Annotated in this window: 41 protein-coding genes, 25 tRNA genes, 3 rRNA genes and 1 riboswitch (2 of these 70 running past the window's edge); of the genes, 7 read left to right on the forward strand and 62 right to left on the reverse strand. The window is 39.8% G+C overall.

What is annotated here, in order from left to right; translation table 11 throughout:
- Positions 1 to 1,692: the 5' portion of a LysM peptidoglycan-binding domain-containing protein gene (locus tag P3T75_RS12040; RefSeq protein ID WP_282461727.1), read on the reverse strand. The gene continues 123 nt to the left of window position 1, outside the view; 1,692 of the gene's 1,815 nt are visible here — the first part of the coding sequence; its start codon is at positions 1,690 to 1,692; the stop codon falls past the left edge of the window.
- A gap of 410 nt (positions 1,693 to 2,102) precedes the next feature.
- On the opposite strand from P3T75_RS12040, the gene P3T75_RS12045 reads away from it, so the two are divergent.
- Genes P3T75_RS12045 through P3T75_RS12055 form a run of 3 tightly spaced genes read left to right on the forward strand, consistent with a single transcriptional unit; the run spans position 2,103 to position 4,286 of the window.
- Entirely contained in the window at positions 2,103 to 2,753 is a 651-nt protein-coding gene (locus tag P3T75_RS12045) for a phosphatase PAP2 family protein (RefSeq protein WP_282461728.1), read from the forward strand.
- 14 nt (positions 2,754 to 2,767) lie between these two features.
- On the forward strand, positions 2,768 to 3,733 hold the full coding sequence (locus P3T75_RS12050; protein ID WP_206903959.1) for a TIGR01212 family radical SAM protein: 966 nt from the start codon (positions 2,768 to 2,770) through the stop codon (positions 3,731 to 3,733).
- Positions 3,726 to 4,286: a tRNA (mnm(5)s(2)U34)-methyltransferase gene (locus P3T75_RS12055; protein WP_206903960.1), complete on the forward strand. Its 561-nt coding sequence runs from the start codon at positions 3,726 to 3,728 to the stop codon at positions 4,284 to 4,286. Before P3T75_RS12050 ends, P3T75_RS12055 begins: the two co-directional genes overlap by 8 nt.
- 98 nt (positions 4,287 to 4,384) lie before the next feature.
- On the opposite strand, the gene P3T75_RS12060 is transcribed toward P3T75_RS12055, so the two are convergent.
- The 39 genes from P3T75_RS12060 to tilS form a co-directional block, all read right to left on the reverse strand.
- Positions 4,385 to 4,861: an NUDIX hydrolase gene (locus P3T75_RS12060; protein ID WP_282461729.1), complete on the reverse strand. Its 477-nt coding sequence runs from the start codon at positions 4,859 to 4,861 to the stop codon at positions 4,385 to 4,387.
- A gap of 37 nt (positions 4,862 to 4,898) precedes the next feature.
- A complete protein-coding gene (locus P3T75_RS12065) occupies positions 4,899 to 5,669 on the reverse strand; it encodes an alpha/beta hydrolase (RefSeq protein WP_282461730.1) in 771 nt (256 codons plus the stop codon).
- A gap of 150 nt (positions 5,670 to 5,819) precedes the next feature.
- Positions 5,820 to 7,283: an MDR family MFS transporter gene (locus tag P3T75_RS12070; protein ID WP_282461731.1), complete on the reverse strand. Its 1,464-nt coding sequence runs from the start codon at positions 7,281 to 7,283 to the stop codon at positions 5,820 to 5,822.
- Between the two features lie 159 nt (positions 7,284 to 7,442).
- A complete protein-coding gene (gene metK, locus P3T75_RS12075) occupies positions 7,443 to 8,633 on the reverse strand; it encodes a methionine adenosyltransferase (protein WP_206903964.1) in 1,191 nt (396 codons plus the stop codon).
- Positions 8,631 to 8,707, reverse strand: a riboswitch (SMK box riboswitch). Its footprint overlaps the gene before it by 3 nt.
- A 92-nt stretch (positions 8,708 to 8,799) precedes the next feature.
- Positions 8,800 to 8,871, reverse strand: a tRNA-Glu gene (locus P3T75_RS12080).
- A 9-nt stretch (positions 8,872 to 8,880) separates the two neighbouring features.
- Positions 8,881 to 8,954, reverse strand: a tRNA-Ile gene (locus P3T75_RS12085).
- 46 nt (positions 8,955 to 9,000) lie between these two features.
- Positions 9,001 to 9,073 (reverse strand) — tRNA-Phe (locus P3T75_RS12090).
- A gap of 4 nt (positions 9,074 to 9,077) precedes the next feature.
- A tRNA-Asp gene (locus P3T75_RS12095) sits at positions 9,078 to 9,150 on the reverse strand.
- 17 nt (positions 9,151 to 9,167) lie between these two features.
- Positions 9,168 to 9,241 (reverse strand) — tRNA-Met (locus tag P3T75_RS12100).
- A 48-nt stretch (positions 9,242 to 9,289) separates the two neighbouring features.
- Positions 9,290 to 9,379, reverse strand: a tRNA-Ser gene (locus tag P3T75_RS12105).
- A gap of 13 nt (positions 9,380 to 9,392) precedes the next feature.
- Positions 9,393 to 9,464, reverse strand: a tRNA-Glu gene (locus P3T75_RS12110).
- 8 nt (positions 9,465 to 9,472) lie between these two features.
- Positions 9,473 to 9,560 (reverse strand) — tRNA-Ser (locus P3T75_RS12115).
- A 28-nt stretch (positions 9,561 to 9,588) separates the two neighbouring features.
- A tRNA-Ile gene (locus P3T75_RS12120) sits at positions 9,589 to 9,662 on the reverse strand.
- Positions 9,663 to 9,678: 16 nt separating this feature from the next.
- Positions 9,679 to 9,749 (reverse strand) — tRNA-Gly (locus P3T75_RS12125).
- Position 9,750: 1 nt separating this feature from the next.
- A tRNA-Asp gene (locus tag P3T75_RS12130) sits at positions 9,751 to 9,826 on the reverse strand.
- A gap of 18 nt (positions 9,827 to 9,844) precedes the next feature.
- Positions 9,845 to 9,918, reverse strand: a tRNA-Met gene (locus P3T75_RS12135).
- A 48-nt stretch (positions 9,919 to 9,966) separates the two neighbouring features.
- Positions 9,967 to 10,056, reverse strand: a tRNA-Ser gene (locus P3T75_RS12140).
- 28 nt (positions 10,057 to 10,084) lie between these two features.
- Positions 10,085 to 10,158 (reverse strand) — tRNA-Ile (locus P3T75_RS12145).
- A 13-nt stretch (positions 10,159 to 10,171) separates the two neighbouring features.
- Positions 10,172 to 10,245, reverse strand: a tRNA-Met gene (locus tag P3T75_RS12150).
- 33 nt (positions 10,246 to 10,278) lie between these two features.
- Positions 10,279 to 10,351 (reverse strand) — tRNA-Ala (locus tag P3T75_RS12155).
- A gap of 14 nt (positions 10,352 to 10,365) precedes the next feature.
- Positions 10,366 to 10,439, reverse strand: a tRNA-Pro gene (locus tag P3T75_RS12160).
- A gap of 14 nt (positions 10,440 to 10,453) precedes the next feature.
- Positions 10,454 to 10,527: transfer RNA gene (locus P3T75_RS12165), tRNA-Arg, on the reverse strand.
- 10 nt (positions 10,528 to 10,537) lie between these two features.
- Positions 10,538 to 10,623 (reverse strand) — tRNA-Leu (locus P3T75_RS12170).
- 20 nt (positions 10,624 to 10,643) lie between these two features.
- Positions 10,644 to 10,715, reverse strand: a tRNA-Gly gene (locus P3T75_RS12175).
- A gap of 10 nt (positions 10,716 to 10,725) precedes the next feature.
- Positions 10,726 to 10,798 (reverse strand) — tRNA-Thr (locus P3T75_RS12180).
- 6 nt (positions 10,799 to 10,804) lie between these two features.
- Positions 10,805 to 10,886: transfer RNA gene (locus P3T75_RS12185), tRNA-Leu, on the reverse strand.
- 10 nt (positions 10,887 to 10,896) lie between these two features.
- Positions 10,897 to 10,969: transfer RNA gene (locus tag P3T75_RS12190), tRNA-Lys, on the reverse strand.
- Positions 10,970 to 10,972: 3 nt separating this feature from the next.
- Positions 10,973 to 11,045, reverse strand: a tRNA-Val gene (locus P3T75_RS12195).
- Positions 11,046 to 11,053: 8 nt separating this feature from the next.
- Positions 11,054 to 11,169: ribosomal RNA gene (gene rrf / locus P3T75_RS12200) — 5S ribosomal RNA — on the reverse strand.
- Positions 11,170 to 11,247: 78 nt separating this feature from the next.
- Positions 11,248 to 14,161: ribosomal RNA gene (locus P3T75_RS12205) — 23S ribosomal RNA — on the reverse strand.
- 178 nt (positions 14,162 to 14,339) lie between these two features.
- Positions 14,340 to 14,412 (reverse strand) — tRNA-Ala (locus tag P3T75_RS12210).
- An 84-nt stretch (positions 14,413 to 14,496) separates the two neighbouring features.
- Positions 14,497 to 16,056: ribosomal RNA gene (locus P3T75_RS12215) — 16S ribosomal RNA — on the reverse strand.
- The 16S, 23S and 5S rRNA genes sit together here with 25 tRNA genes alongside, the layout of an rRNA operon.
- Positions 16,057 to 16,684: 628 nt before the next feature.
- The gene (lysS, locus tag P3T75_RS12220) at positions 16,685 to 18,184 is read right to left on the reverse strand and encodes a lysine--tRNA ligase (protein WP_282461732.1); all 1,500 of its coding nucleotides are present in this window, start codon (positions 18,182 to 18,184) and stop codon (positions 16,685 to 16,687) included.
- 175 nt (positions 18,185 to 18,359) lie between these two features.
- Positions 18,360 to 19,370: a tRNA dihydrouridine synthase DusB gene (gene dusB / locus P3T75_RS12225; protein WP_206902531.1), complete on the reverse strand. Its 1,011-nt coding sequence runs from the start codon at positions 19,368 to 19,370 to the stop codon at positions 18,360 to 18,362.
- The gene (hslO, locus tag P3T75_RS12230; RefSeq protein WP_230709533.1) at positions 19,363 to 20,250 is read right to left on the reverse strand and encodes an Hsp33 family molecular chaperone HslO; all 888 of its coding nucleotides are present in this window, start codon (positions 20,248 to 20,250) and stop codon (positions 19,363 to 19,365) included. The genes dusB and hslO overlap by 8 nt, the downstream gene beginning before the upstream one ends.
- A gap of 430 nt (positions 20,251 to 20,680) precedes the next feature.
- Positions 20,681 to 21,178 carry an LURP-one-related/scramblase family protein gene (locus P3T75_RS12235; RefSeq protein WP_282461733.1) on the reverse strand — a complete coding sequence of 166 codons (498 nt, stop codon included), beginning with the start codon at positions 21,176 to 21,178 and terminating at the stop codon, positions 20,681 to 20,683.
- A 94-nt stretch (positions 21,179 to 21,272) separates the two neighbouring features.
- Positions 21,273 to 23,408, reverse strand: coding sequence for an ATP-dependent zinc metalloprotease FtsH (ftsH, locus tag P3T75_RS12240; RefSeq protein ID WP_282461734.1), 2,136 nt, complete (start codon positions 23,406 to 23,408; stop codon positions 21,273 to 21,275).
- 156 nt (positions 23,409 to 23,564) lie between these two features.
- Positions 23,565 to 24,110, reverse strand: a complete 546-nt coding sequence (gene hpt, locus P3T75_RS12245) for a hypoxanthine phosphoribosyltransferase (protein ID WP_206902535.1) — start codon at positions 24,108 to 24,110, stop codon at positions 23,565 to 23,567.
- Positions 24,111 to 24,146: 36 nt separating this feature from the next.
- Positions 24,147 to 25,523, reverse strand: coding sequence for a tRNA lysidine(34) synthetase TilS (gene tilS, locus P3T75_RS12250; RefSeq protein WP_282461735.1), 1,377 nt, complete (start codon positions 25,521 to 25,523; stop codon positions 24,147 to 24,149).
- A 292-nt stretch (positions 25,524 to 25,815) separates the two neighbouring features.
- On the opposite strand from tilS, the gene P3T75_RS12255 reads away from it, so the two are divergent.
- Entirely contained in the window at positions 25,816 to 26,337 is a 522-nt protein-coding gene (locus tag P3T75_RS12255; protein WP_282461736.1) for a helix-turn-helix domain-containing protein, read from the forward strand.
- 68 nt (positions 26,338 to 26,405) lie between these two features.
- Here P3T75_RS12255 and P3T75_RS12260 read toward each other — a convergent pair whose 3' ends face one another.
- From P3T75_RS12260 to pth, 6 genes are all read right to left on the reverse strand, one after another.
- A complete protein-coding gene (locus tag P3T75_RS12260; protein WP_206902538.1) occupies positions 26,406 to 26,855 on the reverse strand; it encodes a S1 domain-containing RNA-binding protein in 450 nt (149 codons plus the stop codon).
- A gap of 43 nt (positions 26,856 to 26,898) precedes the next feature.
- Positions 26,899 to 27,357: an FtsB family cell division protein gene (locus P3T75_RS12265; RefSeq protein ID WP_407649805.1), complete on the reverse strand. Its 459-nt coding sequence runs from the start codon at positions 27,355 to 27,357 to the stop codon at positions 26,899 to 26,901.
- Between the two features lie 78 nt (positions 27,358 to 27,435).
- Positions 27,436 to 27,699 (reverse strand): RNA-binding S4 domain-containing protein, encoded by a 264-nt coding sequence (locus P3T75_RS12270; protein WP_206902539.1) that lies wholly within the window; start codon positions 27,697 to 27,699, stop codon positions 27,436 to 27,438.
- 18 nt (positions 27,700 to 27,717) lie between these two features.
- Positions 27,718 to 29,325, reverse strand: coding sequence for a putative polysaccharide biosynthesis protein (locus P3T75_RS12275; RefSeq protein ID WP_282461737.1), 1,608 nt, complete (start codon positions 29,323 to 29,325; stop codon positions 27,718 to 27,720).
- A 108-nt stretch (positions 29,326 to 29,433) separates the two neighbouring features.
- The gene (gene mfd, locus P3T75_RS12280) at positions 29,434 to 32,967 is read right to left on the reverse strand and encodes a transcription-repair coupling factor (protein WP_282461738.1); all 3,534 of its coding nucleotides are present in this window, start codon (positions 32,965 to 32,967) and stop codon (positions 29,434 to 29,436) included.
- Positions 32,968 to 33,478: 511 nt separating this feature from the next.
- Complete coding sequence (gene pth, locus P3T75_RS12285) at positions 33,479 to 34,042, reverse strand: aminoacyl-tRNA hydrolase (protein ID WP_282461739.1); 564 nt, start codon at positions 34,040 to 34,042, stop codon at positions 33,479 to 33,481.
- 388 nt (positions 34,043 to 34,430) lie between these two features.
- On the opposite strand from pth, the gene P3T75_RS12290 reads away from it, so the two are divergent.
- Positions 34,431 to 35,426: an L-lactate dehydrogenase gene (locus P3T75_RS12290; protein ID WP_206902542.1), complete on the forward strand. Its 996-nt coding sequence runs from the start codon at positions 34,431 to 34,433 to the stop codon at positions 35,424 to 35,426.
- A gap of 238 nt (positions 35,427 to 35,664) precedes the next feature.
- Positions 35,665 to 37,065: a L,D-transpeptidase family protein gene (locus tag P3T75_RS12295; RefSeq protein ID WP_206902543.1), complete on the forward strand. Its 1,401-nt coding sequence runs from the start codon at positions 35,665 to 35,667 to the stop codon at positions 37,063 to 37,065.
- Between the two features lie 132 nt (positions 37,066 to 37,197).
- On the opposite strand, the gene P3T75_RS12300 is transcribed toward P3T75_RS12295, so the two are convergent.
- From P3T75_RS12300 to P3T75_RS12310, 3 genes are all read right to left on the reverse strand, one after another.
- Complete coding sequence (locus tag P3T75_RS12300) at positions 37,198 to 37,881, reverse strand: YoaK family protein (RefSeq protein WP_206902544.1); 684 nt, start codon at positions 37,879 to 37,881, stop codon at positions 37,198 to 37,200.
- A gap of 2 nt (positions 37,882 to 37,883) precedes the next feature.
- On the reverse strand, positions 37,884 to 38,609 hold the full coding sequence (locus tag P3T75_RS12305; RefSeq protein WP_206902545.1) for a YebC/PmpR family DNA-binding transcriptional regulator: 726 nt from the start codon (positions 38,607 to 38,609) through the stop codon (positions 37,884 to 37,886).
- 179 nt (positions 38,610 to 38,788) lie between these two features.
- Positions 38,789 to 39,292 carry a VanZ family protein gene (locus P3T75_RS12310; protein ID WP_230709545.1) on the reverse strand — a complete coding sequence of 168 codons (504 nt, stop codon included), beginning with the start codon at positions 39,290 to 39,292 and terminating at the stop codon, positions 38,789 to 38,791.
- A gap of 211 nt (positions 39,293 to 39,503) precedes the next feature.
- Here P3T75_RS12310 and P3T75_RS12315 point away from each other — a divergent pair, with 211 nt between their 5' ends.
- Positions 39,504 to 41,309 (forward strand): M3 family oligoendopeptidase, encoded by a 1,806-nt coding sequence (locus P3T75_RS12315; protein WP_282461740.1) that lies wholly within the window; start codon positions 39,504 to 39,506, stop codon positions 41,307 to 41,309.
- A 205-nt stretch (positions 41,310 to 41,514) separates the two neighbouring features.
- On the opposite strand, the gene P3T75_RS12320 is transcribed toward P3T75_RS12315, so the two are convergent.
- The 13 genes from P3T75_RS12320 to P3T75_RS12380 form a co-directional block, all read right to left on the reverse strand.
- Positions 41,515 to 42,027, reverse strand: coding sequence for a QueT transporter family protein (locus P3T75_RS12320; RefSeq protein WP_282461741.1), 513 nt, complete (start codon positions 42,025 to 42,027; stop codon positions 41,515 to 41,517).
- Positions 42,028 to 42,177: 150 nt separating this feature from the next.
- The gene (locus tag P3T75_RS12325; RefSeq protein ID WP_282461742.1) at positions 42,178 to 42,951 is read right to left on the reverse strand and encodes a 3-oxoacyl-ACP reductase; all 774 of its coding nucleotides are present in this window, start codon (positions 42,949 to 42,951) and stop codon (positions 42,178 to 42,180) included.
- On the reverse strand, positions 42,926 to 43,150 hold the full coding sequence (locus P3T75_RS12330; RefSeq protein ID WP_206902549.1) for a DUF2829 domain-containing protein: 225 nt from the start codon (positions 43,148 to 43,150) through the stop codon (positions 42,926 to 42,928). Before P3T75_RS12330 ends, P3T75_RS12325 begins: the two co-directional genes overlap by 26 nt.
- 152 nt (positions 43,151 to 43,302) lie before the next feature.
- On the reverse strand, positions 43,303 to 44,640 hold the full coding sequence (locus P3T75_RS12335; RefSeq protein WP_206902550.1) for a C40 family peptidase: 1,338 nt from the start codon (positions 44,638 to 44,640) through the stop codon (positions 43,303 to 43,305).
- A gap of 188 nt (positions 44,641 to 44,828) precedes the next feature.
- Positions 44,829 to 45,338 carry a rod shape-determining protein MreD gene (gene mreD, locus P3T75_RS12340; protein ID WP_206902551.1) on the reverse strand — a complete coding sequence of 170 codons (510 nt, stop codon included), beginning with the start codon at positions 45,336 to 45,338 and terminating at the stop codon, positions 44,829 to 44,831.
- The gene (gene mreC / locus P3T75_RS12345) at positions 45,338 to 46,198 is read right to left on the reverse strand and encodes a rod shape-determining protein MreC (protein WP_206902552.1); all 861 of its coding nucleotides are present in this window, start codon (positions 46,196 to 46,198) and stop codon (positions 45,338 to 45,340) included. Before mreC ends, mreD begins: the two co-directional genes overlap by 1 nt.
- 498 nt (positions 46,199 to 46,696) lie before the next feature.
- Positions 46,697 to 47,338 (reverse strand): thiamine diphosphokinase, encoded by a 642-nt coding sequence (locus tag P3T75_RS12350; protein WP_206902553.1) that lies wholly within the window; start codon positions 47,336 to 47,338, stop codon positions 46,697 to 46,699.
- A complete protein-coding gene (gene rpe / locus P3T75_RS12355; protein WP_206902554.1) occupies positions 47,335 to 47,988 on the reverse strand; it encodes a ribulose-phosphate 3-epimerase in 654 nt (217 codons plus the stop codon). Before rpe ends, P3T75_RS12350 begins: the two co-directional genes overlap by 4 nt.
- Positions 47,989 to 48,021: 33 nt before the next feature.
- The gene (rsgA, locus tag P3T75_RS12360) at positions 48,022 to 48,951 is read right to left on the reverse strand and encodes a ribosome small subunit-dependent GTPase A (protein WP_206902555.1); all 930 of its coding nucleotides are present in this window, start codon (positions 48,949 to 48,951) and stop codon (positions 48,022 to 48,024) included.
- Between the two features lie 189 nt (positions 48,952 to 49,140).
- Complete coding sequence (locus P3T75_RS12365; RefSeq protein ID WP_206902556.1) at positions 49,141 to 50,304, reverse strand: class C sortase; 1,164 nt, start codon at positions 50,302 to 50,304, stop codon at positions 49,141 to 49,143.
- Positions 50,301 to 51,539, reverse strand: coding sequence for a class C sortase (locus tag P3T75_RS12370; RefSeq protein ID WP_282461743.1), 1,239 nt, complete (start codon positions 51,537 to 51,539; stop codon positions 50,301 to 50,303). The genes P3T75_RS12365 and P3T75_RS12370 overlap by 4 nt, the downstream gene beginning before the upstream one ends.
- Positions 51,532 to 55,956 (reverse strand): SpaA isopeptide-forming pilin-related protein, encoded by a 4,425-nt coding sequence (locus P3T75_RS12375; RefSeq protein WP_282461744.1) that lies wholly within the window; start codon positions 55,954 to 55,956, stop codon positions 51,532 to 51,534. Before P3T75_RS12375 ends, P3T75_RS12370 begins: the two co-directional genes overlap by 8 nt.
- Before the next feature lie 330 nt (positions 55,957 to 56,286).
- Positions 56,287 to 57,671: the 3' end of a SpaA isopeptide-forming pilin-related protein gene (locus tag P3T75_RS12380; protein WP_282461745.1), read on the reverse strand. Its footprint extends 2,548 nt past the window's final position; the window shows 1,385 of its 3,933 coding nt (coding positions 2,549–3,933); its start codon lies off the right edge, out of view; its stop codon occupies positions 56,287 to 56,289.

A 57,671-nucleotide genomic window follows, 5' to 3' on the forward strand; every position in this document is an offset into this window, starting at 1 on the left:
TACTTGATAGGTTTTGCTGTTGTTTTGGCTGCTAGAATTTTGTGCTTGAACGCCTTGTACGCTGCCTTTTTTCACAATAACTTTTTGGCCTGGGTAAATAAAATCATTTTTGATATTATTCCATTGACGGAATTGATCCATTGAAATTTTATATTTGTTCGCTACAGCCCAAACCGAATCTCCACTTTGAATGGTGTAGTATTGATTTTGACCGCTATTGCCCGTATTACTTGTATTTGTATTGTTATTTGGCTTAGCTGCTGTCGTATTTTGGGCGGGTTTATTATTTGTTGTACTAGCAGAACCATTTTTCACCACTAGGCGTTGCCCCGGGTAAATAAAGTTATTCTTGATATTATTCCAGCTCACTAATGTATTCATACTAATACCATATTTATTTGAGATACCCCAAACTGAATCTCCGCTTTGAACAGTGTAATAAGTTTTCCCGCTACTATTATTTGTATTGGCTGGTTTATTGGTACTTGGCTTATTGGTATTTTGTGCCGGCTTACTTGGTGTGTTATTTGTCGTAGTAGAACCGCTAGTACCTTTTTTCACCACTAGACGTTGGCCGGGATAAATGAAATTGTTTTTGATATTATTCCAGCTCACTAAACTGCTCATACTAATATTGTACTTATTTGAGATGCCCCAAACTGAATCTCCGCTTTGAACAGTATAGTATTGTGTAGCACTAGAACTTGTTGTATTTCCACTTGGTTTATTATTGTTTTGTGTCGGTTTACTTGGTGTTTCATTTGTTGTAGTAGAACCGCTAGTACCTTTTTTCACCACTAGGCGTTGGCCAGGATAAATAAAATTGTTTTTGATATTATTCCAGCTAATCAAATTATTCATACTAATGCCATATTTGTTCGCGATGCCCCACACAGAGTCGCCACTTTGTACCGTATAATACTGGCTTACGCTTGAAGAAGAACCACTGGAACTGTTGTTATTAGTCGAACCAGAACCACCACTCCAAGCCCCTCCGCCAGCATTACCGCTAGCTGGTGTATCATAGCGAGTCAGTCCGTAACTTTCAATTACACTATTTAATGCTGAAGCATAGTTTGGTGCAGTAGCGTAACGTCCAGTTAACCAAGCCGTTGCATCTCTGTAAGAGCTGGTATTACTCTTCCAAGCACCACGATAATAATATTGACCGCCGATATAAACATTGCGTAATGTTGCAGCATTATCTGCAAAAGATTCTTTATAGGAAGGATAATCCCGGAAAGGTTCTTTCATGGTCACCCATTTCCCATTTAAATATTCTAAGGTGTTCATATAGACAGTTTTACCATTGTAACTGCCTTTAATACCAAATAAGTTATAGTAAGGTGCGCGGGATAAACTACTTGTTCCCCAACCACTTTCAACAATTGCTTGGGCAATCATGACAGAAGCATATAAGTCGTTTGCTGCCGCTACAGGTTGTGCATGAGCTGCCAATTCTGTAATCAATGCAGTGGAATTACTACGACTAGAAGTTTGGCTTAAGTCTCTTGAAATTTGTGCTTGGTTGTTGCTTGTTGCTTCTGCTGTCACCGGTTTTGCCAAAGGTGCCACTACAGAGCAAGCAGTTAAAGTTGTGCCCACGATTGCCGCGCTTTTTTTAGCATCGCGGTAAAACTTAATTTGTTTTTCTTCTTTACGTCGTTCTTTACGAGAAACAAGTTGGGTCAAGTTGCTCGCCTCCTTTTTTAAGCTTTTCTTAACTTTAAGTATACAGGCTAATGTTTTTTATTAAAAGTTTTAAACGATTATTTCGGCAATTTGTTAAATTGCTGTAACATTATCTTTATTTAGTTATTTTTATTACTAACATTATTTATTTTATCAAGCTTTATCTGCTTAATTATTGAGAAATTAAGTTATTAAAAAACAGCAAAATATTGCAAAACGATTACATAAGTTCTGCTTTGTAAAATATTTTTATATTATTTAATAAAAATGTGAAAAAGTGATATTTTCGACTTTTTTTAACCTTATCTTAATATCAGAAAAAATTTGTACCAATAAAAGAAAGGGACAACTTCTCATGCTATAATAATTCCATTGTCAAATAATTACTTACATTTACTAAAGGAGAATTTATGAAACATAAACTTTATTACCAATTTGCTGGTAGTTGTTCCTTATTACTGTTTGTCTTTTTAGGTTATGTGGTGAAATTTTACCGCCAATGGTTAACAGGCTTTGATAATTTTGTTACCAGCATCCTTCGTAGTGGATATCCCACTTGGAATAGTTTTTTTATTTGGATTACAAAATTTGCTAACCCTGCCACGATTGTCATTTTGGCACTGGCCTTTTTATTTTTATTTTATCGCGGAAAGTATTACGCAGAAGCGCTGTGGCTCTTTATAAATGTCGGCTTAGTGTCAGGGATTGTAAATCCGCTGATTAAGCTTGTCTTCCAACGTGAACGTCCTACATTAGAGCATTTAGTGTCTGAACATAGTTTTAGTTTTCCCAGTGGACATGCTTGTGCCAGCATGATTTTATATGGTACTTTGATTTTCATTTTGCCAGGTTTACTGAAAAACAAGCAAATTTTACTCGGACTACAAATTCTGCTTGGCATTTTAATTGTTCTTATTGGTACTAGCCGTATTTATCTCGGTGTTCATTTTCCAAGTGATATTATTGGTGGCTATAGCCTTGCTCTGGGCTGGCTCTGCCTAACATATCCTTACTTTAGCGAAAAACGCTTTGTCTGGCGTTTTAAAAACCAACAGAAATAATGAGGGAATAGCAAATGACTTTTTTATATAGTGAAGATACCAACAAACGTTATCATTCATGGAATTATGCTTTACGCCAAGAATTTGGTGGTAAAATTTTCAAAGTACCTGTCGATGGTGGTTTTGATTGTCCGAATCGCGATGGTACCGTTGCGCGAGGCGGCTGCACTTTTTGCAGTGTTTCTGGTTCTGGAGACATGATTGTTGCACCAGAAGATCCCCTACCCCTTCAGTTTCATAAAGAAATTGATATGATGCACCAAAAATGGCCCCATGTCGACCAATATATTGTTTATTTTCAAAATTTCACGAATACCCATGCCCCTTTAGCGGTCATTAAAGAGCGTTTTGAACAAGTGGTTAATTTACCCGGGGTAGTCGGACTTTCTGTGGGGACTCGCCCAGATTGCTTGCCTGAAGACGTGGTAGAATATTTAGCTGAGCTAAACGAACGTTTGTATCTATGGGTTGAATTAGGCTTACAGACGACTTATGAACAAACAAGTAAAATTATTAATCGCGCTCACGATTATCCAACTTATGTTGATGCCGTGGCTCGCTTGCGCAAACACAATATAAATGTCTGTACACATTTAATTAATGGCTTACCTGGGGAAACACCGGAAATGATGGTGGAAAATGTTCGGCGTACCTTACTGGACAGTGATATTCAAGGTATTAAATTACATTTATTGCATCTGATGCGCAACACCCGCATGTTACGAGATTACCATGAAGGCCGCTTGCAACTGATGAGCCGCAAAAGCTATGTCACGGTTATTTGTGATCAATTGGAATTAATTCCGCCTGAGGTGATCATCCACCGCTTAACCGGCGATGCCCCGTGGGATTCTTTGATTGGGCCGATGTGGAGTTTAAAAAAATGGGAAGTCTTAAATGCCATTGACGAAGAAATGCGTCGGCGCAATACGTATCAAGGAAGTAAAAATGTCTTGCTGGAGGCAAAAATTCATGCTTAAAACGGCCATGCATTATAGCCACGAACTTTTAAGTGAAGTTGTAACTATTGGTGATCATGTCGTCGACGCCACTATGGGCAATGGTCACGACACGCTTTTTTTAGCTAAATTAGTAGGCGTAGGTGGTAGAGTTGATGCTTTTGATATTCAAAAGGCTGCCCTTTTAGCTACAAAAGAAAAATTAGCTGCCCATCCTGAGGGCGTGGCTGTCAATTTACATTTAACCGGTCACGAGAATGTTGCCGATTACTTGCAAGGTGAAAAAATTAAAGCCGCTATTTTTAATCTGGGCTATTTGCCACAAAGTGATAAACAGATTATCACTTTACCGCAGACAACAAAGAAATCATTAGATGCGCTTTTGGCCCATTTACAACCAAAAGGACGTATTATCATCGTCTGTTATTACGGTCATCCTGGTGGTAGAGAAGAATTAGAAACAATTCAAGCCTATTGCAGTGATTTGCCACAAAAACAATACAACGTCTTAGCCTATCAATTTATCAATCAAAAAAATCAGCCACCATTATTATTTTGCATTGAAGCCAAGTAATAGTGAACACTAGCTCGAATAAAAACACGCGGATTTGGATGGTTCTCATAAAGAGCACAATCATCCAAATCCGCGTGTTTTTTAATTAAAAGGTAATTTTAGTCATGATAAATCAAATGCTGAAATGAAGTAGCTTGGTTTGCCAAATGATTTGTCACCACTTCATTTAAAACAGGTGGTCGTAAATCCAATTTTTTAGAGGCCAAATCTAGCCAAGAAAGTGTAATAGTCTTTTCTATACCACTGATAATTGGCAATGTTTGACTATCCGTAACAGTTTGCAAGTGATATAAAAAAAGCACTTGATGATAATCATCGCCTTCATAGACAAAAAAGTTTTCAATGACTGCCATGAGATCTTTTGTTTTTACGTCTAAACCACTTTCTTCTTTCAACTCACGAATAACAGCTGCTTGGGAAGATTCCCCCGTTTTTACTGCTCCACCTGGTAAGGTTTGTGTCCCATCGTCCTCTGTTGAAACTAAAATATGGCCTTTTTGAATTAAAATTCCGCTTGACCGTACATCAAAACGATCTGTGGCAATCTTGGTTCTGATATCTGTCTTGGTATACATGTTGTTCTCCTTTATAAAACAAACAGCTTTTTACTAGTTAAATCTCAACAGGCAACCATTGCAAAACTTTTTGAATCCATTCATCCCAAAAATCCCACGTATGCGCTCCTGGTCCTTCTTCATAGGTAATGAAAAAACCAGCTGCTTGCGCTTTTTGAACAAAGTATTGGTTACTTTGATACAAAAAGTCCTCTGTCCCGCAGCAAACAAATAGTTTAGGTGCGACTTCTGGTGCCACTGTAGTTAAAAGGTGAATCGGATCGTTTTCAGAGCCCTTCATTTTTTCAACGGGTCCAAAAACGCCTTCCCAATAGGCTTGGCTACCTGATTGTAATAACACTTCAGGATCGCTAGCCAAAGCTAAAGCACCAGAAAGGCTAGCAACAGCGGCAAATTTATCCGGACAACGCAAACCTAATTTAATCACACCATAGCCTCCCATTGAAAGACCAGCCGCAAATGTTTTTTCTTTCTTGGTTGTTAGTTGTGGAAATAATTCATGTAAAATATCTGGTAATTCTTCTGAAATAAAAGTCCAATACTGCATGCCATAACGGGTATCTGTATAAAATCCTAGTTCCGTCGTAGGCATCACCACTGCGATCTCACTTTCCCGTACATAGCGTTCGATACTGCTGCGGCGCATCCACGCTGTCTCATTCCCGCCCATACCGTGTAACAGATATAAAACCGGCACATCGTCTTTTTTGTCTCGCGTTAACCGTGCGCTACTTTGCGGTAAAATTAAATTCAATCCTACGTCTAAATTTAAAACACTTGAATAAATATTTGCTTGTATAAATGCCAACTTTTGCCACCTCGACTTTTCAATGTCTCGTTTTCCAAAATGATAACGTCTGGCTGTCCTTGGAGAGGCTTGGGATAAATTTCTAAAGCAATTTAATAAAATTACATCCTCTTATCTGGCAGACAAACGCCCCGCTAAAATTCTTCTTCATTACATTGTATCAGACTTTTTCAAAAATAGGGTCAAAACCAAAGCCGCAACAATTAAAATAGCCCCCGCCAAATAGACACCATGTAAACTAGCAAAAAGAATCCCCCGCAATGTTTCCCGTAAACCCGATGCCAAAAGTTTTGCTGTCTGAGGATTTACCAATTGATTCATGACATCATTTTTATTTGCCACTGTCACACTTTGCAACTTAGCTGCAGTAATCCCATTTAATAAGATACCAAAAACAGAGACCATAATCGTTTGGCCAATCGTCCGCGCTAACGTATTAAAAGAAGTGGCTACCCCCATCTGTTCCGGCAAAACGCTACTTTGCGCACTAACCGTACAGGTCACCGTCACCGCCCCCAAACCAATACCGAGAATGGTTGAGATAGCAAAAAACCAAAGCCAATTTGTGTGTTGGGGCACCACGACCAAACAAACCGCCCCAAAAAGCGTTATGATTATTCCTCGAAGCAACACCCGTTTAACCGCAATCGTTGCCATCCAACGTCCTGCCAAAAACGAACCCACTAACCACAATAACGACAATGGTGCCAAAACAAGTCCGCCAATTCCAGCCGAAAGTCCCAGCACACCTTGCATCCACATCGGAATATAAACATCTACCCCAATTAAAAAGCCACTAGCTAGCGCTGCTACTAAGTTCACCACCACAAATAAAGGCTGTGTGAATAAGTGTAACGAGATAACGGGATCTTCTGCGCGCTTTTCTGCATAAACAAACAAAATCCCTGCTGCAACTGCTACAATTGCTAAAACAATAACTTTAACAGATAAACCTTCATCACCTAAAAACTGGAAAGCTAACAATAGTGCTAATAACAGACCCATTAAAGATAGACTACCAAAAATATCCATCTTCTTTTGCTGATACCTTACTTTTTCTTCTACCAAATAAAGCCAAATTAAAATAATCAAAATAATTCCAATTGGTACATTAATAAAGAAAATCCAGTGCCAACCGATGGTATCTACGATAATGCCACCAGCTAATGGACCGACTACCGAGGCAATTCCCCAGGCAGTACTGTTTAACCCCAGCACCTTCGCACGTTTTTCTTTATCATACAAATCACCAATAATCGTCAATGCTACTGGCATCATCGCGCCAGCTCCCATTCCTTGAATGGCTCTGGAAATAATCAACGTCAGCATAGTATTAGATAGACCACAAAGCGCCGAACCAATAATAAATAGTACGGTTCCTAAAATGAAAATTGGTTTACGACCGATTTTATCAGCTAATTTCCCATAAATCGGTGTTAACATGGCATTGGTTAATAAATAGATTGAAAAGACCCAGTTCATAATTTCAATGCCGTGTAATGAGCCGACGATTGTTGGCATAGCCGTCGTTACGATTGTTCCTTCCACCGCTGTCATAAATGTTGCCACAAAAACAGCAACCGTAACTAGCGTAACATTTGTTTCTTTTTTCATTTTTAACCTCCTCAACTAAACTTAAACTCTCTTTTTACAACAACTAGCAAAAAATTGCATTTAAATTTTCGTATCTCTTTTTTAAAAGCTATTTTCCTCAAAGAAAAGCCGCTATCACCTAAGCAATAGCGGCCAAAAAAATCAAGTAAACAATCAGTATTATGCGTTCACACTAGCTAGCAATGCGTCTACTTTATCCGTGTGTTCCCATGGTAAATCAACATCAGTCCGACCAAAATGGCCATAAGCTGCTGTCTGACGATAAATCGGACGACGCAAGTCCAACATCTCAATAATGCCAGCTGGACGTAAATCAAAGTTTTCACGAATTGCTTCAATTAATTTTTCATCACTGACAGTACCAGTTCCAAAAGTATTAATTGAAATCGAAACAGGTTGTGCTACACCGATTGCGTAAGCCAATTGTACTTCAACTTTGCTAGCAAGTTTAGCCGCCACAATATTTTTTGCAATATAACGAGCAGCATAACTAGCCGAACGGTCAACTTTAGTAGCATCTTTACCAGAAAAAGCACCGCCACCATGACGGGCATATCCCCCGTAAGTATCTACAATAATTTTACGACCTGTTAACCCGGCATCTCCTTGTGGCCCACCAATTACAAAGCGTCCTGTAGGATTGATAAAGTATTTTGTATCTTCATCTAATAATTCACTTGGGATAACTGGTTCAATAACTTTTTTAATCACATCTTTACGGATTGTCGCGTTGTCAGCAGCATCATCGTGCTGTGTGCTAATTACGACTGTATCGATTCGTTTAGCTTTACCAGCTTCATCATATTCTACCGTCACTTGCGACTTTGCATCAGGACGTAAATATTTAAGTTCACCATTTTTACGTAGCTCTGCTAAACGACGAACTAATTTATGACTTAATGAAATTGGCAATGGCATTAATTCTGGTGTTTCATCACAAGCAAAACCAAACATTAAACCTTGGTCGCCTGCTCCAATCTCATCAATCATCGCATCTTTATTATCGCGACTTTCCAAAGCGGCATCTACGCCTTGTGCAATATCAGGTGATTGTTCATCAATTGCTACTAAAACAGCAACTGTATCCCCATCAAAGCCAAATTTAGCGCGCGTATAGCCGATATCTTTAATCGTATTTCGAACGATTTTTTGAATATCTACATAAGCCGATGTCGAAATTTCACCAAACACTAAAACTAAACCCGTTGTTACTGAAGTTTCACATGCTACACGAGCAGTTGGATCCTTCGCTAAAATTGCATCCAAGATTGCATCACTGATTTGATCAGCCACCTTATCTGGATGTCCTTCAGAAACAGATTCTGAAGTAAATAAATGTCTTTCTGTCATGATGATTCCCCCTAATAATATTCGGTTACAAGGCATCTTCGCAGTGCGAATCCTCTCGGGAACTTGCAACGTTTGTAGTATAGCAGATTTAATCAGATAAAGCTCGCTTATTTTATTATATTTCCTAATAAAACAAAAAAAAGAAGATACACGACGTATCTTCTCATGATCCGTACGGGATTCGAACCCGTGTTACCGCCGTGAAAGGGCGGTGTCTTAACCGCTTGACCAACGGACCAATCATTAATGGGCCTAAATGGACTCGAACCATCGACCTCACGCTTATCAGGCGTGCGCTCTAACCAGCTGAGCTATAGGCCCATATAAAACTAAACAACTTTTTCAATGAAATACATTAAAAAAGAGATGGCGCGGGACAGAATCGAACTGCCGACACATGGAGCTTCAATCCATTGCTCTACCAACTGAGCTACCGAGCCAAAACGGTCCCGACGGGACTCGAACCCGCGATCTCCTGCGTGACAGGCAGGCGTGATAACCACTACACTACGGGACCAGGGTTTAGTTTTATAATTGCGGGAGCAGGATTTGAACCTACGACCTTCGGGTTATGAGCCCGACGAGCTACCAGACTGCTCCATCCCGCGATAATATAAGTTTTACTAACTCTCTACATAAATATAGAATTGTAGCAAAGGAGGATAAGGGATTCGAACCCTTGCACGGTTTTACCCGCCTGACGGTTTTCAAGACCGTTCCCTTCAGCCGGACTTGGGTAATCCTCCAAAAAAAAAAAAATGACCCGTACGGGATTCGAACCCGTGTTACCGCCGTGAAAGGGCGGTGTCTTAACCACTTGACCAACGGGCCAGCTAGAACGGAGAAGGAGGGATTTGAACCCTCGCGCCGGTTTCCCGACCTACACCCTTAGCAGGGGCGCCTCTTCAGCCACTTGAGTACTTCCCCAAAAACCAAAAATGTTTTGATTTTGTAATGGGCCTAAATGGACTCGAACCATCGACCTCACGCTTATCAGGCGTGCGCTCTAACCAGCTGAGCTATAGGCCCATATTTAAAAACTAAAAGCGGGTGACGAGAATCGAACTCGCGACAACAGCTTGGAAGGCTGTGGTTTTACCACTAAACTACACCCGCATGGCGGTCCCGACGGGACTCGAACCCGCGATCTCCTGCGTGACAGGCAGGCGTGATAACCACTACACTACGGGACCAGGATTTAGTTTTTAAAATTGCGGGAGCAGGATTTGAACCTACGACCTTCGGGTTATGAGCCCGACGAGCTACCAGACTGCTCCATCCCGCGATAATATAAGTTTTACTAACTCTCTACATAAATATAGAATTGTAGCAAAGGAGGATAAGGGATTCGAACCCTTGCACGGTTTTACCCGCCTGACGGTTTTCAAGACCGTTCCCTTCAGCCGGACTTGGGTAATCCTCCAAAAAAATCAAATCTACAATGCCACGGATGGACCTTGTAGGACTCGAACCTACGACCGGACGGTTATGAGCCGTCTGCTCTAACCAACTGAGCTAAAGGTCCAGGCTCTAAAAAATCGCGGCGGAGGGGATCGAACCCCCGACCTCCCGGGTATGAACCGGACGCTCTAGCCAGCTGAGCTACACCGCGAATAATCACTTTATTATTACTATTAAAATGATATGGAGCCTAGCGGGATCGAACCGCTGACCTCCTGCGTGCAAAGCAGGCGCTCTCCCAGCTGAGCTAAGGCCCCTTGTTTCTTTTAAATCGGGAAGACAGGATTCGAACCTGCGACCCCTTGGTCCCAAACCAAGTGCTCTACCAAGCTGAGCTACTTCCCGTTAAATTATTACTACGCGCCCAAGAGGAGTCGAACCCCTAACCTTTTGATCCGTAGTCAAACACTCTATCCAGTTGAGCTATGGGCGCATCTTTCTAATGCCGAGGACCGGAATCGAACCGGTACGGTGATCACTCACCGCAGGATTTTAAGTCCTGTGCGTCTGCCAGTTCCGCCACCCCGGCTTTTTTACTTTTTAAAGTAAAGCGGAAAACGGGGTTCGAACCCGCGACCCCCACCTTGGCAAGGTGGTGCTCTACCACTGAGCTATTTCCGCATGGTTTTGATGCCGGCTAAAGGACTTGAACCCTCGACCCTCTGATTACAAATCAGATGCTCTACCAACTGAGCTAAGCCGGCCTTTTATGCGGGTGAAGGGACTTGAACCCCCACGCCGTAAGGCGCCAGATCCTAAATCTGGTGCGTCTGCCAATTCCGCCACACCCGCATATTTCTTATGAGCCGTACAGGGCTCGAACCTGTGACCCTCTGATTAAAAGTCAGATGCTCTACCAACTGAGCTAACGGCTCATATGGGGGTTAACGGGTTCGAACCGCTGACCCTCTGCTTGTAAGGCAGATGCTCTCCCAGCTGAGCTAAACCCCCATAAGTTCGCGTGGCGACGTCCTACTCTCACAAAGGGAAACCCTTCACTACAATCGGCGCTAAGAAGCTTAACTTCTGTGTTCGGCATGGTTACAGGTGTATCCTTCTCGCTATCGCCACCACACTATTTAATTAAGTGAATTTCATTCACTCAAAACTGGATCTTGAAGTTTTTCAAAACTCTTCCGAGTTTTCTTTTACTTTGGTTAAGTCCTCGATCGATTAGTATCAGTCCGCTCCATACATCACTGTACTTCCACTCCTGACCTATCTACCTGATCTTCTCTCAGGGATCTTACTTTCTTTAAGAAATGGGAAATCTCATCTTGAGGTGGGCTTCACACTTAGATGCTTTCAGCGTTTATCCCTTCCCTACATAGCTACCCAGCGATGCCTCTGGCGAGACAACTGGTACACCAGCGGTAAGTCCATCCCGGTCCTCTCGTACTAAGGACAGCTCCTCTCAAATTTCCAACGCCCGCGACGGATAGGGACCGAACTGTCTCACGACGTTCTGAACCCAGCTCGCGTGCCGCTTTAATGGGCGAACAGCCCAACCCTTGGGACCGACTACAGCCCCAGGATGCGACGAGCCGACATCGAGGTGCCAAACCTCCCCGTCGATGTGGACTCTTGGGGGAGATAAGCCTGTTATCCCCAGGGTAGCTTTTATCCGTTGAGCGATGGCCCTTCCATGCGGAACCACCGGATCACTAAGCCCGACTTTCGTCCCTGCTCGACTTGTAAGTCTCGCAGTCAAGCTCCCTTCTGCCTTTACACTCTGCGAATGATTTCCAACCATTCTGAGGGAACCTTTGGGCGCCTCCGTTACCTTTTAGGAGGCGACCGCCCCAGTCAAACTGCCCATCTGACACTGTCTCCCACCACGATTAGTGGTGCGGGTTAGAGTGGCCATAACACAAGGGTAGTATCCCACCATTGCCTCCTTCGAAACTAGCGTCCCGATCTCTACGGCTCCTACCTATCCTGTACATGTGGTACAGACACTCAATATCAAACTACAGTAAAGCTCCATGGGGTCTTTCCGTCCTGTCGCGGGTAACCTGCATCTTCACAGGTACTAAAATTTCACCGAGTCTCTCGTTGAGACAGTGCCCAAATCGTTACGCCTTTCGTGCGGGTCGGAACTTACCCGACAAGGAATTTCGCTACCTTAGGACCGTTATAGTTACGGCCGCCGTTTACTGGGGCTTCAATTCGTACCTTCGCTTACGCTAAGCACTCCTCTTAACCTTCCAGCACCGGGCAGGCGTCAGCCCCTATACTTCATCTTTCGATTTTGCAGAGACCTGTGTTTTTGATAAACAGTCGCTTGGGCCTATTCACTGCGGCTGACCTTGCGGTCAGCACCCCTTCTCCCGAAGTTACGGGGTCATTTTGCCGAGTTCCTTAACGAGAGTTCTCTCGCTCACCTTAGGATTCTCTCCTCGACTACCTGTGTCGGTTTGCGGTACGGGCCGTTGTCTTCTCACTAGAAGCTTTTCTCGGCAGTGTGACATCAGAAGCTTCGGTACTATTATTTCCCTCCTCATCACAGCTTGTCCTTATAGAAATAAGCATTTGACTCATCTCAAGACTTACTGCTTGAACAGACATATCCATCAGTCTGCACTTCTTAGCCTCCTGCGTCCCTCCATTGCTCAAACAAATACAACGGGTACAGGAATATCAACCTGTTGTCCATCGCCTACGCCTATCGGCCTCGGCTTAGGTCCCGACTAACCCTGGGCGGACGAGCCTTCCCCAGGAAACCTTAGTCATTCGGTGGACAGGATTCTCACCTGTCTTTCGCTACTCATACCGGCATTCTCACTTCTAAGCGCTCCAGCAGTCCTCACGATCTACCTTCAACGCCCTTAGAACGCTCTCCTACCAATACACCTTCGGTGTACTCCACAGCTTCGGTAGTATGTTTAGCCCCGGTACATTTTCGGCGCAGGGTCACTCGACTAGTGAGCTATTACGCACTCTTTAAATGGTGGCTGCTTCTGAGCCAACATCCTAGTTGTCTGTGCAACCCCACATCCTTTTCCACTTAACATACATTTTGGGACCTTAGCTGGTGGTCTGGGCTGTTTCCCTTTCGACTATGGATCTTATCACTCACAGTCTGACTGCCGAATATAAATGAATGGCATTCGGAGTTTATCTGAATTCGGTAACCCGAGATGGGCCCCTAGTCCAAACAGTGCTCTACCTCCATCATTCTTAACTTCGACGCTAGCCCTAAAGCTATTTCGGAGAGAACCAGCTATCTCCAAGTTCGTTTGGAATTTCTCCGCTACCCACACCTCATCCCCGCACTTTTCAACGTACGTGGGTTCGGTCCTCCAGTGCGTTTTACCGCACCTTCAACCTGGACATGGGTAGATCACATGGTTTCGGGTCTACGACTACATACTCATTCGCCCTATTCAGACTCGCTTTCGCTACGGCTCCGTCTCTTCAACTTAACCTCGCATGCAATCGTAACTCGCCGGTTCATTCTACAAAAGGCACGCTATCACCCATTAACGGGCTCTAACTTGTTGTAGGCACACGGTTTCAGGATCTATTTCACTCCCCTTCCGGGGTGCTTTTCACCTTTCCCTCACGGTACTGGTTCACTATCGGTCACTAGGGAGTATTTAGCCTTGGGAGATGGTCCTCCCGGATTCCGACGGAATTCCTCGTGTTCCGCCGTACTCAGGATCCTCCTAGGTGCCTTCCAAATTTCGCCTACGGGGTTTTTACCCTCTTTGACTGACTTTTCCAAGTCATTCGACTATCTGAAAGAACTACCATATTGGAGTCCTACAACCCCAAGATGCAAGCATCTTGGTTTGGGCTGTTCCCTTTTCGCTCGCCGCTACTTGGGGAATCGATTTTTCTTTCTCTTCCTGCAGGTACTTAGATGTTTCAGTTCTCTGCGTCTACCTCGTATACGCTATGTATTCACGTATACGTAACATCCTATAAAAGATGTTGGGTTCCCCCATTCGGAAATCTCTGGATCATAGCTTACTTACAGCTCCCCAAAGCATATCGGTGTTAGTCCCGTCCTTCATCGGCTCCTAGTGCCAAGGCATCCACCGTGCGCCCTTATTCACTTAACCTTATAAGACCTTACGGTCTGGTTTTGAGCAGTTCTTCTAGCGATAGAAGCTTACTCAAGAAAATAAGCAATTGAACTTATTAAAAAACTCATTCAACGCGGTGTTCTCGGTTTGTTTTGATTTTTTCTTCAAGTATCCAGTTTTCAATGAACAAAACCATGACAACCAATGTTGTCAATGGAGCCTAGCGGGATCGAACCGCTGACCTCCTGCGTGCAAAGCAGGCGCTCTCCCAGCTGAGCTAAGGCCCCATAGTGCTTTTAAATTGAGAGTAAACCTCTCAAAACTGAACAAAGACAAGTTACAAACTGTGTAGTTTCCGTAATATTCCTTAGAAAGGAGGTGATCCAGCCGCACCTTCCGATACGGCTACCTTGTTACGACTTCACCCCAATCATCTATCCCACCTTAGGCGGCTGGCTCCATAAAGGTTACCTCACCGACTTCGGGTGTTACAAACTCTCGTGGTGTGACGGGCGGTGTGTACAAGGCCCGGGAACGTATTCACCGCGGCGTGCTGATCCGCGATTACTAGCGATTCCGGCTTCATGTAGGCGAGTTGCAGCCTACAATCCGAACTGAGAGAAGCTTTAAGAGATTAGCTTAGCCTCGCGACTTCGCAACTCGTTGTACTTCCCATTGTAGCACGTGTGTAGCCCAGGTCATAAGGGGCATGATGATTTGACGTCATCCCCACCTTCCTCCGGTTTGTCACCGGCAGTCTCGCTAGAGTGCCCAACTAAATGATGGCAACTAACAATAAGGGTTGCGCTCGTTGCGGGACTTAACCCAACATCTCACGACACGAGCTGACGACAACCATGCACCACCTGTCACTTTGCCCCCGAAGGGGAAGCTCTATCTCTAGAGTGGTCAAAGGATGTCAAGACCTGGTAAGGTTCTTCGCGTTGCTTCGAATTAAACCACATGCTCCACCGCTTGTGCGGGCCCCCGTCAATTCCTTTGAGTTTCAACCTTGCGGTCGTACTCCCCAGGCGGAGTGCTTAATGCGTTTGCTGCAGCACTGAAGGGCGGAAACCCTCCAACACTTAGCACTCATCGTTTACGGCGTGGACTACCAGGGTATCTAATCCTGTTTGCTCCCCACGCTTTCGAGCCTCAGCGTCAGTTACAGACCAGAGAGCCGCCTTCGCCACTGGTGTTCCTCCATATATCTACGCATTTCACCGCTACACATGGAATTCCACTCTCCTCTTCTGCACTCAAGTCTCCCAGTTTCCAATGACCCTCCCCGGTTGAGCCGGGGGCTTTCACATCAGACTTAAGAAACCGCCTGCGCTCGCTTTACGCCCAATAAATCCGGACAACGCTTGCCACCTACGTATTACCGCGGCTGCTGGCACGTAGTTAGCCGTGGCTTTCTGGTTAGATACCGTCAAGGGATGAACATTTTACTCTCATCCTTGTTCTTCTCTAACAACAGAGTTTTACGATCCGAAAACCTTCTTCACTCACGCGGCGTTGCTCGGTCAGACTTTCGTCCATTGCCGAAGATTCCCTACTGCTGCCTCCCGTAGGAGTCTGGGCCGTGTCTCAGTCCCAGTGTGGCCGATCACCCTCTCAGGTCGGCTATGCATCGTGGCCTTGGTGAGCCGTTACCTCACCAACTAGCTAATGCACCGCGGGTCCATCCTCAAGTGACGCAAAAGCGCCTTTCAAATACTAAACATGTGTTTGGTATTGTTATGCGGTATTAGCACCTGTTTCCAAGTGTTATCCCCCGCTTGAGGGTAGGTTACCCACGTGTTACTCACCCGTTCGCCACTCCTCTTTTTCCGGTGGAGCAAGCTCCGGTGGAAAAAGAAGCGTTCGACTTGCATGTATTAGGCACGCCGCCAGCGTTCGTCCTGAGCCAGGATCAAACTCTCATAAAAAGTGTTTGAACAGTCATAGACTGTTAAGCTCAAATAAAAATTAACTTTGCTAGCTATTGCTTGCATGTTGTTTGCTTCTATAAAAGAAGCGCCCTACACATTGGTTCGTTTGCTTGCTTTGTTCAGTTTTCAAAGGTCTACTTGCGAAGTTAAATGTATTTATCTAACTTGCAATTGGTTGCTTTTTGAAATGTTTCAGCAACTCTTATATCTTATCAGCTGACTTAATTCCTGTCAACTGTTTTTTTCAAAAAGTTTTAAAAACTTTTTGAAATGATATTTCAGAAGTTCGCCGCTCATCAAGCAACTCCGTTAGTTTAGCAAGTAGTTAGCTTGCTGTCAACAAGTTTTTTTGTTTTTTTCAAAACTTTTTTCTTGTGACTTTTGAAAATAGCCAAGTCGCTAACGGACAAGTAATAATATACCAACTAAATCGTATCAGGTCAACGATTTTATCTATATTTTTTTGTTTTTTTGTATACCCGATTAATATAAAGTTGCTACATCATAATCATTCGTGAATAAAGCTTTTTCAGTTTTATTATTCACTTGTTTTTCGCTGGTAAATCATAAAAAAAGAGTTCTTGAAAACCAATTTGAAACTGGTTTTCAAGAACTCTTAGAAATTCTAGCGCATTGTTGGGAATAATAATACGTCACGAATTGATTGTGCGTCTGTTAAAAGCATAACTAAACGATCAATCCCGATACCTAAACCACCGGTTGGCGGCATACCATATTCCAAAGCTTCTAGGAAGTCTTCGTCAACGCCATGAGCTTCATCATCACCAGCTTCACGTTGTTTTTCTTGATCTTCAAAGCGAGCGCGTTGGTCGATTGGATCATTTAATTCAGTAAAAGCATTCGCAAACTCACGGCCAACGATGAACAATTCAAAACGATCTGTAAAGCGGCCGTCTTCTGGATTTTTCTTCGCTAATGGTGAAACTTCTACTGGATGGCCATAAATGAAAGTAGGTTGAATCAAGGTATCTTCTACAAACGTTTCAAAGAATTCATTAATGATATGTCCAACTTCCATAGCATCTGTAATTTCAACATTGTGTTCTTTAGCTAAAGCACGTGCATCTTCTAAAGACATTTTTTGCCAGAAATCAACACCGGTTTGTTCTTTAATAGCATCTAACATATGGACACGTTTGAACTCAGTGTCTAAGTCAACTGCTTTACCGTCATAAGTAAGTTTACCTGTACCTAAAACTTTTTGTGCAGCATTCCGAATGATGCCTTCTGTTAAATCCATTACGTCACGATAATCGGTGTAGGCCGTGTACACTTCAATCATAGTAAATTCAGGGTTATGGGTTGTATCAATCCCTTCATTACGGAAGACACGACCGATTTCATAAACTTTTTCCATTCCACCAACGATCAAACGTTTTAAGTGTAATTCCAATGCGATACGCAAATACAAGTCCATATCTAATGCATTGTGATGTGTGATAAAAGGACGTGCAGCAGCACCACCAGCTTGGTTATGCAAGACTGGAGTTTCCACTTCCAAATAACCCAAACCATCTAAGTAACGACGAATTTCACTGATGATTTGACTACGTTTTGTAAAACGTTCAAAACTTTCCCTGTTTGCTACCAAATCCAAATAGCGCTGACGGTAACGTTGCTCTACGTTGGTCAAGCCATGATATTTGTCTGGTAACGGGCGCAATGCTTTTGATAATAAAATAAACTCACGCGCTTTGATTGAAACTTCACCCGTGTTAGTTTTCATAATTTGACCTACGACACCATAAAAATCGCCAAGATCTGCATGTTTAAATAATTCGTAGGCTTCTTCTCCTACTTCATCTTTACGCACATAGATTTGGACTTGGCCTTCACGGTCTTGTAAATGGGCAAAGCCTGCTTTACCTTTACCGCGCTTTGTCATCATACGACCTGCTACGCTAGCAGATAGGTTCATTTCACTTAATTCTTCTTTAGTCCGTTGATCAAACATTTCATGTAATTCTGCGGAATTGTGAGTGCGTTCGAAACGTTTTCCGAAAGGATCGATTCCATTTTCTTGCAGTGCTTCCATCTTCTGGCGACGCACCAGCATTTGATCGTTCAATTCTTCTTGTGTCTGTTGCTGTTGTTCCTCAGTCACGCGTTTTCCTCCTTGTTTTTTAGTTGAAGTAGTGGTTTATCCATTACAAGTTAAATTTTGTAACCCAAAAAAATTGCCAACTACTATAACTCTCTAGTCTATTCTTCCTTATAATGCCAATGAAACCAAAAAAAAGCAAGCCGAAAATCAGCTTCGGCTTGAAAAAAAGCTTAGATTAATGTGCGCTGTGGGCCAATTGCGCACCTTGTATTTTGGCGACAAAATCATCTAAAATTGCGACAATTGTTGCTTGATCTTCTGCTTGATTAACAGCTACTTTTGTTTTAGCTGCTCGCGGAATCCCTTTTAAGTAATAGGATGCATGTTGGCGAAATTCTCTTGCCGCTACCATCTCACCTTTTAAGTCAACTAAACGTTGCAAATGAACTTTAGCAGTTTGAATTTTTTCAGCTGGAGTTGGTTCGTCAATGAGCTCACCTGTAGCTAAATAGCGTTCGGTACGGTGAATCATCCACGGATTACCCAATGCTGCTCTACCAATCATCACACCATCAACACCGACTTCATCTAGCATTCTTTTAGCATCTTGCGGTGTTTTCACGTCACCATTACCCATAAAAGGAATACTAATGTTCTTTTTAACTTCTTTTAAAATATCCCAGTTAGCTTTTCCTTCATACATCTGTACCCGTGTGCGACCGTGCATTGCGATTGCTGACGCCCCGCCAGCTTCGGCAGCTTTCGCATTTTCAACAGCAAAAACATGTTGATCGTCCCAGCCAATTCGCATTTTGACGGTAACTGGGATATCCACTGCGCTTGTTACTGCTGCTACCATTTCATGGACCTTGTTGGGATCTAGTAACCACTTCGCACCAGCTTCGGCTTTAATAACTTTGTTAACCGGACACCCCATGTTGATGTCAATGATATCTGCTTGGGTGTTTTCAGCAACAAACTTCGCAGCTTCAACTAAAGAATCTTTATTGCCACCAAAAATTTGAACGCTTAAAGGATGTTCGTTTTCATCAATGTAAAGCATTTCTAATGTCTTTTTGTTACGAAAATGAATTCCTTGGTCACTAATCATTTCACAGACTACTAAGCCTGCACCAAATTCTTTGACCGTTACTCGAAATGCGGCATTGGTAATCCCCGCCATCGGCGCCACGACAACCCGATTAGGAATTTCCACGTTGCCGATTTTCCATGTTTGATTAGTCATTTTTTACTGCCTCCTGCATTAAAGCTTCCAAGTCTTTTTCCGTGTATTCATATTTATTACCACAAAACGCACAAACTGCTTCAGCGCCATGGTCTTCATCAATCATCGCTTTAATTTCATCAGGTCCTAAAGCAATAATTGCTTCAGCAAACTTGTCCTTAGAACAATCACACTTAAATTGGACGGATTTTTCTTCTAGGATCATTAAATCAGTGTCAGGTAATAACGCATCTAAAATTTCTTCTGGTTTTTTCCCAGCATCTAATAAATCAGAAACCCGTGGCATATTGGCTAAGTTGGTTTCAATAGCTGTAATGATTTCATCTGTAGCTCCCGGCATCATTTGCAGCATAAAACCGCCAGCAGTTTTAATACTATCGTCCGTATCCACTAAGACACTCAAACCGACAGCAGAAGGAATTTGCTCTGAAACAGCTAAGTAATAGGTGAAGTCTTCTCCCAATTCACCAGAAACAAGCGGCGTTTGACCAGAAAATGGTTCTTTTAATCCCAAGTCTTTAATAACGGTGAACATCCCTTTTGTCCCGACTGCCCCCCGTACATCAATTTTGCCAGCTTCGTTAAGGGGTAAACTTAAGTGCGGATTTTTAATGTAGCCCTTTACATCGCCATAACCATTACTATCCACCACAATCGCCCCAGCAGGACCATCTCCTTCTACTTTAACCGTTAATTTATCGTCACCTTTTAAAGTAGCCCCTAATAATAAACTTCCTACTAAGGTACGACCTAATGCAGCCGAAGACGTGTTCCATGTATCGTGACGTTTTTGGGCTTCTGTCACTGTTTTCGTAGCATCTACTGCATATGCTCGGACTAAACCGCCATAAGCCAATGCTTTAATTAAATAATCACTCATGATTTTGCTCCTTTGTCGTTTAATAATTGCGTGGCAAGTTGAAAGATAAATTCCACTTGCTGACAGTCCAACCTGCAACTGACTTGGCATTCATTTCTGAATCATACAAGGAAGTTGCATTTTTTTCAACTTTATCAGATTGAATTAAGAAAAAGTATGAAAAAAATCCCTGTACTTTTTCACTCTTGTCATCACCTTGCAAAAAACACCTGAAGGAATCCTTCAAGCCTAAGCCATAAAACTAAAATTTCGATACATCGCTGCTTAGACGCAATAAAATTTTTGCTTCTTGGCGATTAAGCGAGTTTGCAAAACCAGACATCGTTATAACGCCTGCTGCAATGTTTTTACTGGTGAAAAAAACTTATATTTTCTTATCTGCCAAAAAAGAGACCTCTTGCCATAAGAAGCCTCTTTCACCGCCACTAGCTTAACTACTTGCAGAAGATGCCGCTGCATTGTCATCTCCTTTGACACAATCAATTGCTACGACTAAAGCAACGATTAGTTTTTCATAACGTTCATCAAAAACTGTCACTTCATACGTATCTCCCCATGAAACCCAGCGTTTATTGATAACTGCAATTTGCAGACCGTCTTTTACAACTTCAAAGTCCATATCCCACCAATTTCCCTGCACACTAATTCCGTCTGCTTCAATATGGTAACGCGCTTTAAATAAAGTCAATTCCTTTTTAATCACAATGGCCGCCTCATCATCAATCATAACTGTAAACTGAGGCAAAAGCGCTAAAACTTTTTTGGTAATTTCACCGATAACGTGATCATTGCGATCAAAAATCGTGAACTGCTTTGGAATTTTCAAAAAACTACCTTGAACATGATATAAAGGTTCTTGGTCGGCATCGGTCACGTTAAATTTCTCACCAATACTAAACACTTTTTGTTTGATATAAAGCTTTCTCACACAGACTCCTCATTTCTTTATTTAATATAAATTCGCTTCATTATATGAAAAAAGACGCAATAGTAAAAACTATCACGTCTTATGAAACATAAGATTATGCATCTTTGTCTGTTTCATCTTTTTCTTGTTTCAATTCATCTTGAACTTCTTTTGTTTCTTGTTCTGGATGGAACTCTGCTTCTTTTGCTTCAGCATCGAAGTAGTCTTTTGCTTCTTCAAAATCTTGTTTTTCTTCAGCTTGTTTTTGCGCATCTTTTTCTTCTAATGCGCGTTTAGCTTCTTCAAAGGTTTGTGCTTTTTCAGAAGGATACTCTTCTGTTTCTGTTCCTGCTGGCATTTTACCTTCTTCAAACAAGGATTTAATGGCTTTAGCATCCAATGTTTCATGCTCTAATAATTTTTCAGCAATCAACTTATGCTGCGCCCGGTGCGCTTCAATAATTTCATGCGCTTTTTGGTGCGCTTCATTTAGGATACGACGTACTTCTTGGTCAATTTCATAGGCTACTTGTTCAGAGTAAGCTTTTGTTTGACCATAATCACGACCGACAAAGACTTGGTGATTGCCTTCATATTGAACCGGACCTAATTTATCACTCATTCCGTATTCAGTTACCATACTGCGGGCAAGACCTGTCGCTTGTTCAAAGTCATTAGATGCTCCTGTGGATTTCACACCAAAAATTATTTCTTCAGCAGTCCGTCCACCTAAAAGCCCAACGATTTGTTCAAACATATCATCTTTGGTCATTAACATTTGATCTTCTTTTGGTAAAGCAATCATATAACCGCCAGCACGACCCCGTGGGATAATCGTTACTTTATGGACAATACGAGCACGAGATAGAACTAAACCAACAATCGTATGTCCGGCTTCGTGGTAAGCCACCATTTCTCTTTCCCGTTTGCTGATTACTTTGTCTTTTTTCGCAGGACCGGCAATAACGCGATCTTCTGCTTCATCGATATCAGAAGCATCGATTTTCTTCTTATTCCGACGAGCAGCTACTAAAGCAGCTTCGTTCAAGACGTTTTCTAAATCAGCACCGGCAAAACCAGGCGTTTGTTGGGCAATAACTTTCAAATCAACATCGTCAGCTAACGGCTTGTTCCGGGCATGAACACGTAAAATTGCTTCACGACCTTTAACGTCAGGACGACCAACTAAAATTTGACGGTCAAAACGACCTGGACGTAATAACGCTGGGTCTAATACGTCAGAACGGTTTGTTGCAGCGATAACGATAACGCCTTCGTTGCCATCAAAACCATCCATTTCAACGAGTAATTGGTTCAAGGTTTGTTCACGTTCATCGTGACCGCCTCCCATACCCGCGCCACGTTGGCGACCAACAGCATCGATTTCATCAATAAAGATAATCGCAGGTGCATTTTTCTTCGCAGTTTCAAACAAGTCTCTTACCCGAGATGCTCCGACACCGACGAACATTTCAACGAAGTCAGAACCTGAAATAGAATAAAACGGTACGCCAGCTTCGCCTGCTACGGCTTTAGCAAGTAATGTTTTACCAGTTCCGGGAGGTCCTTCTAATAACACACCAGCAGGAATTCTTGCGCCTAATTCAACAAAGCGGCGTGGATCTTTTAAGAATTCAACTACTTCGACTAGTTCTTGTTTTTCTTCTTCGGCACCGGCAACGTCAGAGAAACGAACCCGATTGGCTTTTTTGTCAGCTTCTTTGGCTTTTGATTTGCCAAAGTTCATAACACGGCCGCCACCACCACCGCCGCCACCTTGTTGTCCCATCATCATGTAAAAGAAGAAAATGATGATCACAAGTGGTAAGAAGGTCATTAGAAGAGAAATCCAAAGACCACTATTGGACTCTTCTTTAATTACTGTTTTCACGTCTTCTTGATCCGCTAGTGCAGTAACTTCTTTCAATGTATTATCGTTTGGTAAAATCGTTGTGGCAAAGTGCGTTGACTCGCTGCTTGTTTCGCCCCAAACGGTTAACCCATTATTGTTTTCTACTTTTTGTTTGTCCTTGTATTCCCCGGTAATTTTATAAACACCATTCACCGGCTGTACATTAAATGACTTCACTTTACCGTCAGATAGTTGTTGGCGGAAAGTAGAGTACTCGATATCTGGCGATTGTTGGCTGTTATTTCCAAATAAGAAATAAACCACCGTAATCATGGCCAAAAGCACGAGTACATAGTATAAGGTATTTTTTAACATACCATTATTACCTTTTTTGTTCATGCTTGCCCTCCTTAATTAATCGAAAGTCTTTTTTTTGAAAAATCGTTATTTTAAAACAACTCTTTTCCGTTTAAAAAAGGTCCTTCAAATATTGTTTGTGTGATTTTTATCAATCCTGACCATTTTATTGTATCACAAGTCATTTCATTTAGCGGATTAATTTGATTCGTAAACGCTAGGTTTTAAAACGCCTACATAGGGTAGGTTGCGGTATTGTTCGATATAGTCTAAGCCATAGCCTACGACGAATTCATTTGGCACATCAAAACCAACATAATCCGCTTCAATATCTACTACGCGGCCTTCAGGTTTATCTAATAATGTTACGATTTTGACTGAATTGGCTTTGCGGTATTTAAATAAATCGACTAAATAAGCCAACGTCCGGCCACTATCAATAATATCTTCTACTATTAATAGATCCCGGCCTTCAACATTTGTATCTAAATCTTTTAAAATTTTAACCTCACCAGAAGATACAGTAGCGTTGCCATAACTTGAAACATCCATAAAGTCTAATTCCAAATAGCAGTCCATTTCCCGGCAAATATCCGCCATAAAATTAATTGAACCTTTTAAAACACCGATCACAAGGGGATTTTTATCCTTGTATTCTGCTGCTAATTCTTCCCCTAGTTCCTTACAGCGGGCGTTGATTTCTTCTCGTGATACAAGCACTTTTTCAATATCTTTTGCTAACATGTCTGTCTCCTTATTTTACTATCACCAATGGATAGATTATTGGTATTTATAAAGCAGTCTGTAGTGTATTTTATCAGTTTCTACAGCAATACTCAAATAAGAAAAGGCAATTGGTAGCACTGCCAAGACTTGATTGTTCGTATCTGTCACAACCCACGTTTTTTCCCGTCTATCATTGGGAATTTTTTTATCAATTAAAATGCGGCTAACCTTTTTGCGTAAGCTTTCTTTTAGTTGAATGCGATCCCCATCCACTCTTTTTCGAATAATCACCTCATTGGGGAAGTTTAATGCTAAAGGTTGACTGATTTCTGACCAAAGTTTGACTTTTTCGGGAAGATTAACATTTTCATCTACAGAAACAATAGCTAGCCATTCATTTTCAGACAAAAAGCCACTATCGCCTAATTTAAAATGAAAAGTTTGCGCCTTATTAGCAGTTGGCTTTTTGCCAATCGTCAGTTCATCATACATTTTTAAAACTTGCCACGTTGCTGCAATATCCAGTTGCCATTGGGCTTTGTCTGATTTCAGAAGCGCCAAAATGCGTTGCAAGTTTTCTTCAGTAATGGTCACCTCACAACTGCGTTTTAGTTTTTGAGCCAAATACTGCAAGGTAAAATAACGTTCTCTTATTGGTAAGGTCAAAAAGGCACTAACCTTAAAACTTAAACTCTGCTCTATTTGCGTCACATTTGCGCTAACCCAAGCTGCCATTTTGTCTTCAATAATTTCTTCTGCCCAAATCAATTGTTGGGATAATTGCTGAAAATGCGCTAAAATTTGGGGATTTTCTGCTTTTAAAAGCGGCGTTATCTGTTGACGAATTCGATTTCGCTGCACATCTAAATAGTAGTTGCTTTCATCTTCAAAATACGGCAACGCTTCTTTTTTAGCATAATCATAAATCTCTTCTTTGCTGTAGGGTAAAAGGGGACGAATTAATTTGCCGCCAGCAAAAGCTTGGCGCGCTTTAATTCCCATTGCATTTTTCAATTGGCCGTCTCGAATCATTTTCATCAGCATGGTTTCCAGTTGATCATCTGCATGGTGAGCAGTCATCAATGTGTCAAAGTAATAATCATGCATCAGTTCAGTAAAAAAAGCATAGCGAAACCTTCGTGCCGCTTCTTCTACCCCGGCATGAGGAACGTCCTCCCATTTTCGTTCATAAAAGGAAATGGCGTGTTCCTTACAATACTGAGCCAAATTCTGCGCTTCTTTGGCTGAACTTGGTCTTAGTTGATGATTAATATGGGCAACTCCGATGGAAAAATCATATTTTAGACTCATTTTTGCCATTAAACGTAGCAACACAAAAGAATCTGCTCCACCAGAAACCGCTAATAATATTCGACTGCCTTGTTGCCAAAAGGCTTGTTTATTCCCCAACTGTTCAAATTCTCGTTCCATCTTTCTCCTTCTTTAGGCACCAACACTTTTATCGCTGGTTGCGTCTTTTGCTGTTACTTTCTATTTTACACGATTGCGGCAAAATAAGAAGTAACAGTATCTAGCAAAAAAAGAAAAGTAACGCATTCCTTTCATCGATTAAAGTGCCTTAAAATCAGAATTGTAATATTTTTCTAGTCAATTTTTCACTATGCTTGTGGATTAGAAATCTTTTACTCGTGACTTATTGTATGATCTGCAATATATTGGATGGAAACAACACCTACCGGTTGGTAATTATAGGAGTAGATAAATGGAAATAGGAAATTTATTAAAAGAAAAAAGAATAGCCCGCAAATTGACACAAGAACAGCTAGCTGAGCAAATTTTTGTCTCAACAAAAACGATCTCAAATTGGGAAAACAATAAAACCACTCCAGATATTGATAGCCTGATTCTTTTAGCCAAACTTTTTCATTTATCACTTGATAATCTATTATTGGAGGGATCAAATGTGGTAGAAAACATTAAGAAAATCGAGGCAACAAAGATAGCGGAGAAATACTTTCTTATTAGTTGGGTAACAAATATTATTTTCGGTCTAACTTTTGTTACGCAAAATTTTTTTGGTAAATTATCTTTATTTGCTATGGTTTGCTTGTCTTTAGGTATGCTTTTAAACATGCTGGTATTGTTTTATTTTACAAAGCAATTGGCAACTACTAACACCACAGCTTGGCAATTTTTCAAAAATAGTCACCCTATTATTAGTGTAGGCATGTTGTTATCCCTTATCCTTTTATCTGCCTTAATAATTGCTTTCCTATTATTCTAGCCTGATAAAAAATGATCAATTGAGCTAAGAAAAAAACTGTACCGCAATAATTTTGCGGTACAGTTTTTTTAGCTGCGACGGCCGCCACGGCCACCACGTTTGCCTTCTGTATTACGACGAAGTGAAGATAGGCGATCATCACTGTCTTTTAAAAATGAACTCATCAATGAATCGAAGTCTTCTTTTTTATTAGCACTTACGCTAGGTCCTTTAGAAAATGGTTTCTTAGGAGCTGGACGACGACTTGGTTCTTTTTTGAATTCTTTTTTCTCTGCTTGTGGTTTATCTACTGCTTTGCGAATGGATAACCCAATTTTGCCGTCATCACCAACAGATGTTACCAACACTGTTACCTCATCTCCGACTTTTAAAACGTCGTTGATGTCTTTGACAAAGCCATCTGATACTTCACTGATATGCACCAAACCAGTTTTACGGTTACCCAGATCAATAAAAGCACCAAAATTTGTAATCCCCGACACTTTTCCTTGCAGCTTAGCTCCTACTTCGATTGACATAAAAGATTTGTTCCTCCTAGTTTAAACCTGAAATTTATATTTACTACTCTTCAGCAGTAGATGACCCATTCGTCCGATCAATGGCTTTTTCCACTTTTGCGTCTTCTTGTTTATTGCTTTGATTATTCCCAGCGATAGGATAAACTTTTTCACCGTCTTTAGAATAATAAAAACGGCTGCGGGCAAGTTTTGCCACATAGTCTTCATCCTTTAGCAAAGCGACTTCTTTTTTCAATTGGTCGACATTGTTTGTTACTACCTTATTATCTGCCAGAGCTTCTTGTCTTATCGCTTCTAATTTCACCAAACGTTGATGATCTGAAAAAAGTTGGAAACCGACAAAAGCAAAAACCAAAAAGGTAATGACTAAAAGTAACGTTAAACGACGACGTTTAAAAACAACCTTCCGATGTTGTTCTTGATATTTGGCAATTTGTTTTTTGACATATTCATTGTCAAGTTGTTCAACATTTTGATTGCGGCCATTTATCACGTCTGTCACGTCCTTTCCTTACCTTGCGCAAATTGGATAATCCAAAATTAATTATAGCAACTTAAAGTAGGCTTGTCTAATGAATTTCTAGACATTTTCGTTTCTTATTTCGCTAATAATTTCATACATTTGAGCAGCATCCTCTTTTTTGGTGGACTCATGTAATTTTAAGACTTTAATTTCTAAGGTCTTATTTCCAAAACCAATTTTGACCTGGTCGCCAACTTTAACCGTACTAGAAGATTTGGCCAGCTTGCCATTTACTTGGATGCGACCTTTATCCGCTACTTCTTTTGCGACAGAACGCCGCTTGATGATCCGTGAAATTTTTAAAAATTTGTCTAAACGCATCTTTTTCCCTCGTTTTCTTTATTTAGATTTTTTTAAACGTAATAATTTTTTACCAAAAGGCAACATTAGCCATTCTCTTAGTGTCAACAAATCAAAGCGTATCGCAGCTTTTAAAAAGGCGTAAACCCCTACTGCAACCGCTAAAATAGTCACTACAAGTGCTCCAAAACGCGTTTGGAATCCGCCAAAAAGAGCCACTAAAAAATAAAATAGCACCACAGCTCCACTCATAACTAATAAGCTGCTTATCATTTTTTTTAGAAAGAAACGCTCACGCCAAAAACGATTAATCACTTGATCTTCAGCTTGAATGAGACGCCACAAAGTCGCCACTAAACCCAATATCGTCCCCACGCTGGCCCCTAACGTTCCCATTGTGGCGGTCAAAATTAATGTCGTGACAAATTTCACCACTAAGCCTATAATCGCCGCTTTTAAAGCCGGTCGAAAATGATTTTGACTTTGGGCGACTGCTTGATAAGCTTGAATGACTGCCATTAAAAAGACAGAAAAAACAAAAACTTGTAAGACGTCGTTACCGGCCTGATCTTTAAAGAGAGCATAGTTTAAAGAAGGCATGACCAGCGCCAACCCAAAAGAAGCAGCCAGTGAAATACTCGTTGTCAGGCGCAAATAAATTTTGGCTGAACTTTGAAACAACTTATGATTCCGGGCAACTAGATATTTCGTTAAGGCTGGTAAAAAAGTAGAACTTAAGGCAGCAGCCACTACCAAACCTAATTGTACCATGGGCTGTCCCCTATCATATACTCCTTTAGCAATTTGTGCGTTCGTTTGATTAAAACCAAAATTTTGTAACTCATTGGCAATGACAAAAGAATCAATTAATTGAAACAAAATCAAAAAACCCGTGTAAATCGACAGCAAACCGCCTTCAACCACAAAGCGCCGCACTAATTTCTTATCAATTTTACCAAAATGAAAATCCTTTAGTAAATTCAAACTGACGCCACTGATTTTCTTTTGATAATAAACGAGCAATACCACAGCCCACAGTCCGCCAAAAACAGCGCCACTCATAGAAAGCGTACCGGTTTCATAGACATCTAAAATGCCAGCTTGAAACATAAGCGCTGCCGCAATAATGACACCGACGCGAACAAATTGTTCCACCACTTGAGAAACTGCGCTGGGAACCATTTGCAGTTGCCCTTGAAAGTTACCACGATAAAAAGCAAGAAAAGGCATCAATAAAAAGGTGAAAGATACAATCATAATTAACGGGGTTAACAGCTCATTGCCCATTAAAAGTGCAATAATACCAGCACCAAAAAAAGTCACTCCCCACAAGATTAGCCCGCAGTAAAATACGACTGGAATTAATTTTTGAATGGCATTTTTTTGTTCTTTGACACCATTTATTTCTGCGATATATTTGGAGATAAATTGGGGCAGTCCCGATAGCGCTAAGGTCATCGCCAAACCATAAATAGGATATACTTGCTGGTACACGTAAAAACCCTTGTCTCCCACCAAGTTTTGTAAGGGAACGCGATAAATCGCACTTAATACTTTGGCAATAAAAGAAGCGGCAGTTAGCACAAAGGCGCCTTGCATCATTTTTTGCATTTGACTTACTTTTTCTTTGGCATTTTCTGCCTTCATCTTCTCACCTCTTGCTTTTTGCTCTTTTAGTGTGCCTCAATTTGCTATGAAAGAACATCTGATCTGCATTTCTTTACTTAAAATAAAGTAATTTTAAACTTTGCTAAGTTATTTCGTTTCAGGTACAATCGCGCGCTTATATTTTTCTTCTCGTAACGCTTTAATAAATTCTTGAATTTCATGAAGCCAGACAGCCTGCGTCATTTTTTGCCCAATGGTTAATGTAATCGTCATTTTGTCGTTACTTACAGCCATTGCAGCTTTCATTTTGGTCACAGACAACGCTTCGAATAATTGTTCGACTGTATACGTTTTTGTACCAACTTTACTTAATGTTACTTTAATTTGTTGATTAATCTTGCGAATACTTTCCAATAAAGCGCGATCGCCGTCCATTTTAATTTGACCAATCGTCAATAAATGGGCAACTTCATCCGGGTATTCTCCAAAACGATCCAACAAATCATCTTGCAATTCATCCAATTGCTCTTCGTTTTCTAATTCACGAATCCGTTTATATACTTCAATTTTTTGGCGTTCGTCAGTAATATACGTACCCGGCAAGTAAGCGTCAATCCCCAAGTCAATTTCCACTGAAGTTTTTTGGCTTTGAATATTTTTACCTTGCTTGCGGGCAACAGCTTCTTCTAACATTTGCGAATACATATCAAAACCAACCGCATCAATAAAGCCGTGCTGCTGGGCACCTAATAAATTACCCGCGCCTCGAATCGATAAATCTCGCATTGCAATTTTAAAACCAGAGCCTAGTTCAGTAAAATCTTTGATCGCTTGGAGTCGCTTTTCACTTACTTCATTTAAAATCTTTTGTGGTTCATACATGAAATACGCATAAGCTACCCGATTACTCCGACCAACGCGCCCTCTTAATTGGTACAAAGTAGATAAACCCATGTAATCGGCATTTTCTACAAACAACGTATTGACGTTTGGAATATCCACTCCTGTTTCAATAATCGTCGTGGTGACTAAAATATCATATTGCCCTTCAATAAAGTCTAACAACGTGTTTTCCAATTGAATTTCTGTCATTTGACCATGGGCGTAACCAATCCGGGCTTCTGGGACTAAAGCTTGCAATTCATCGACTTTTTTTTCAATCGTTTCCACTCGATTGTACAAATAAAAAATTTGACCATCTCGGGCTAGTTCTCTGTGAATCGCTTCTCGAATTGCGCCAGGATTTTTTTCCATCACGTAGGTTTGAATAGGATAACGATTTTCCGGTGGTGTTTCAATGACCGATAAATCCCGTACCCCTAACATGGACATGTGCAACGTGCGGGGAATCGGTGTCGCCGTTAAGGTCAAAACATCCACTTGAGAACGTAATTGTTTCAAACGTTCTTTGTGCTTCACACCAAAACGTTGTTCCTCATCAATGACCAATAATCCTAGATCAGAAAATTTCACATCTTGAGACAATAAGCGGTGCGTTCCTACTACAATATCCACTTGCCCGGTGCGAATTTGTTCCAGTGTCTCAGCTTGTTGTTTTTTCGTTCTAAAACGACTAAGCAAACCAATATTGACTGGAAAACCCTCAAAACGATCAAGCATCGTTTCATAATGTTGTTGCGCTAAAATCGTGGTAGGGACTAAAAAGGCAACCTGTTTACTTTCTTTAATAGACTTAAAGGCAGCCCGTAGCGCTACTTCGGTCTTCCCAAACCCAACATCCCCCACCAGCAGGCGATCCATCGGTTTTGCTTTTTCCATATCTCGCTTAATTTCAGCAGCGCTGCGAAGCTGGTCATCTGTTTCCGTATATGGAAAAGCATCTTCAAATTGTTTTTGATACGCATCATCTGGTGCAAAGGCAAAGCCTTTTTCTGCTTCTCTTTTTGCGTATAAGGCAATTAAATCATCGGCAATATCTTCAATTTTACCGGAGACTTTTCGTTTTGTTTTACTCCATTCACTACCACCTAATTTATTAATTTTAGGGGTCTTGGACTCTGAAGCAACATATTTTTGAATCAAGTTTAATTGCGTAACGGGAATAAAGAGCTTATCGTCGTTTTGATATAAAATCGTGATGTAATCTTGATGAACGCCATCGACTTCCAAGGTCTCCATGCCGATATATTTCCCAATCCCATGATTAGCATGAACAACATAGTCCCCTGGTTTTAACTCGTTATAGCTTTTTAATCGTTCGGCATTGGTAATTGTTTGACGCCGCGCGCGTTTTCGTTTTACTTTTTGAAAAATCTCTTTTTCTGTCACAACGACTAAACGATCTTGCGGCATTTCAAAACCGCTTTGCAAGCTACCGACCACGATTTGACTGCGACCGGTAATTAATTTATCCCCTTTGGCCACCGGTGCATAAATTTCATGATCACGGAAATTATGATCCAACTTTTGTGCTCTTTCTTCATCTGCTACTAAAAATAAAACCGTCTGCTGCTGTTTTTCCCAGCGTTCTAACTCGGCTTTTAATAGACCCATTTGGCTGAAAAACTGTTGCATCGGCCGATATTGAAAATTCCAAATCGCGCCAAAACGTAAATTCCCCATCCCTTTTTGAAATAATGCAAAAAAGCTAGTCGTAAATGTTTCCTTTTGGAAGAACTGGTGCACGTCTACGCCAAATTTTTGTTCATTAAAGACGCGCAGCTCACTAATTTTTTGAACCTGCCATTCCCCTTCTTCTCGCTCAATTTCACGATTGGTTTCCATGATGCGGGGATAATCATCTACCATTAAAAGCGTGTCTTTTGCAAAGTAATCCACAATCGTCGTTGGCTGCTCATAAAGAAAATCAAGATAAAAATTGACATTTTCTCCTGGCTCGCCCTTCAACCACTCATTTTGCAGTTGACCAAAATATTCACTTAAAAACTCTTGATCTGTTTTTTCTCTGGTGACTGCTAAACGTTTTTCCAAAGCTATTTTTAAATTTTTGGCACCTGTTTTGAGCTCAAGGTCAGTAAAAACCAGCTCACTGGTTGGACTGATCAAAACATGGTCTACATTCCCTAAAGAACGTTGTGTTTCCACGTCAAAATAGCGCATGGAATCAATTTCAACATCAAATAATTCCACCCGCACCGGATATTCTGCATGTAAAGGATAAATGTCTATGATGCTACCACGAATACTGAATTCGCCGGGTTTAGCAATCATACTTTCCCGCTGATACCCCATTAAAACCAGCTGCGCTGGTAAAGTTGTTAAATCTAACTCATCACCAATTTGCCAATGCAATTGATAGTCACGCCACGTCTTAGGCGTAGGCAAGTGCTTTCGCAACGCCGCCACTGGCATAACATAAATTCCCAATTCATTTTGGGAAATAGCATTTAATGTTTGCACCCGTTCTGCTTTTGCTTCTGGTGAGGCAAAAGCCATTTCTGCTGATAGGACTTCATCCACTGGAAAGGCAAAAACAGCATCTGTTACATTACGCAAATCTTCAACTAATTGATTGGTATAATACAAATTCGGCGTAATGACTAAAATTGATTTTTGCAATTTTTTTAATGTACTGACCAGCGCCAGTGTTTTGGCCGAACCTGAAAGGCCAGTTAACAATTGCCGTTTACTCTTTTGGGCTAACTGTTCTTGCCATTGGCCAATCTGCGGTACCTTATCAAACAAACCAAGCAAATCCATATTTTTACCTCCTAAATTAAGATGTTTTAAATAACCGCTTTGCTAGCGAGCAATAAGATAAAGAGGCTTTAAGTGACGGTTTCGGTCACTAAAGACGCTTTTTTTATTGTCGAGCTGGCAGGTTGTTTAAAACTCGATTTCATTAAGATGTTTTAGCGGCTCGTTCAGAAAATGAGCGACAAGACAAATAAATTTTAATGATGCTTTTTATCATTCAACTTTATTTGCTTGTTGTCGATTTTTCTAGCTGCTAAAACTCGATTTCATTAAGATGTTCAAAATGATTGGGGGATAGTGAGCAGTAAGGCAAAGTGGCGTGAATGACTTTTTTTGTCATTTGCGACACTTTTCTTATTGCCGAGCTATCAAATCAATTTGAACTCGATTATAAGATGTTTTAAATAACCGCTTTGCTAGCGAGCAATAAGATAAAGAGGCTTTAAGTGACGGTTTCGGTCACTAAAGACGCTTTTTTTATTGCTCGCTAGCTACTCAGTTAATCTTGTTTTTATTAATTAAATTTATTCATCGTATTAATAAAATCATTTGTTTTAAAATATTCTTCTAAAGCAGCGACACCATGGTCGATACTGGTTTCAATCAATGGTAAATCATCTTGTGAAAAAGGACTTAGTACATGATTGACAACTGTCATATTTTGAGGCGGTCTACCAATGCCGATTTTAATTCGATCAAAAGTTTGGCTGCCTTTTAAATGTGTTATAATGCTCTTAATTCCATTATGGCCACCAGATGCGCCTTTTTGCCGTAAACGAATTTTCCCTACCGCTAAATCCAAGTCATCATATACTACCACTAACTCTTCGGGTAAAACACCCAAATACGTCATCAAAGGTCCCACAGCTCTACCAGAATCATTCATAAAAGTTTGGGGTTTAATTAAAATAATTTTTTCACCATCAAGAAAAAGCTCTCCTTGTTCAGCTTCAAAGTTGTTGCGTTTAAACGTAACGTTGTACTTTTGGGCTAAACGATCAATTGTCATAAAGCCGACATTATGTTTTGTTTTTGCATATTTCAACCCAGGATTTCCCAAGCCAACGATCATCTTCATTATTATTCCTCATTTCACTTTAACTAAAACACGCCAAAAGGCCAGGCGACAAATTATCCCCTAGTCTAGTTTTGCAATCAAGTTAGCTACGCTCACTATTTCGTTAATTGCACATTAATTAAAAAATTTTATTAACTGTATTGTTTTAGTATTATAACACAAACTTACAGATTAGCTAAAAGTTGCAAGCGCTCTTTAGCTTTTTTTAGAGATATTCCCACTAAAATCCATTGTTCAAACTAAAACAAACTTTTGTAATAATGTAAGTGCTCACAAAAAGAAACAGCTGATAAAACTGTATTATATCGAGGCATATCGCATGACAAAAGATAACTGAAATGATAGGATTGCTTGTGAAGGAAATAATCTGAGAAGGGATGAAACAAACATGACAGATGGAAAAAAGAGTGCTTTCTTAAAAGACCACCAAAAAGTTATCTTAGTAGGTGACGGAGCTGTTGGTTCTAGTTATGCTTTTGCACTTGTAACTCAAAATATCGCCCAAGAAGTTGGGATCGTCGATATTAACGTCAAAAAAACTGAAGGCGACGCATTAGATTTAACTGATGCCCTAGCTTGGACTTCTCCTAAGAAAATTTACTCAGCTACTTACGCAGACGCACATGATGCCGATTTAGTTGTTATTACTGCTGGTGCACCTCAAAAACCAGGTGAAACTCGCTTAGACTTAGTTCATAAAAACTTAAAAATTAACCGCGACGTTGTAACTCAAATCGTGGCTTCTGGCTTTAACGGCATTTTCTTGGTTGCCGCTAACCCAGTTGATATTCTAACTTACTCAACATGGAAATTCTCAGGTTTTCCAAAAGAACGCGTTATCGGTTCAGGTACTTCCTTAGATTCTGCTCGTTTCCGCCAAAAAATTGCGGAATTAGTTAAAGTAGATGCCCGCAACGTCCATGCCTATATTTTAGGCGAACACGGCGATTCAGAATTTCCAGTTTGGTCACACGCTAACGTTGCCGGCTTACAAATTTACGAATGGATTAAAAACAATCCTGACGTCGATGAAGAAGCTATGGTTAACTTGTTCTTTAGTGTTCGTGATGCAGCCTACACGATCATCGATAAAAAAGGCGCAACTTTCTATGGTATCGCAACGGCCTTGGCACGAATTACCCGCGCTATTTTAAATGATGAAAATGCAGTCTTCCCATTATCTGTTTACTTGGAAGGTCAATACGGCTTAAACGATATTTATATCGGTGCACCTGCTGTCATCAATGCGCAAGGAATTCAACAAGTTATTGAAATTCCATTGACTGACTCAGAACAAGACCGTATGAACGCTTCTGCTTCACAATTAAAAGATATTGTAGATGAAGCATTCAAAAAATTAGAAGCCGAAGACGCTGCTAAATAAGCTTAAATAATTTAATCTAATTAAAAAAACCTGCCCGCATTTTTGTTGGCAGGCTTTTTTGATGAAAAATTTCAAAATAAGGTTCCTTAATCATTTCATTAAAGGTAGACTTAATGAAAACAGCAGTTTTAAATTTTTTATTGTCTTTTAAGCATAATCTTCGCTTTTTTCACAATCTGTGCTATGATATTCTCGATATAATTTTATTATAAAACTAAACGCTTTAAGGAGATATCTGATGACTAGAGCTTCTCGCCACAAAAAACATACTAAAGTGATTCTTGCTATTTTTTTAGCCTTGTTCGTTATTGCCGGGGGCGCATATGCCGCGCGGAGCTTTCATTATAGCGATCATTTTTTACCCAATACAAAAATCAATGAAACAAGCATTGCAAATTTGACGGTCAAAGAAGCCAACGCGAAACTAAAAGGGGCCGCCGATGAGCAAACCTTTGATATTAAAGATAATGGCACAAATTGGCAGTCGATAAAAAAAGTTGACTTAGGTTTAAAAACCGACTACACCAAAGATTTGGAAAAAATCAAAGATGCCCAAAATCGTTGGAAATGGGGCGTGGCGTATGTCTTTGCTGAAAGTGACGATAAATTAGACGGCGTGGCAGTCAACGAAGATCAACTTACCAGTGCGATTAAAAAAATTGAAAATGAATTAAATGAATTTAATAAAAATCGTACAAAAACAAAAGATGCTACTTTAACAAAAGGTCCTGGCGGTTTTACAGTGACTCCTGAGGTCGAAGGAAATTCCGTTAATGTTGCAGCTGTCGTGGCTGACGTCAAAAAAGCAGTCAGCAGTAATAAAGACAGCTTGGAGTTAACCAACTATACTGAAAAGCCAAAAGTTACCGCCAATGATGCAAATTTAAAAGAAGAATTAAATGCTTTAAATAAAGTTGCCCAAATTCAAGCAAATTATTCCATTAATGGTGACCAATTCCAAATTCCAACAACCACTATCATGGACTGGTTGGAATATAAAGATGGTAAAGTTACCTTAAATAAAGACAAAGTAACGGGCTATGTAACCGAACTAGGTCAACAATATAATACAAGTAGTAATCCCACAAACTTCAAAAGCACACTGCGGGGTGATGTGACAGTTCCAGATGGCACTTTAAGTTGGACTATCCAAACAGATCAAGAAGTACCCGCACTAATGGAACAAATTATGAAGGGTGAAAACTTTACGCGCTCACCAATTGTAAAAGGCAGTGGCACAGCTGACAAACCTTTAGTCGGCAATACGTATATTGAAGTAGACTTACAAAACCAACATATGTGGTATTACAAAGATGGTGCGGTTGCACTGGAAACCGATATTGTTTCGGGTAAACCAAAATCACCAACACCACCTGGCGTATTCTATGTTTGGGAAAAATCTCGCAACGAAACACTCCGAGGCAAAAATGACGACGGAACAAAATATGCTAGTCCAGTAGATTACTGGATGCCTATTGATTGGACTGGTGTTGGTATTCACGATTCAGACTGGCAACCAGCCTATGGTGGCGATCTTTGGAAAACACGTGGGTCCCACGGCTGTATCAACACACCACCAGACGTAATGGCAAAATTATTCAACATGGTTTCAACTGGTACACCGGTTCTAGTTTTTTAATTGCTAAAATCGTCGTGCTAAAATGATGTCTAATAAAGATTATGCAAAAAGACTGTGACAGATTTTTGTCGCAGTCTTTTTTTATGCATAAAATAAGCCCAGCTTAGAAAAAATTTCTAAGCTAGGCTTATTTCATTTTTGATGATAAATGGTAATGCCAAGTACGCCAAATAGCAATAAGGATACCAACCAAATTGCTTTTCCAGCAAAAAGATGGGCAGACAGCGTACTTAAAATTGCCCCTAAACAAAAGGCAAAAATAATCGTGGCCGTATATTTGATTTTAAAACTGGCAGTTGGATCTTTTTTGAAAAAATGTTGGTACGTATAATCTGCAATTGAGCGCAAATTTCCAGTCGTCATTGTCGTAGCATAAGGCAAGCCTGCTAAACGCCGATATGTAGCAAACTGAATGGCTGCAAAAAATGACAACGAAGAATTGATCAATAAATTATGACCAGAATCAGAAAAAATCCCGACACAAAAAATCCCCACCGCCTCAATGGCGACTGCAACATTTTGCCAAACAAAGCGCTCATGTTCAAAGCGAAATTTCAACACGTCAGTAAAAAAGATGCCCAACAAAAAGATACAAATGGGAAATACATACCGAATGATGTGGTCAAAATTACCTTGCGCCAAATTTAAGCCCAGTAAAATGACATTACCAGATTGCATACTAGCGAAAACTTCACCGTGAAATAAATACGTATAAGCATCTAAAAAACCGCCCGCCATAGCCAGCATGACTCCGACCGGTAAGCTTTCATGAATGGCAATCCGTTCGTCGAGAAATTTAAACTTGGGTAATTGCATGCTTAATTTTCCATACTGGTAAAGACTTCTGCAACATCGTCATCGTCTTCTAATTTGTCTACAAGTTGTTCCAATTTAGCTTTTTGTTCATCATCTAAAACAATCGTGGTTTGTGGTACCATGGTCAATTCAGCTTGCGCCAAAGTAAAACCATCTTTTTCTAACTGATCTCTAACTGCGGTAAAATCTTCTGCTGCCGTATAAATTTCAAAAACTTCAGGAGCAGCAATCAAGTCTTCTGCACCTGCCTCTAAAACATCTTCAAACATCGTATCTTCATCTACAGCAAGGCCTTCACGCTCAATGGCTATATACCCTTTTCGCTCAAATAAATAATTAACAGAACCTGTTTCCCCTAAATTACCGCCATTACGCGTAAAAGCTACGCGGACATTTGTGGCAGTGCGATTGCGATTGTCTGTTAAGGCATGAACTAAAATTGCTACCCCACCAGGACCATAACCTTCATAGGTTACTTCATCATAATTTGCCTCATCGGCAGAACTAGTTGCTTTTTTAATGGCCCGATCAACATTATCATTTGGCATATTGGCAGCTTTGGCCTTATCTACCACTAAGCGTAATGCTGGGTTCATCGCCACGTCACCACCACCAGATTTTGCTGCCATATAAATTTCCCGGGATAATTTTTGAAAAATTTTACCGCGTTTTGCATCTTGCGCATTTTTGCGACCTTGAATATTGTTCCACTTTGAATGTCCTGACATCTAAACTCCTCCTCGTTACACTTTTACCTAAACTTTTAGGCTCACCTCTTTATTGTAGCCCTTTATCCACATTTTTCAAATCAAAGACCATATCAAAAAATAAGTTAGAACAAAATGATGACGAGAACCTTATTTTTAAGTAAAAACCGCTGACATTTTTTGCCACAGGTCTTATCTAGCTATGAAAGTCTTTTTTTAGTAGCCAAAAGATAAAGCAAGATGATGAATATCGCTGTTAGTGCCCCTGACATATCTAAAAGTACGTCTTGAAAAAGCGGCGTTCTATCCCCTGTTAACATTTGATGAAATTCATCCAAAGCAGCATAACCGGTGGCACTTAAGAGACCAAAGAAGCCACCCCACCAGAAATTTTTTTGACGGTAATATAAGGCCAATGTCAAGCTTGCGCCTAAAATAAAGTAGGTTATAAAATGTGCTCCTTTACGAATAAAAAACTCTACAAAGGAAAAATAGCCTTTAGCCGCAATGCTGACTTCACTGCCGGCATAGTTAAAAGCAATCTGACTTAGGGGCTTTTTTAAGGGCTCATTTTTTAAAAGTGTTTCCAAAAAACCGATTTGTGATTGTTGGTGGTACGTTTGCGAAGAACTGATAAATAAAATCACCATCATGAAAATGGCAATGCCTAAATACACGTATGGATTTTTAAAATTTCGTTTCATATGACGCCTCCAATTCAGTTTCTAATTTTACCACAAACGAGTAATTGTTATCTTCCTTTATAGTTATAGACTTATTTAATTTTCTAATACCAGGTCATTATTTTAGGATTGGTTTCAATATAATTGTAAAATTCAAAGCTCTCAGAAGTTTCTGAATACTTTTGTTGTGCTATACTAAAAAGGATTAAATTAATAGAAAGAAGTGTTGTAGATGTACGCATTAACATGGGATTTAGACAGTATTTTCCCTGGTGGTAGTCAATCAAAGGAACTGACTGGCCGGATGGAACTCTTAGAAGAGCAATTAAAAGACTATCAAAGCAAGGTCAAAAATTTTGAGGTAAAAGATCGTGATATTACCGCAAATTTAGCAGCTCTATTAAACTTACGAGAAAAGATTGCCAACGGTTTTTCTCAATGCAGTTCATTTTTAAACGCACTAATGTCTGCTGATGTAACCGATGTGGATGCCAAAATCCGTTATGGCAAATTAACTTCACTCTCCCCAATCTTTCAATTAAGTGAAACGATCTTAGCGAAAAAATTCACTGAAATTTCAGATCAAGATTGGTCTGACCTCCTAACAAGCGATGCGTTAAAAACTGTTGCCTTTCGTTTAAGCGAAATTCGGCGTGATGGTAATGAATTGTTATCTGAAGAAGCTGAAAATATTATCAATACGTTATCTTTGGATGGCTTGAACGCTTGGAGTCAGCACTACGATACACTAGTTGCAACCATTGAGATCCCTTTTACCGATGAAGCAGGCAACATCCAAAAACTATCTGCCGGTCAAGCTTTCAATAAAATGATGGGAGATCCTGATAAAAAGGTGCGGGCTGCTTTATTTGCCACCTGGGAAAATGTTTGGCGCGAAAAAGCCGATTTATTTGCCGATACGTTAAATCATTTGGATGGTTTTCGTTTATCCACTTACAAATTACATGGCACAACCGATTATTTAAAACAACCGTTGGAATACAATCGGATGTCAAAAGCCACACTTGATGCGATGTGGGGAACTATTCAAAAAAATAAGCAACCAATCGTAGACTTTCTAACGAGAAAAGCACAATTATTCGGTAAAGAGAAGATGGAATGGCAAGATCAAGATGCTCCGATTATTTTGGACGGTATGACAGAACGCACTTTCACTTATGACGAAGCGGCTGCTTTTATCTTAGATAACTTCCGCAAATTCAGTCCAAAAATGGCAGATTTTGCCCAAATGGCTTTTGAAAAAAGCTGGATTGAAGCAGAAGATCGTCCCGGCAAACGTCCTGGTGGCTATTGTACCGAATTACCAGAAACACAAGAGTCACGCATTTTCATGACCTATAGCAATTCTATTAACGAAGTGGCCACATTAGCCCATGAATTAGGACATGCTTTTCACAGCAGTGTTTTATGGGATATTCCCCGCTTGAATCAAGATTATGCCATGAACGTTGCCGAAACTGCTAGTACGTTTGCAGAACTAATCGTCGCTGACGCAACGTTAAAAGGCGCAACAACCAAAGCAGAAAAAATCAATTTATTAGATGCAAAAATGCAAAATGCGATTGCGATGTTTATGAACATTCATGCCCGCTTTATTTTTGAAAATGATTTTTACACTGCCCGCCAACAGGGTCTAGTGGCACCAGAAAAAATTACAGAAATGATGGTAGCTGCCCAAAAAGAAGCTTATGCCGATGGTTTAGCAAAATATCATCCTCATTTCTGGGCAGCAAAATTACATTTCTTTATTGATGATGTGCCATTTTATAACTTCCCATATACATTTGGCTACTTGTTTAGTATGGGAATTTATGCCCAAGCTATGAAAAGTGATGGTAATTTTGAAGATCAATACATTGCTTTATTACGAGATACTGCTGCTATGACAACAGAAGATTTGGCCCAAAAACATTTAAATGTTGATTTAACTAAACCAGATTTCTGGCAAGCAGGAATCGATATGGTGCTACATGATATCAACGACTTCATGACACTAACAGAAGAATATGTAAAATAAGGATTTTAAAACCTGGCAGGGCAGTGACGTGTTTTGGTCACTGTCCTTTTTTGCAACGATAATTTATTAGTAGCTCGATCAAAACAAAAAAGAAATTCTGATTTAGTCGCAGTGAAAGTCTGCAAACGACCAACTTTCTTTTGAAAACTACCTTATAAAAGAGCACAAAAAAAAGCAGACCTTCAATCGCGTCTGCTTTAGAAATTTATTTTGTTAAATCGATTTTTTGACCAATCGTATACATGATAATCCCGCCAATAGTCATAGACAGTAACTCGCCAATGGCAATATATCCCCAATTAATCCAAAATGGCATTTTGTATAAAATAGTTAGTTGCCCGGCAACAGTAAACATCGAAAAGGCAAATAACACAGCGCAAATCGCAATTTTAATCCGCATATCCGTAAAACTCGCACAAATTTTACGGCAAATAACTAACACAAAAAAAGTACAGACACTTCCGATTGAAACATCAAGGATCCCATTGGGGGAAGCGATGTTGGCAATAGCACAACCGATGGTCACAGACCACACATAGCGCTTGTTGTACAAGGCTAAAAAGTTGAACATTTCTGCTACGCGCAATTGGACTTGGCCAAAACTAAAAGGAGCTAAAAAAACCGTAACCACCACATATAGCGCCGCAACAACGGCCATTTTGGCAACTTCATCTGTCTTCCAGTGAACTGAACCTAACTTTTTGATTTGATTATCCATTGACTCTCTCCTTTGCAAGGTTATCCACCTTGGTAATAAACTGCACCCAAAGGATTGAAGTGGTGCAGTGGGATTTACTCCCTGTCTTTAACTATAGCAAAGACCCTGAACAAAAAAAAGCTTCTTTTTATATTGGTTATTAAACTGTCTTCACTTTAATAACCAACCGCCATCAATTGGGACAATATTGCCTTGCAGATAGCGCGCTTTGCTACTAGCTAAAAACAAGGTTAAATCCGCTACTTCTTCAGGTTGCGCCCACCGTTTAACTGGCGTTTCCTCTGCTACCCAAGCAGCCATTTTACCATCACCAGCAAAGTCAGCGGCATTCATTGATGTCTTTATTGCTCCTGGTGCAATCCCTACCACGTGAATTTTTTTGGCATAATCTAATGCCAATTGCTTCGTAAATCCAGCAATAGCATGCTTACTAACGGTATAACTAATCCCACCACCGCCTGCGACAAGGCTGGCAATTGAACACATATTAATAACCGTTCCCTCAGCTTTAATCAAAGCGGGTAAAGCGGATTTGGTAATGTAGTAGATGCTATTTAAATTTGTCGCAAGAATGTCTTGCCATAAATTATCATCGGTTTCTAAAAGCGGTTTGTAGTTATCCAATTTCCCAGCGGTATTTAATAAAATATCAATTTGATTGAAGCAGGTTATGCAAGCGGCAACTGCATTGAGACAATCTTCTTTTTTTGATACATCCGCGATATAACCAACAAAGTTCTCCCCATAATCTGCAAAATTTTGGCTAAAGTCTTCCTGCACATCTACACCAAAGACTTTAGCACCGGCAGCTAAAAAAGCTTTAGCTTGTGCCTGACCAATCCCAGAAGCGACCCCCGTTACGAAAACCACCTGATTTAAAAACGCGCTGTTATCATCCTCACTCATGGACAATTTCCCAATCATCTGCCAGAATGTCACAAACCGTTGGAGCAAAGCTCGAAAATCCTTCATCAGCAGTTTTAATTAAAAAGTAAGGCGTAACAGGGGAATTATCATACACTTCTCCATTTACTAAGGTTACGTAAAGTTCAAAACCGCTCCAGCCTTTACGAATAATTTTTTCTCCTTTTTTTAAGTGGGGTAAAATTTCTTCAAATGTCATTTGTTTTCTTCTCCTTATCTAAAGCGAGTAGCAAATAGAAAATACCTATCTGTACGAGTTGCAAATTTATATTTACTTTAGCACGCTTTTTACTGATTGACTACACTAAAAAACACGATCTCCAAATGAAGACCGTGTCAGAATTTCATTTATTACATGCGAACCGCAAATTGTGGTGCAAAGTAAGAAACAGAACTGATTGAAACAGATTGACCAGGTTGTGGTGCGTGAATATATTGTCCGCCACCCATTGCAATTGCAACGTGATGTGAGCTACCTGGTGAACCCCAGAAGTATAAATCACCTGGTTGTGCTTGACTTACAGGAATAATAGTACCAGCAGATTCTTGCGCTACTGTGTAAGTACCAATGTTACGGCCAGCTGCGTGTAAGTAAACGTAGCCAACAAAACCGGAACAGTCAAAACCTGAAGGATCTTTACCACCCCAAACATAAGGGACGCCGATAAATTGTTGTGCGTAACCAATCACACCGCCACCTGAAGGCGCTGGGATTTCTGGTTTTGGAATTTCTGGTTTAGGTGTTTCTGCAGCAGAACTACCACCATTATTATTATTGTTTGATGATTCAGTATTGCTATTGTTATTCGTACTTGATGAACCAGTTGAGCTTGAAGATGTGTTGGAATTGCTTGCTGAACCAGTTGAAGAACCATTACTTGCTGATGAGCTAGCTGAACTAGATTCTTCTGTTGTTGCGCTTTGCGCTACAGCATCTTGCGCTGCTTGTTCTTGTGCTTGTTTACGTGCAGCTTCCGCTTGTTTTTCTTGTTCGCGAATGCGCGCTTGTTCTGCTTCTGCTTCTTGTTTTTCTTTTTGCAAGCCAGCTTTTTGGCCTTCAGCAGTATTTTGTTGCAAAGCAAGGTCTGCTTTCATTGCATTTAGATCTGCTTGTTTGCCTTGAACGTCTGCTTTTTGAGTTTCAAGTTCGGCTTGGTTTGCTTGGATTTGGGCTAATTTTTTGTCGTTTTCAGCTTTTTTATCTTCAACGGCTTTTTTATCAGCTTTTTGTTGTTTTACTAAATCGTTGTTCGCTTTAACAATTGTTGTCATTGCTTGAACACGACCGATAGCATCTGTTAGAGAATCAGATTCTACAACTGCATCGATAAAGTTCGTGCTTTGGCCATTCACTTGGACGTCACGGGCTTGCTTTTTAATCGCTTCTTCCCGTTTTGCAATCCGAACTTTCAAGTCTGCAATTTCTTTTTGTAATTTTTGTGTGTCTTTATTTAATTTAACTTGGTCGTTAACCAAAGCTTCGGCTTTAGCTGTAATGGCTGCAACTTCGCTTTCAAGTGTATCGATTTGTGCTTGGGCGCTAGCTTGTTGCCCTTTTAAATCGTTGATTACTTTATCTTGATTTTCAATTTTTTGATCGATAGTATCTGCCGCGGCTACACTGGGAGCTGCAACTGCTGTAAGTGTTAATGAGCAAACTAACAATGCTGATAACAAACTCTTCTTCACTCTTCATTCCTCCGACTGGCTTACTTTGAATTTTTTCTTAATTATTCGGGAATTTTTTTAGACCTTTCCCGACGACATGAAAATTGTACCACAGCCATATGACATTAAGATAAACGAAATGTTACAAAAATGTTTCAAATGCACTTTTTTATATGACAAAGTTGTAAGCATAAAAAAACCTTCAAAAATTATTCGATAACAAATAATTTTTTGAAGGGAAAAATAAAAATTATGAATAAAAGCATATTGATTAACAAGGTCGGGCCTAAAAAACGACTGATAAAAAACGTATCACTTACATCAGCAAGTTTAAATAGCATTTGAATGCTCAGTGTCACCAGTTCAAATAAAGTAACAAAAATAATCATGCCAAAAAACATCGTGAAAACGTTACGATACAGCGTATCCGCTAAGGCATACATCAACCAGACACTCAATGGCAAAGCCACCATGTAAATACCTAATACGCCGACATAATACATATCAAACAACATTCCCAATACTACTGAGGTAATTAACATGTAGCGTTTTGATAAAACCATGCAGCCACACATAAGTCCAAGGAGCAATAAATGCGCATTGGCAATGTAATAATTACGACTCCAATTTTCCAACAAGCGGGTAAACTGACCATCCAACAGCATTAAAATGAAAAAAGTTGGAGCCGCATAGTATTTCACAGTATCTTTTTTTACCATTAGTCACTGTCACCTACCGCTCTTTTTACGACCGTGACAACAGACATATCGTATAAGTCCGCATAAGGTTTCACATAAACTTGCTTGTCTAGACCGTAATCGTCCGACTTAAATTCAACGACTGTTCCAACTGGTAAATCCGCCGGAGAATTTCCGCCTAAACCTGAAGTTTGGACCACATCGCCAGCTTTTAATTTTTTCTCGCCGGTCAGTTGATTGACAATCATCGTCCCTGTTTTTTCATCATAATTTCGCAGTAGACCAAAAGTTTCGCCGTCTTTGCCGGAAATTCGAACAGGAAAATGATTGGAATTTTGATTCGCAGAAGTAAGTAATTCGACTTTTGCAGAAGCTAAGTTCACTTCAACAATCCGACCCACGAGACCTTTTTGTGACATAACTGCCATATTGACTTTCAAGCCGTCTTTTGACCCCTTATCAATGACCAGCATATCCTGCCAAGCATCTGGTGAGCGGGTAATGACGTTAGCCGAAACCTTTTCAAAATCTGTCAACGTCTCATTTAACTTCAATTCAGATTGTAGTTTCTTTATTTCTCGTTCTTGATTTTTAGTTTTTTGTGCCAATTCATCATAAGAATCGATTTTATTTTTTAACCGTTCATTTTCACTATAAGTCACAAATAAATTGTGCACATTACTAAAAGTATTTTCAACAAATTTAACTGGCGCACTAATAACGCGGTCAACAATTGCGACACTATCATTTGCAACAGACTGACCCAAGTTTGTTTTTTCGCTATTGGCTCTTCTGGCTGCCGTAATACTTATCACAGAAACCACCACGATGACTAAAATCAGCGTAATGATAATATTTTTATTCGGATTAAATTTCTTCACAAATACACCCCTCAAGAAAAAAGCCGGCACGGTTGCGTGCGACTGATAGTAATGATTTTACCACTAAAGTCTTTTAAACAAAAGGCAGGTATAGACTCTTAAGAGATTTTTTGTAAAATAATCATCTTCTTTACACAAATTGGATAAATTAAAACTTAACGACTGTAATTGTATACCGTCAAGTGCGATTTTTATCCAGTAGAAAAAATGAACGAGCTAGGCCTATGTAAAAAAAATAAGCCGGCCCTAAAAATTGCTACGCGCATTTTAGGTATCCGACTTATTCCCATGAAAACACCTTGCAAACCTTGTGTAACACCCCTTTTAATAAGAGCGTTTTTTAAAGTTACAACGTGCAGCTTTCACTTTTACTAACAACTAACCAGCTAGCACCACTAGAGAACTAGCCTGGTCTTCAAGTAAGAAACTGTTACAAAAAATTACTTCAAACAGCTTTTTTACTTAGTTTCTTTTTAGCTAAAGCTAAATTAGGTTTTACTAATCCCGACTTTGAATGACTGCTACAATGCCGCTGGCAAAACTGATTTCAGCTTCTTGGCCGATAAATTCATTGCTGGCATATGACGTTGGCTGTAATACTTCTACCTGATCTAATGTGTATTTGCTTTTTGTCAACGTAAGTTTTGAAACAGGTGTTAAACAACAGTAAGCTAAATATTTTAGCCCCGGAATTTTTTTTACGCGATGTTTTCCCGCTGGCAAATAACTTAAGCAGTTTTTATTATCACGAATCGTAATTTGCTGCATAAAGGGTGTAAAGCGCGGTTCTACACCTAGCCAAATATTAGCCAATAAATGATCAAGACGGCCACCCGTTGCGCCGATTAACGTCACCTGGGCTAAAGGATATTTTGCAAAAATTGAAGCTAAGGCCAGTTGGGTATCGGTGTCATCTTTTTCAGCAATCGCCGATAGGATTTCCTGTGCTTTTTGTCCCACTAGGTCATGCTCTTTTTTACTTAAGGAATCAAAATCTCCTACTGCTAAAGCCACTTCTTTATTTTCTTCCAATAAAAAAAGTGCCCCGCGATCAATCCCGACAAATAAATCAAAGGGCTTGGCCATAATATCTGCTGGCCAAAGTTTAGGATCCCCACCTGCCACTAGTAAAATATTCATTTGGCCAAAGCTTCTTTCAAAGCGGCAATTCGTTTTTCTATATCGGGAGCATTGTAAATATAAGAACCGGCCACAAAAACATCTGCGCCAGCCGCTTTACAAATTTCTGCTGTTTCAGGCACAATTCCGCCATCTACTTCAATTTCGTAGTGATAGCCGAATTTTTCTTTTAAAGCTTTCAATTCTTTAACTTTTTCAACTGCTTCACTAATAAAGGCTTGGCCGCCAAAACCAGGATTTACAGTCATCACCAATACTAAATCAGCCATCTGCAATACGTGTTGAATGGCCACAACCGGAGTGCCCGGATTGATGGTTACCCCTGCTTTAACATTCTCATTTTTTATCATTTGCAACGCCCGATGAATATGCGGTGTTGCTTCTACGTGAACATTAATGATGTCTGCTCCTGCTTTAGCAAAGTCTAAGATATAATTTTCCGGATTTTCAATCATTAAATGACAGTCCAAAGGTAATTTCGTTACCGGACGAATCGCTGCAACGACAGCAGGGCCAATTGTAATATTTGGAACAAAGTGCCCGTCCATTACATCAACGTGAATGTAATCAACACCTGCTTTTTCAACGCGTTGAATATCTCTTGCTAAATTGGCAAAATCTGCACTTAAAATCGATGGTGCAATTTTCATAAAAACTCCTCCTGACAATTTTCAAATAAAAGGTTATTTATTTTTCTTATAGATTGGACGCCGTTTTTCAATCTCTGCTAAAAATTGCAAATAATTATCATAACGTACTGATGCAATTTCGCCTTGTTCTACGCGATGTTTGACTTCACAGCCGGGTTCATTGACATGCTGGCACTCGCGAAACTTACAAAAAGGGGCCGCAGCGACAAATTCTGGAAACATCCGAGGCAACTCATAGGCGGTAATATCTTGAAATTCCAATGAACTAAACCCAGGCGTATCTGCAACAAGACCGCCGTCGATTGGCAGTAATTCGACATGGCGCGTTGTATGTTTTCCCCGCCCCAAATAGTCCGAAATAGCAGCCGTAGCTAATTTTAAATCTGGTCGGATTTTATTTAATAAAGTCGATTTACCGGCACCTGATTGGCCCATGAAAACACTTAGTTTGTCTTTAAATAACTTTTTCAAGGCGGCTATATTTACTTTCTCATTTTCTGAGGCAATGACTTTATAGCCGATTTTTTCGTAAACCGCTTTAACATGCGCAAGCTGCTGTGTATCTTGCAATAAGTCTAACTTACTTAAATAAATGACCGGCTCAATCTCTTTGTATTCTAAATTGACCAAGAATCGATCTAATAAGTTATAAGAAAAAGCCGGTTCCACCATACTGATGACGACAATTCCCAAATCAACATTGGCTACTGGGGGACGCACTAATTCATTTTTACGTGGCAACAAATCCAAAATATAACCATCAGTTAAATTACTACTTTCAAATTCAACCCAATCTCCAACCAAGGGCGTCAATTTACGCTTACGAAAATTTCCCCGTCCTCTTGTTTGATACGTGGTATCTTCTGCTACTACATAATAAAAGCCACTTAAAGCTTTTCTGATTTGACCTTTCACCCATTGTCCTCCTATAAAGTTCAAGACTATACTTCCATATTTTACCATAGTTTTGCTTTTACTTTCGTTTGAAAAATTTCTTTTGGTTTTTCTGAACATTGCTTATCTGTTACTAAAAATTGAACCTTAATAAAAACTGACTGTAACTAAACGGCCTGGTAAAACCAGTTTATTTTTCTTTTTTATGGTGTACAAAACAGGCCTGTGATAAAAATTATCACAGGCCTGTTTTTTGCTTTATTTACGAATAATTGGGTTGTCTGAATGCACTACCCAGCTTTTTTGTTTTGACTTTGGATAAAACTGGATTGCTTTTTGTCGCCAGCCTTTAACGCCAACTTTTAGCGATAAGGTGTTATCTGGACTGATTTCTTTTAAGGTGTACATAGCTCCTGGTAAATCTTGAAACGTCACCATTCCATCGGCGTTAGCCGTAGCTTTTAAGGTATCCCCATTGCGAATCACCGGTGCCTTGCCTTTTTTATTAAATAAAATATAGTGGGCTGTCGCAATTTTTTCTCCGGTATCGTCTTCTCTGACAAAGGTCAAATCAAAACGGCGCCGTTTTAAAATAAATGCCTTAACCGCACGATACAATAAATAAAGCATCAGTAATACTAACAAAATTGTGCCGGCAATAATCAAAACATTTTTTTGTTCCCGCGCAGTATTCCCTTTTTCTACGGCCTTTTCCAATTTCTTAGTATAGGGCACGCGATGTCCGGTAACTAATAAACGGTGGGAATTAATCATATATGGCGTACAGGTAATCAACGTCGCTAGATCTTGTCCTGCTTCAATTTTCAAGGTGCTTGTTTCAGAAGGAAGCACCACTTCGATTTTATTGACTTCATAGGCCAATTTCTTTCCATAGACAGTTAACACAAATTGATCGCCCTTTTTTACTTTTTCTAAGTCTGTGAATAAAATTCTATCCGGCAAACCACTGTGGGCTGAAATAATCGTATGGGTATTTGCTCCTCCGGTGGGAAAAGATGTCCCTTGTAAAACGGTCGCGCCCCGATTTAAAAGAAAGTGATTGGTGGTATCAAACAATGGAATATCCACTTCAATTTTAGGAATGGCAATTCTACCAATCAAATGTTTTTGATAATATGCTTCGTCTTGCTTGTCGCTAATCTCTTCTGCGAAAGGATCATTTCCTGGTGCGAACCCGCCCTTTGTTAATGCTTCGTTTTCTTTACGCTTTTTTTCCAATTCATCTTGCTTTGTCGCCAAATCTTTTTGAACTTGTTCCAATCGTTTTTCATCTAAAAAGTCATTTAACGCATTAATATAAAATGGATATAAAGCAATTAAGGATCCGATTGCAAACATTAAAATTATCATGATACTGCCAATGAGCCGTTTTACACTACCTTTAGGCGCTTTTTTCTTCATGATTTGCTCCTTTGCCAATTCATTTGATAGTTGCGTTGTCTATTTTTACCAACTTTTTCCAACAGTCCTTTTTTCGTTTTTAGCTTAAAACGACTGTCTTTCACACGACCAATTTTTGCTTTCAAATAGGGTTTATCGGTATCTTCCCAAACAATCCGATAAATATTTCCCGGAATTTGCTTAAACAAGACTTGCCCATTTTTATCACTTGTAACGGCTTTAGGAAAATCACCTAGCGCACTTTCCAATTGCCGACTGCGATAATCTAGTAAACGAAAAGTTTTGCCTGCAACAGGCTGCTTATTTCCGTCAACGACTTGAAAAACTAAATCGTAACGATGTTTACGACTAGCAATCAGCACGAATTTTCGCCAAACCCAATACAAGAAAACTCCTAATGTTAAGACAATGATCCCAATGTATTCAACCAGACGTCGCTTATGATATTCCTTTGCCTTTTGAATTTGTTTTGTCATTTCTTCTTCATAGGGAATACGACTTCCTGTGACTAATAAGCGATGAGAATTGATCATATACGGGGTACAAGTAACCAGCGTTACCAAATCTTGATTTGGCACAACTTTCAACGTATCTAACTCATTTGGTAATACTGTTTCAATTTTTGTCACCTGATAAGCGAGTTTCTCGTTTAAAATTTCCAAATAAAATTTATCACCTTTTTTTAACTTATCTACATCCGTAAAGATCATTTTATCGGGCAGTCCCGTGTGACCTGTAATGACCGAATGTGTGCTTTTACCCCCAATTGGAAATGAACTGCCTTGTAAAATTGTTGCGCCTTTATCCAGTAATACATCATTGGTCGTGTCAAAAACAGGTAGACTAACATTGATTTTGGGAATGTAAATTGCTCCGACTGTGTGCTTGGCAAAATAGGCTCTTCCTGGCGAAGAATTGTCGCCTACACTCTCTTCAAAGGGATCTTCTACTACCCCCATGCCTGGAATACTCGTGCCTTGTTGCGCCATTTTAGCATTTTCTGCCGCTTTTTTTCTTTTTATCGCGGCGGCTTCTTTTTCATTTTTTTCCTGTAATTCTTTTTGATACGCTTCAATCCGCTGCTGATCAATATAATTGTTTAAAGAATCTACTACAAAAGGATACGAAAAAACACCTGCTCCGACTAAAAACAAAATAACCATCGTAAATTTCAGAGCTAAATTAATTTTTTCATCTTTGGACATTTTGTTTTTATTAGCCTTTTTTTTACTCATCTTTTCTGCTCCCTTTGTTATTTTTGTCCACGATTCGAATTGGTGTTTTCCCACAAACATAATAGATATCCGCGATATTTCGAATTGCAAAAATTGATGCTACTCCAACTGTGAAGAACTCGCGATTATGGCGATTTTCAGCTCTCGTGGCCGCAATCGGATGATTTAAAATTTCAATCATAACTTGATTGTTTTGGCTACCACCCTTTAATTTCACAAATGAGCGATCCTCCCCATTTACAAACCCGCCTAAATAATCCAAGTTGGTGTTGTCCCCATTGATTAAAACACTGCCAGTGTTGACAATGGACAACGTTATGGCACTCGCCATTTCTTGATAGCCTGCTGGTGCGCGTAACTCTTTTATCTGATAAATACCTGTCGGTAAGTCCTTCACCACAAATTGGGCTAATTCTGGTGATGCGACACCAGGGAGGTTATGGGAAATTTCTCCGGTTTGATTTGCCAAATGCATCCGCCCGCCAGTTAACGTATCTCCTTCATTATCTTTATAAATTATGGTCACATCAAAAGGCTTTAATTCGTTATAAATGATTACATCAATCACTTCATTGCGGCCGGTCAACAAAAACTTATCCGCATTAATTGTGTCTATCTCAGCTGGATTAAAGGGAACTTTAAAATAATAGGGTTTTTCATTTAACAAAAATCCCGCAACTTTTATTTCATTAATTCGATATTCTCCCGCTGTTAAATCGTCTACTTTGGCAATTCCATGCTCGTTTGTCTTAATTTCAGTCGTAACGGTTTGCCAACCGCTTAATGTTTTTTTCTCCAAGCGCAATTGCGAATTTTTAATTGGTGTGGCCGGCCCTTTAACCAAATTAGCAATGTTCAACGTATAACTCGTCTGCTTTTGGGCTTTATTCGGATTATGCAGTCCCAATTCTCGCTGCACTTCTAGTGTTTCTTGTTCAGCTGCACTTACTCTTGTTTTACTACTAACCGCTTGACTGTCCCCTACTACTTTAGCCTTGTAACGAATGTAAAGAGGAAAATCAACTTTGCGATTCACATCGATGCGAAAGCCATTTTGATAGTTATCATCGGCATTTAGCCGAACATCAAACAAGCGTTCCTCATTGTTGACTTTTTTTCCGGGAAAATATTCTCCTTCAATAATTGTCGGATGAGACACTTCAATACTGGTTAAATCAATGACTTGATTTTCCACTGGGGCACCTTCAATTACTAGCTGCTCTAAGCTATCCCCTTGAGCATTTACCAATATATCCCAGGTAACGGTATTGTCTTTTGCGTCATAAAAACCTTCATTACAAAACAGGCGATCTCTTTTTAACAAATATTCTGCTTCACTCTTTTGAAATTTTCGCCCGCCATATTCAAATGAAAAATCGCCAACGAAACTGTAACTTCCACTAGCTGTCTCTTGGTTTAAATCCGCACTTTGATCAAAGGTCGAAGAAACTTCTATCGCTAAGCCACAACACCCCAAGTCTTCATCTAAAATTATTTCTACTTCTTTGTAAAAAGTTTCCCCGCCTTGGGTTATGGGCTCTTTTTTTACAATATGATACTGCGATTTAGCTAATAAGGTTTTATTAGCATTGGCATAAATTCCTTTTGACTTGGCATTTTCATCTGGAATTAATTGATACACACGAATTTGGTTTAAATCTTTTTCGGTGAAGTAATGATACTCACTTTGATTTGCCTTGATTACCCGCTCTTTGTCTAAGGAAATGGTGTAGCTTTGCTCTTTTTTCAAATCGTAACGGCGGGTATTCGCAAAATAAATCCAGTCAATCTTACTACGACTTTCATTGTAGACTGCTTGGCTATCCATATTTTGTAAAAAACGCTCATCACTAATCGTGGAGATTCCGGTTGTTTTCACACTATGATTGGCTTGTGTTAGGGCAGCGTCAAGATACATATTATTTTTTTTCGCCGGCATCGCTTCAATATCGGCAATACCACCTGTCCTTGTTTGCAAATAGACCGTAATTTTTTGGGTTGCGGCCTTTACTTTTTCTGGCACGATAATCTGTAATCCCGCCCTCTTGCCTTCCCACGCACCCGTTGCGGAAGTCAGCTCTTTTTTATTGCTAACCTGCAACGTGTATTCGTCATCTTTTAAATAACGAGTAACACCGGCCGCATTGGTTGCTGTTACCACAACGCCTTTTTCATTTGTTAATCTTTCAATCTCAGCTGAGTCATAGGTCTTAGGCACATCGCCTTTTTTAAAATAAAAATTTTGGCCACGCTGTTCCAAGGTTAAGGCTAATTCGACCGGACCTTTTGCACGAATCGTCTTGGCTTCTACTTCCCACAACATCGTATTGTGCCAGCCACTAAAAGCGACTGGATTAACGGCGATTGCCATTTTTTTCTCACTAGTGGCCTCAGCTGCTAACCCTGTATTACTAAAAACTTTAGCCACGACTTTTTGTGCGTCTTTTTCTGTCGAGTTATAACAAATATAATACCGGCCATCGGTTAATTTTGCTTTTGGATCATTTTTCACAAAATCAAAAAAAGTAATTGTCACAGTCTGATCGTCAACTTTATCCACAGAATACAGGCGCTCATCTAATTTGCGGCCTTTAATTCCATCTTCATCAAAAATTTTAATCGAGTCGCTATCCAACTTCCCTGCATTCACCGTTAATGTGATTGTTTCAGTTCCTGGTGTGCCTGTGGTTGTCATTTTCCCGGTGCTTTGCGCATTTCGATAATAAGCAGCCCGCCATTCAAATGATTCTTCAGATTGACTATCATTTACTAAATGCAGCCGATGCTCAGGTACTGCCAATGTTTTTTCACTCACTGCACTGCCTGCATTTTTAGAAGTCCCACTGACCCGATTTACCACATTTCGAGCTGCATGCATTTTACGCGTTACCGTTGTCGTCTTAATAACCAATTTAACAGCAACTTCTTCAACAAATTCGACTTGCGAGCGATTGGTTTTTTCATCTACGTGAACTAATTCATAGCGGGGAACGGCAACTTTTTGTCCACTTTCGTCGTAAGCCGTAATATCAAACAGCGGCAGCTGTTTTTGCTTGAGGACTTCCTTTAACTTTTCGTTGGTAAAGAAAAAATCAAAGCCGTCGCCGCTACTGGTTTCATCATCTTTATAAGGCGGTGTTATGTCATCGCTTGTTAACGTCATACTATTAATTTTGGCATATTTTCCAGCCACTTTTTTTGGTGTAACAGTCGTCTCCCATACGATGGGCACGCCACCAAGTTGGGTATCATACACCAATGTCTGGTTTGGCGATGTTGTTTCTTCAATTTTAAAACTCAACTGTGTTGTTTTAATTTCTTGCTCTTTTTTAGCCGTAGCCGTTTGTGCCAATAATAAATTTGCATGACCACTATCATCTTCTAATTCAATGCCAGTTTCTAACACCAAAGGTAAAATTAAATCATCGATAAAAAATGCATTTTGATTTAAGGTTACTTCCCAAATGTGTTCCTGACTGTCCATTTTGGCAGACTTAATTTTATAATAGCCGTAATTAACGTCCTTATTCTCCAAGCGAATCGGCTGTGCCGTACTAGCTTGTTCTGGCAGTTTAAACCGTTTATCAATCCCAAATTGGAACGTGTAACTAAGTTGTAGTTCCTTACCTCTAGCAGCAGTCTGATTTTCTGCTTGCCCGATTGCCTGAGCGACAGCTGGATTGGCTATAAACTTTTTAATATCAATGATCTGCTCTAAATGCAGCTCGGTTCCTTCGTCAATGACAACATCTGGCACTGTGTTGTAATCTTGCCAGCTGCCGTTAGCAAAAACTTTTAATACACTTTCTGAAATAGGAGAAACTTTTTTGTTTTTTGGTAACAATGCATCCAGTGAGATGATTTCAATTTTATCAACTGGTGCAGCTTCCATCTCCAAAACTTTTCCCGCACTATGAAAATTGATTTCTTGTAATTGGCCATTATTGGCATTCAACCGCTGTCCCAGCAGGCGAATTCCTAAACGATAAGTCGGCTTTGCAACTCTAATTTGCGTCCGAAAAACCATTTGATAGGTGGTTTTTTCCTTGACTTTATTTGCTGTCTTTTCAACCACGCCGATTTCTTTGGCACTATTGGTCGTACGACTAAACTTTTTTTCTGGAAATCGGGTGTTAGTGGCGGCCACTAAATTGTCATCCACATCCACCACTTGGATTCCCAATTTTGTTTCATCTTGAATCGCATTTTTGGTAAATTCAATTTGCCAATAAATACTATTTTCTTTTTGGTTAACCGTGTACTTGTAAGAAATGTCAACTTCTTCGGTGGCAATAAAACGCTTGTCCTGATATTGATAAATTTCATCTGCTTTGGCATTCACCCCAGCTAAGATAAATATATAAGGCACGAGTAATAGCATAACGGTAAACAATGATAAGTATTTGCCCTTCTTCATTAGCCTGTTCCTTTCTGCCTAAACAAAATTTCAACAATTTACTTTGAAATCACTTATATTAAAAATTAGTTTTATAGTCTAATTTTATCAAAAACTTATCTTTTAATCAAAATATAATATTACACAATTCAAATCGTATTTATCGTGCACTAAAGTATTTCAAACAGTTAAATAACAGGATTATTAATGAAATTTTCGGATTAGAATATGCTATATTTTTTTATTTCAAAATAATCTTGCGATTATTTTTATCAGTTGTCTTAAAAATAAAATGATTTACAACGCAAAAGAGTTGATTAGGCAAAATGCTAATCAACTCTTTTCTCATTTTTACTTCACTTGTTTGTTACGATACCAGTAATAGCCGCCAATTAGACCACCCATTAGCAAAATAACTAGCGCCAATTGCATGAATTTTACGATTCCACTTCCCCCAGTAGAAGGCAGGTCCCCTACATCTAGTTCATTATGAACCAAGAAGTACATTTTCTCACTTTCACCATAATTCACGGTAAACGTATTGTTTATTGGCTTACTTTTCGCGTCCAAATAGCGAACGTGATACCCAGTTGTCGTTTCGACAAGTTGATATTCTTTACCATCTGCTAAAATTTTTGTCCAATCGGTAATGGTATTTCTTGCTGGTGTTGTATCAGTGAAGCGAATTTTTGTTTTAATATCTTTTGCAGAAATACTGACACTACCATAAGCGACTGGTTTATTTGTGTCCAAAGCTTGAATTTCAAATTCAAATTCTTTACCACCATTAGGAAGCGGCACATTACCTGTGAGTTTTTTCTCAGCTTCAAACTCAAAAATGTCTTCTTTGGTATTCTCTGCTGTAAAATTAATCGTAATATCTTCATTATACTGAGCCGGAACATCAAAAGAATTCCCTTGGGATTCATCAGAGTTGCCGCGGATAGTATAAACAACTTTATACCCTTCACTATTTGTTTCCACAATATAATAGCTACCCTCACCTAACAGCGCTGTCCATTGATCTTTAGTCGTAATTTCAGCATTATTATTGTTAGGGTCTGTGAAAACGATTGGAGCAGGATTATTTTTCTCAGAGACAATAGCTTCTCCATTTGCGATTATAGGATCGGTTGTTGCTTGTTTATTACCATCTTGTTTGCGTAATTCAAAGTTGAAAGTTTTGCTTTCTTCTAAATTTTCTCCTGTTACCTTTTTACTACCTGTCAAATTAATTTTTGGTAGTTCTTTATCTTTGCTGTTTTTGACGACAAGCCCAATATTATTAACAGCCCCAGCAACGAATTTGATTTCATCCGTAGCAACATCATTCACATTGTAACTGGCGTTATAACCTTGTTTTTCCGTTTCAACAATCACATATGTCTTGTCTGGATTCACAATTGCAAACCAATCATTACCACTGATGCTAATTTGATAGTTTTCATCCTTATAAAATTTAATAGTCGCTGTTTTTTCACCTTTTTTGACTTCTGCTTTACCAAAGGCCAAGATACTATCTGTCAATTTTTCTTTGATTTCAAATTTAAAGGTTTTATCTGCTGCAACTGCTTCTGAAACTTCTTTTTTGCCTTTGATGGTAAATTCATCTTCATAATTTGTTACTAAAAAGTTGATATGAACGGCCTTATCTTTGGCAAAATTAGCAGTAAATTTATTATTCCCTTCACCGCCGTAACCTGAATATTTCACATTGTAACCATGAGTTGAAGTTT

This window comes from Enterococcus montenegrensis, from assembly GCF_029983095.1.
Classification (GTDB): domain Bacteria; phylum Bacillota; class Bacilli; order Lactobacillales; family Enterococcaceae; genus Enterococcus_C; species Enterococcus_C montenegrensis.

Bases quoted from the DNA above. Each gene is read 5' to 3' on its own strand.
- P3T75_RS12045 (WP_282461728.1), top strand. From the start codon at position 2,103: ATGAAACATAAACTTTATTACCAATTTGCTGGTAGTTGTTCCTTATTA.
- P3T75_RS12050 (WP_206903959.1), top strand. From the start codon at position 2,768: ATGACTTTTTTATATAGTGAAGATACCAACAAACGTTATCATTCATGG.
- P3T75_RS12055 (WP_206903960.1), top strand. From the start codon at position 3,726: ATGCTTAAAACGGCCATGCATTATAGCCACGAACTTTTAAGTGAAGTT.
- P3T75_RS12060 (WP_282461729.1), bottom strand. From the start codon at position 4,861: ATGTATACCAAGACAGATATCAGAACCAAGATTGCCACAGATCGTTTT.
- P3T75_RS12070 (WP_282461731.1), bottom strand. From the start codon at position 7,283: ATGAAAAAAGAAACAAATGTTACGCTAGTTACGGTTGCTGTTTTTGTG.
- metK (WP_206903964.1), bottom strand. From the start codon at position 8,633: ATGACAGAAAGACATTTATTTACTTCAGAATCTGTTTCTGAAGGACAT.
- dusB (WP_206902531.1), bottom strand. From the start codon at position 19,370: ATGACTAATCAAACATGGAAAATCGGCAACGTGGAAATTCCTAATCGG.
- hslO (WP_230709533.1), bottom strand. From the start codon at position 20,250: ATGAGTGATTATTTAATTAAAGCATTGGCTTATGGCGGTTTAGTCCGA.
- ftsH (WP_282461734.1), bottom strand. From the start codon at position 23,408: ATGAACAAAAAAGGTAATAATGGTATGTTAAAAAATACCTTATACTAT.
- hpt (WP_206902535.1), bottom strand. From the start codon at position 24,110: ATGTTAGCAAAAGATATTGAAAAAGTGCTTGTATCACGAGAAGAAATC.
- tilS (WP_282461735.1), bottom strand. From the start codon at position 25,523: ATGGAACGAGAATTTGAACAGTTGGGGAATAAACAAGCCTTTTGGCAA.
- P3T75_RS12255 (WP_282461736.1), top strand. From the start codon at position 25,816: ATGGAAATAGGAAATTTATTAAAAGAAAAAAGAATAGCCCGCAAATTG.
- P3T75_RS12260 (WP_206902538.1), bottom strand. From the start codon at position 26,855: ATGTCAATCGAAGTAGGAGCTAAGCTGCAAGGAAAAGTGTCGGGGATT.
- P3T75_RS12270 (WP_206902539.1), bottom strand. From the start codon at position 27,699: ATGCGTTTAGACAAATTTTTAAAAATTTCACGGATCATCAAGCGGCGT.
- P3T75_RS12275 (WP_282461737.1), bottom strand. From the start codon at position 29,325: ATGAAGGCAGAAAATGCCAAAGAAAAAGTAAGTCAAATGCAAAAAATG.
- mfd (WP_282461738.1), bottom strand. From the start codon at position 32,967: ATGGATTTGCTTGGTTTGTTTGATAAGGTACCGCAGATTGGCCAATGG.
- pth (WP_282461739.1), bottom strand. From the start codon at position 34,042: ATGAAGATGATCGTTGGCTTGGGAAATCCTGGGTTGAAATATGCAAAA.
- P3T75_RS12290 (WP_206902542.1), top strand. From the start codon at position 34,431: ATGACAGATGGAAAAAAGAGTGCTTTCTTAAAAGACCACCAAAAAGTT.
- P3T75_RS12295 (WP_206902543.1), top strand. From the start codon at position 35,665: ATGACTAGAGCTTCTCGCCACAAAAAACATACTAAAGTGATTCTTGCT.
- P3T75_RS12300 (WP_206902544.1), bottom strand. From the start codon at position 37,881: ATGCAATTACCCAAGTTTAAATTTCTCGACGAACGGATTGCCATTCAT.
- P3T75_RS12305 (WP_206902545.1), bottom strand. From the start codon at position 38,609: ATGTCAGGACATTCAAAGTGGAACAATATTCAAGGTCGCAAAAATGCG.
- P3T75_RS12310 (WP_230709545.1), bottom strand. From the start codon at position 39,292: ATGAAACGAAATTTTAAAAATCCATACGTGTATTTAGGCATTGCCATT.
- P3T75_RS12315 (WP_282461740.1), top strand. From the start codon at position 39,504: ATGTACGCATTAACATGGGATTTAGACAGTATTTTCCCTGGTGGTAGT.
- P3T75_RS12320 (WP_282461741.1), bottom strand. From the start codon at position 42,027: ATGGATAATCAAATCAAAAAGTTAGGTTCAGTTCACTGGAAGACAGAT.
- P3T75_RS12325 (WP_282461742.1), bottom strand. From the start codon at position 42,951: ATGATTGGGAAATTGTCCATGAGTGAGGATGATAACAGCGCGTTTTTA.
- P3T75_RS12330 (WP_206902549.1), bottom strand. From the start codon at position 43,150: ATGACATTTGAAGAAATTTTACCCCACTTAAAAAAAGGAGAAAAAATT.
- mreD (WP_206902551.1), bottom strand. From the start codon at position 45,338: ATGGTAAAAAAAGATACTGTGAAATACTATGCGGCTCCAACTTTTTTC.
- P3T75_RS12350 (WP_206902553.1), bottom strand. From the start codon at position 47,338: ATGAATATTTTACTAGTGGCAGGTGGGGATCCTAAACTTTGGCCAGCA.
- rpe (WP_206902554.1), bottom strand. From the start codon at position 47,988: ATGAAAATTGCACCATCGATTTTAAGTGCAGATTTTGCCAATTTAGCA.
- rsgA (WP_206902555.1), bottom strand. From the start codon at position 48,951: ATGGTAAAATATGGAAGTATAGTCTTGAACTTTATAGGAGGACAATGG.
- P3T75_RS12365 (WP_206902556.1), bottom strand. From the start codon at position 50,304: ATGAAGAAAAAAGCGCCTAAAGGTAGTGTAAAACGGCTCATTGGCAGT.
- P3T75_RS12370 (WP_282461743.1), bottom strand. From the start codon at position 51,539: ATGAGTAAAAAAAAGGCTAATAAAAACAAAATGTCCAAAGATGAAAAA.
- P3T75_RS12375 (WP_282461744.1), bottom strand. From the start codon at position 55,956: ATGAAGAAGGGCAAATACTTATCATTGTTTACCGTTATGCTATTACTC.